The organism is Streptomyces xylophagus, assembly GCF_000716435.1.
Lineage (GTDB): Bacteria > Actinomycetota > Actinomycetes > Streptomycetales > Streptomycetaceae > Streptomyces > Streptomyces xylophagus.
Genome location: NZ_JNWO01000025.1, coordinates 57295 through 105251, shown reverse-complemented (window position 1 = coordinate 105251; position 47957 = coordinate 57295). Strand labels below are relative to the sequence as shown.

47 protein-coding genes, 1 pseudogene and 1 riboswitch (1 of these 49 running past the window's edge) are annotated in these 47957 nt (G+C 70.5%); of the genes and pseudogenes, 35 read left to right on the top strand and 13 right to left on the bottom strand.

Translation table 11 applies throughout. The features are described from left to right. Nucleotides 1-352 precede the first annotated feature (352 nt). The gene (locus OO70_RS40435; RefSeq protein WP_043683413.1) at nucleotides 353-904 is read right to left on the bottom strand and encodes a hypothetical protein; all 552 of its coding nucleotides are present in this window, start codon (nucleotides 902-904) and stop codon (nucleotides 353-355) included. 537 nt (nucleotides 905-1441) lie between these two features. Here OO70_RS40435 and fmt point away from each other — a divergent pair. Further along, complete coding sequence (fmt, locus tag OO70_RS40430; protein ID WP_043683411.1) at nucleotides 1442-2392, top strand: methionyl-tRNA formyltransferase; 951 nt, start codon at nucleotides 1442-1444, stop codon at nucleotides 2390-2392. 75 nt (nucleotides 2393-2467) lie between these two features. Beyond that, on the top strand, nucleotides 2468-3886 hold the full coding sequence (locus OO70_RS40425; RefSeq protein WP_043683409.1) for an RsmB/NOP family class I SAM-dependent RNA methyltransferase: 1419 nt from the start codon (nucleotides 2468-2470) through the stop codon (nucleotides 3884-3886). Nucleotides 3887-3894: 8 nt separating this feature from the next. Here the strand turns inward: OO70_RS40425 and OO70_RS40420 are convergent, their stop codons facing one another. Then, nucleotides 3895-5061: an alpha-hydroxy-acid oxidizing protein gene (locus tag OO70_RS40420; protein WP_043683406.1), complete on the bottom strand. Its 1167-nt coding sequence runs from the start codon at nucleotides 5059-5061 to the stop codon at nucleotides 3895-3897. A 190-nt stretch (nucleotides 5062-5251) separates the two neighbouring features. On the opposite strand from OO70_RS40420, the gene rpe reads away from it, so the two are divergent. After that, nucleotides 5252-5938, top strand: coding sequence for a ribulose-phosphate 3-epimerase (gene rpe / locus OO70_RS40415; protein ID WP_043683404.1), 687 nt, complete (start codon nucleotides 5252-5254; stop codon nucleotides 5936-5938). A 78-nt stretch (nucleotides 5939-6016) separates the two neighbouring features. Continuing rightward, entirely contained in the window at nucleotides 6017-7063 is a 1047-nt protein-coding gene (locus OO70_RS40410) for a sugar-binding transcriptional regulator (RefSeq protein WP_043683402.1), read from the top strand. A 242-nt stretch (nucleotides 7064-7305) separates the two neighbouring features. Here OO70_RS40410 and OO70_RS40405 read toward each other — a convergent pair whose 3' ends face one another. Beyond that, complete coding sequence (locus OO70_RS40405) at nucleotides 7306-7944, bottom strand: TetR family transcriptional regulator (protein WP_234337046.1); 639 nt, start codon at nucleotides 7942-7944, stop codon at nucleotides 7306-7308. Nucleotides 7945-8117: 173 nt separating this feature from the next. Here OO70_RS40405 and OO70_RS40400 point away from each other — a divergent pair, with 173 nt between their 5' ends. Next, the gene (locus tag OO70_RS40400) at nucleotides 8118-8753 is read left to right on the top strand and encodes a nuclear transport factor 2 family protein (RefSeq protein ID WP_043683399.1); all 636 of its coding nucleotides are present in this window, start codon (nucleotides 8118-8120) and stop codon (nucleotides 8751-8753) included. A gap of 108 nt (nucleotides 8754-8861) precedes the next feature. Then, nucleotides 8862-9794, top strand: a complete 933-nt coding sequence (locus tag OO70_RS40395) for an LLM class F420-dependent oxidoreductase (protein WP_043683396.1) — start codon at nucleotides 8862-8864, stop codon at nucleotides 9792-9794. Between the two features lie 28 nt (nucleotides 9795-9822). Here OO70_RS40395 and OO70_RS40390 read toward each other — a convergent pair whose 3' ends face one another. Then, the gene (locus tag OO70_RS40390; protein WP_043683427.1) at nucleotides 9823-10206 is read right to left on the bottom strand and encodes a ribonuclease domain-containing protein; all 384 of its coding nucleotides are present in this window, start codon (nucleotides 10204-10206) and stop codon (nucleotides 9823-9825) included. Between OO70_RS40390 and OO70_RS57140 the strand changes: the two genes are divergently transcribed. From OO70_RS57140 to OO70_RS40380, 3 genes are read left to right on the top strand one after another with little or no spacing between them, the layout of a single operon-like run. Beyond that, on the top strand, nucleotides 10178-10336 hold the full coding sequence (locus OO70_RS57140) for a ribonuclease domain-containing protein (protein WP_106971849.1): 159 nt from the start codon (nucleotides 10178-10180) through the stop codon (nucleotides 10334-10336). The genes OO70_RS40390 and OO70_RS57140 overlap by 29 nt on opposite strands. Then, nucleotides 10333-10650 (top strand): barstar family protein, encoded by a 318-nt coding sequence (locus tag OO70_RS40385; RefSeq protein WP_043683393.1) that lies wholly within the window; start codon nucleotides 10333-10335, stop codon nucleotides 10648-10650. The genes OO70_RS57140 and OO70_RS40385 overlap by 4 nt, the downstream gene beginning before the upstream one ends. Before the next feature lie 35 nt (nucleotides 10651-10685). After that, nucleotides 10686-11297: a hypothetical protein gene (locus tag OO70_RS40380; protein WP_043683425.1), complete on the top strand. Its 612-nt coding sequence runs from the start codon at nucleotides 10686-10688 to the stop codon at nucleotides 11295-11297. Nucleotides 11298-11306: 9 nt separating this feature from the next. Here OO70_RS40380 and OO70_RS40375 read toward each other — a convergent pair whose 3' ends face one another. Continuing rightward, complete coding sequence (locus OO70_RS40375) at nucleotides 11307-12845, bottom strand: hypothetical protein (RefSeq protein WP_043683391.1); 1539 nt, start codon at nucleotides 12843-12845, stop codon at nucleotides 11307-11309. 207 nt (nucleotides 12846-13052) lie between these two features. On the opposite strand from OO70_RS40375, the gene OO70_RS40370 reads away from it, so the two are divergent. From OO70_RS40370 to OO70_RS40350, 5 genes and pseudogenes are all read left to right on the top strand, one after another. Then, on the top strand, nucleotides 13053-14495 hold the full coding sequence (locus OO70_RS40370) for a GuaB1 family IMP dehydrogenase-related protein (protein ID WP_043683421.1): 1443 nt from the start codon (nucleotides 13053-13055) through the stop codon (nucleotides 14493-14495). Nucleotides 14496-14698: 203 nt separating this feature from the next. Continuing rightward, nucleotides 14699-15249: pseudogene (locus tag OO70_RS40365) on the top strand (GNAT family N-acetyltransferase). Nucleotides 15250-15264: 15 nt separating this feature from the next. Then, nucleotides 15265-15660 carry a hypothetical protein gene (locus tag OO70_RS40360; protein WP_043683388.1) on the top strand — a complete coding sequence of 132 codons (396 nt, stop codon included), beginning with the start codon at nucleotides 15265-15267 and terminating at the stop codon, nucleotides 15658-15660. Between the two features lie 235 nt (nucleotides 15661-15895). Beyond that, the gene (locus OO70_RS40355) at nucleotides 15896-17365 is read left to right on the top strand and encodes an amino acid permease (RefSeq protein ID WP_043683386.1); all 1470 of its coding nucleotides are present in this window, start codon (nucleotides 15896-15898) and stop codon (nucleotides 17363-17365) included. A 10-nt stretch (nucleotides 17366-17375) separates the two neighbouring features. After that, a complete protein-coding gene (locus tag OO70_RS40350) occupies nucleotides 17376-17828 on the top strand; it encodes an Lrp/AsnC family transcriptional regulator (RefSeq protein ID WP_043683384.1) in 453 nt (150 codons plus the stop codon). A gap of 10 nt (nucleotides 17829-17838) precedes the next feature. Here OO70_RS40350 and OO70_RS40345 read toward each other — a convergent pair whose 3' ends face one another. Together OO70_RS40345 and OO70_RS40340 are read right to left on the bottom strand one after the other, a co-directional pair. After that, nucleotides 17839-18282 carry a hypothetical protein gene (locus OO70_RS40345; protein WP_043683418.1) on the bottom strand — a complete coding sequence of 148 codons (444 nt, stop codon included), beginning with the start codon at nucleotides 18280-18282 and terminating at the stop codon, nucleotides 17839-17841. Between the two features lie 67 nt (nucleotides 18283-18349). Continuing rightward, the gene (locus OO70_RS40340; protein ID WP_043683380.1) at nucleotides 18350-19090 is read right to left on the bottom strand and encodes a GntR family transcriptional regulator; all 741 of its coding nucleotides are present in this window, start codon (nucleotides 19088-19090) and stop codon (nucleotides 18350-18352) included. 212 nt (nucleotides 19091-19302) lie between these two features. Between OO70_RS40340 and OO70_RS40335 the strand changes: the two genes are divergently transcribed. Genes OO70_RS40335 through OO70_RS40315 form a run of 5 tightly spaced genes read left to right on the top strand, consistent with a single transcriptional unit; the run spans nucleotide 19303 to nucleotide 24760 of the window. Next, complete coding sequence (locus OO70_RS40335; RefSeq protein WP_043683377.1) at nucleotides 19303-20460, top strand: ABC transporter substrate-binding protein; 1158 nt, start codon at nucleotides 19303-19305, stop codon at nucleotides 20458-20460. Further along, nucleotides 20457-21356, top strand: a complete 900-nt coding sequence (locus OO70_RS40330) for an ABC transporter permease (RefSeq protein ID WP_043683375.1) — start codon at nucleotides 20457-20459, stop codon at nucleotides 21354-21356. The genes OO70_RS40335 and OO70_RS40330 overlap by 4 nt, the downstream gene beginning before the upstream one ends. Continuing rightward, nucleotides 21341-22159, top strand: coding sequence for an ABC transporter permease (locus OO70_RS40325; protein WP_043683372.1), 819 nt, complete (start codon nucleotides 21341-21343; stop codon nucleotides 22157-22159). The genes OO70_RS40330 and OO70_RS40325 overlap by 16 nt, the downstream gene beginning before the upstream one ends. 3 nt (nucleotides 22160-22162) lie before the next feature. Beyond that, on the top strand, nucleotides 22163-23242 hold the full coding sequence (locus OO70_RS40320; RefSeq protein WP_043683369.1) for an ABC transporter ATP-binding protein: 1080 nt from the start codon (nucleotides 22163-22165) through the stop codon (nucleotides 23240-23242). Between the two features lie 42 nt (nucleotides 23243-23284). After that, a complete protein-coding gene (locus OO70_RS40315; RefSeq protein WP_043683366.1) occupies nucleotides 23285-24760 on the top strand; it encodes an HAD-IA family hydrolase in 1476 nt (491 codons plus the stop codon). Between the two features lie 85 nt (nucleotides 24761-24845). Here OO70_RS40315 and OO70_RS40310 read toward each other — a convergent pair whose 3' ends face one another. Beyond that, nucleotides 24846-25718: a DUF1963 domain-containing protein gene (locus tag OO70_RS40310; protein WP_051742060.1), complete on the bottom strand. Its 873-nt coding sequence runs from the start codon at nucleotides 25716-25718 to the stop codon at nucleotides 24846-24848. 234 nt (nucleotides 25719-25952) lie between these two features. Here OO70_RS40310 and OO70_RS40305 point away from each other — a divergent pair, with 234 nt between their 5' ends. Next, nucleotides 25953-26741 (top strand): carbon-nitrogen hydrolase family protein, encoded by a 789-nt coding sequence (locus tag OO70_RS40305; protein WP_043683361.1) that lies wholly within the window; start codon nucleotides 25953-25955, stop codon nucleotides 26739-26741. Between the two features lie 52 nt (nucleotides 26742-26793). Beyond that, complete coding sequence (locus tag OO70_RS40300) at nucleotides 26794-28494, top strand: flavin monoamine oxidase family protein (protein ID WP_043683359.1); 1701 nt, start codon at nucleotides 26794-26796, stop codon at nucleotides 28492-28494. A 36-nt stretch (nucleotides 28495-28530) separates the two neighbouring features. Here OO70_RS40300 and OO70_RS40295 read toward each other — a convergent pair whose 3' ends face one another. Next, a complete protein-coding gene (locus OO70_RS40295; RefSeq protein WP_043683357.1) occupies nucleotides 28531-29460 on the bottom strand; it encodes an LLM class F420-dependent oxidoreductase in 930 nt (309 codons plus the stop codon). A gap of 89 nt (nucleotides 29461-29549) precedes the next feature. Continuing rightward, nucleotides 29550-30260, bottom strand: coding sequence for a DUF5995 family protein (locus OO70_RS40290; protein WP_043683354.1), 711 nt, complete (start codon nucleotides 30258-30260; stop codon nucleotides 29550-29552). A 181-nt stretch (nucleotides 30261-30441) separates the two neighbouring features. Between OO70_RS40290 and OO70_RS40285 the strand changes: the two genes are divergently transcribed. From OO70_RS40285 to OO70_RS40275, 3 genes are all read left to right on the top strand, one after another. After that, nucleotides 30442-31566, top strand: coding sequence for a glycoside hydrolase family 6 protein (locus OO70_RS40285; RefSeq protein WP_043683415.1), 1125 nt, complete (start codon nucleotides 30442-30444; stop codon nucleotides 31564-31566). 114 nt (nucleotides 31567-31680) lie between these two features. Then, nucleotides 31681-32946, top strand: coding sequence for an alginate lyase family protein (locus tag OO70_RS40280; protein ID WP_043683351.1), 1266 nt, complete (start codon nucleotides 31681-31683; stop codon nucleotides 32944-32946). Between the two features lie 143 nt (nucleotides 32947-33089). Next, nucleotides 33090-33548 (top strand): acyl-CoA thioesterase, encoded by a 459-nt coding sequence (locus tag OO70_RS40275; protein WP_043683347.1) that lies wholly within the window; start codon nucleotides 33090-33092, stop codon nucleotides 33546-33548. Here OO70_RS40275 and OO70_RS40270 read toward each other — a convergent pair. After that, nucleotides 33508-34719, bottom strand: coding sequence for an MFS transporter (locus tag OO70_RS40270; RefSeq protein ID WP_043683345.1), 1212 nt, complete (start codon nucleotides 34717-34719; stop codon nucleotides 33508-33510). The genes OO70_RS40275 and OO70_RS40270 overlap by 41 nt on opposite strands. Nucleotides 34720-34863: 144 nt before the next feature. Here OO70_RS40270 and OO70_RS40265 point away from each other — a divergent pair, with 144 nt between their 5' ends. From OO70_RS40265 to OO70_RS40220, 10 genes are all read left to right on the top strand, one after another. Beyond that, nucleotides 34864-36078 (top strand): ROK family transcriptional regulator, encoded by a 1215-nt coding sequence (locus OO70_RS40265; RefSeq protein ID WP_043683343.1) that lies wholly within the window; start codon nucleotides 34864-34866, stop codon nucleotides 36076-36078. Nucleotides 36079-36297: 219 nt separating this feature from the next. Then, a riboswitch (FMN riboswitch) is annotated at nucleotides 36298-36431 on the top strand. Nucleotides 36432-36581: 150 nt separating this feature from the next. Beyond that, nucleotides 36582-37184 carry a riboflavin synthase gene (locus OO70_RS40260; protein ID WP_043683340.1) on the top strand — a complete coding sequence of 201 codons (603 nt, stop codon included), beginning with the start codon at nucleotides 36582-36584 and terminating at the stop codon, nucleotides 37182-37184. Continuing rightward, nucleotides 37181-37822, top strand: coding sequence for a nicotinamide mononucleotide transporter family protein (locus OO70_RS40255; protein WP_043683336.1), 642 nt, complete (start codon nucleotides 37181-37183; stop codon nucleotides 37820-37822). Before OO70_RS40260 ends, OO70_RS40255 begins: the two co-directional genes overlap by 4 nt. Then, on the top strand, nucleotides 37819-39108 hold the full coding sequence (locus OO70_RS40250; protein WP_043683333.1) for a bifunctional 3,4-dihydroxy-2-butanone-4-phosphate synthase/GTP cyclohydrolase II: 1290 nt from the start codon (nucleotides 37819-37821) through the stop codon (nucleotides 39106-39108). The genes OO70_RS40255 and OO70_RS40250 overlap by 4 nt, the downstream gene beginning before the upstream one ends. A gap of 52 nt (nucleotides 39109-39160) precedes the next feature. Then, the gene (gene ribH, locus OO70_RS40245; RefSeq protein WP_043683330.1) at nucleotides 39161-39646 is read left to right on the top strand and encodes a 6,7-dimethyl-8-ribityllumazine synthase; all 486 of its coding nucleotides are present in this window, start codon (nucleotides 39161-39163) and stop codon (nucleotides 39644-39646) included. A gap of 34 nt (nucleotides 39647-39680) precedes the next feature. Then, nucleotides 39681-39953: a phosphoribosyl-ATP diphosphatase gene (locus tag OO70_RS40240; protein ID WP_018534786.1), complete on the top strand. Its 273-nt coding sequence runs from the start codon at nucleotides 39681-39683 to the stop codon at nucleotides 39951-39953. Between the two features lie 71 nt (nucleotides 39954-40024). Beyond that, entirely contained in the window at nucleotides 40025-40882 is an 858-nt protein-coding gene (hisG, locus tag OO70_RS40235; RefSeq protein ID WP_043683325.1) for an ATP phosphoribosyltransferase, read from the top strand. Nucleotides 40883-40944: 62 nt separating this feature from the next. Then, complete coding sequence (locus OO70_RS40230) at nucleotides 40945-41388, top strand: PH domain-containing protein (protein WP_043683322.1); 444 nt, start codon at nucleotides 40945-40947, stop codon at nucleotides 41386-41388. A 175-nt stretch (nucleotides 41389-41563) separates the two neighbouring features. After that, complete coding sequence (locus OO70_RS40225) at nucleotides 41564-42898, top strand: hemolysin family protein (protein WP_043683319.1); 1335 nt, start codon at nucleotides 41564-41566, stop codon at nucleotides 42896-42898. Beyond that, a complete protein-coding gene (locus OO70_RS40220; protein WP_043683316.1) occupies nucleotides 42895-43965 on the top strand; it encodes a hemolysin family protein in 1071 nt (356 codons plus the stop codon). The genes OO70_RS40225 and OO70_RS40220 overlap by 4 nt, the downstream gene beginning before the upstream one ends. Nucleotides 43966-44099: 134 nt before the next feature. Here the strand turns inward: OO70_RS40220 and OO70_RS40215 are convergent, their stop codons facing one another. Then, complete coding sequence (locus tag OO70_RS40215; RefSeq protein WP_043683315.1) at nucleotides 44100-45959, bottom strand: AAA family ATPase; 1860 nt, start codon at nucleotides 45957-45959, stop codon at nucleotides 44100-44102. 434 nt (nucleotides 45960-46393) lie between these two features. Then, nucleotides 46394-47014 (bottom strand): uridine kinase family protein, encoded by a 621-nt coding sequence (locus tag OO70_RS40210; protein ID WP_043683312.1) that lies wholly within the window; start codon nucleotides 47012-47014, stop codon nucleotides 46394-46396. Nucleotides 47015-47230: 216 nt separating this feature from the next. Between OO70_RS40210 and OO70_RS40205 the strand changes: the two genes are divergently transcribed. Next, nucleotides 47231-47957, top strand: the 5' portion of a protein-coding gene (locus tag OO70_RS40205; RefSeq protein ID WP_043683309.1) for a peptidase C39 family protein. 635 nt of this gene lie beyond the right edge of the window; only the first 727 of its 1362 coding nucleotides appear in the window; its start codon is at nucleotides 47231-47233; its stop codon lies off the right edge, out of view.

Below are 47957 nucleotides of genomic sequence, written 5' to 3'. Positions count from 1 at the left end.
CCTCGGCGGGTGGGGGGGCCGCCGGTGGGGGAGCGGTGGGAGCGGGCGTTGATTCGGGTGCGGCCGGGGAGTGGGAGTGCGTTGGCTGCCGCGTTGAAGGCTGCGCAGGCTGCTCGGATGGCTCGGGGTGGGGGGGATGTGGTGCGGGTGCGTGTGGATCCGCCGGACATCGGGTGAGGCCTCGGCCTTCGGCCTCGGATTGTCTCCCGCCCGCGCACCGCCCGTTTGCTGTCGGTTGAGAGGCTGGGGTTTGCCGTGGGGGTTCTCGCCGTTGGCGGCCTGCGGTCCGTGGGCCGACATACAGCTGCCTCCCGGTCGTCGTCCGGGAGGCAGACAAGGTTCGTCGGGTGAGTCAGCCGTTGCGGGGGCCCGGGAAAGCCGTGGGCCTGGCCTCGTCGCGGAGGGTGGGGCTGCCTGCTGTGGGCTGGGTCGGCATGGAGCGGGCCGCGGGGACCGTCGGCAGGGTGGGCATCGTGGGGAGGCCCGTGTTCACGGTGACCGGGCGGGAAGTCGCCGCCTCGGTCGTGCGCTCGGCGTCGGCCGCGGCCTGGGTCGCGGCGCGGCGGGCGCCGTAGCGGCGGTGTACGGCCTGCTTGGTGACCCCGAGGGCCGAGCCCACCGCGTCCCACGAGAAACCGAGTGAGCGGTCGAAGTCCACGGCGGCCGTGACCAGGGTCTCGACACTGTCCCGCAGCTCCTGCGCGAGACGGACCGTCGGGGCGGGAGCGCGTCCGTAGACGACGAAGCCCGTGGACGGGCCGGAGCGGCGCGGGCGGTAGACGTTGCCCAGCTGGGCGGTGAGCGTGCGCAGTGCGTCCACCTGCCGGCGGACCCGCTCGATGTCCCGCACCAGCAAGTGCAGGCTGGCCCGAGCCTGGGCGTCGTGGGTTGCGTGGTCGGCCATGAACAAGCCTCTCGAACCGGCGTTGAAAAGGATCGGGCCGCGCGAATGCGGCCCATAGTGGTCAACTCTTTCTTGACCAACGCGTGTGCGCTCCGCTGGTCACGCGAGGGGGGCGTAAGGGCATATGCGTACGCCCCCGGTGAACCGGTGTGCGCTGACGGCGTCGGCGAGTTGACGGATGTGAGCCGCCGGGCGCGAGGGCCTGTCCGGCGGATCATGTCGCAGACGCGGGGCCTGGCACGCCCACCGGCGCTGATCAGGCGCCGATGCTTTCCTGCGGCCTGATCCGCCGGACAGGCCCCAGGCCGTGTCCGCAAAGTCCCTCCCCCAGAGGGGGTACCCCCAGCCCCGCGACGCCCGGCACGCTCCCCCACTGCCAAAAGGGCGTGGGAGGTGCCCCCACTCGCCGCACCGGACGCCGAGGGGCCCGCCCCTTCGGGCGGACGCCGGGACTTCGCGGACACGACCTAGCGCCGGGACGCGCCATAGACTGGTGCGCTGCCCGTCCACCTCCGCCCGAGAGGCCCGAACCCTCCCATGAAGCTCGTCTTCGCCGGTACCCCCGAGGTCGCCGTTCCCGCACTGGACGCCCTGATCGCCTCCGGGCGGCACGAGGTGGCCGCCGTCGTCACGCGGCCCGACGCGCCGGCCGGGCGTGGGCGCCGGCTGGTGGCGAGTCCCGTCGCCGAGCGGGCCGAGGAGGCGGGCATCGAGGTGCTGAAGCCCGTCAAGCCGCGCGACCCGGAGTTCCTGGAGCGGCTGCGGGAGATCGCGCCCGACTGCTGTCCCGTCGTCGCCTACGGCGCCCTCCTGCCGCGCGTCGCCCTCGACATCCCCGCCCACGGCTGGGTCAACCTGCACTTCTCGCTGCTCCCCGCCTGGCGCGGCGCCGCCCCCGTTCAGCACTCCGTCATGTCCGGCGACGAGATCACCGGAGCCTCCACCTTCCTGATCGAGGAAGGACTCGACTCCGGGCCCGTCTACGGCACCGTCACCGAGGAGATCCGTCCCACCGACACCAGCGGCGACCTGCTGACCCGGCTCGCGTTCGCCGGCTCGGGCCTGCTCGCCGCGACCATGGACGGCATCGAGGACGGCACCCTGAAGGCCGTACCGCAGCCGAACGAGGGCATCACCCTCGCCCCGAAGATCAACGTCGAGGACGCGGAGGTGACGTGGGCGGCTCCCGCGTTGCGCGTGGACCGGGTGGTGCGTGGGTGCACGCCCGCGCCCGGCGCCTGGACCCTGTTCCGGGGCGAGCGGCTCAAGCTCATCCAGGCGGTGCCGGTTCCGGAGCGGACCGACCTCGCGCCCGGGGAGCTGTCGGTCGGGAAGAACAACGTGTACGTGGGCACCGGGTCGTACGCCGTCGAGCTGCTGTGGGTGCAGGCGCAGGGCAAGAAGCCGATGCGGGCGGCGGACTGGGCACGCGGGGCGCGGATCGGCGCGGGGGAGACCCTCGGGACCCTCGGGACTCCCGGGGCGTGACGTCCCGCGCGCGGGCCCGCCGGTGCGACGTAGGCTGTGTGCACATATCGGCCAGAAATCCGGAGCACCTTTTTCGTGAGCGAGCAGTCCCCGCGACCCCGTAAGCCCGGCAAGCCCTACCGTCGGCCGCAGAAGGACCCCGTCCGCATCCTCGCCTTCGAGGCGCTGAGGGCCGTGGACGAGCGGGACGCGTACGCCAACCTCGTCCTGCCGCCCCTGCTGCGGAAGGCGCGGGAGAAGGGCGACTTCGACACGCGGGACGCGGCGCTCGCCACCGAGTTGGTCTACGGGACGCTGCGCCGGCAGGGGACGTACGACGCGATCATCGCCTCGTGCGTCGACCGGCCGCTCCGCGAGGTCGATCCGCCGGTGCTGGACGTGCTCAGCCTCGGGGTGCACCAGCTGCTCGGTACGCGGATTCCGAGCCACGCGGCCGTGTCCGCCTCTGTCGAACTCGCGCGGGTCGTCCTCGGCGACGGGCGGGCGAAGTTCGTCAACGCCGTGCTGCGGAAGGTCGCGCGGGACGACCTCGACACCTGGATCGAACGGGTCGCGCCGCCCTACGACGACGACCCCGAGGACAACCTGGCCATCGTGCACTCGCACCCGCGCTGGGTCGTCTCCGCGCTGTGGGACTCGCTCGGCGGCGGACGGGCCGGCATCGAGAACCTGCTGGAGGCCGACAACGAACGGCCCGAGGTCACCCTCGTCGCCCGGCCCGGCCGGTCCACCACCGAGGAACTGCTCCGCGAGGAGGCCGCGTTGCCGGGGCGCTGGTCGCCGTACGCCGTGCGGCTCAGCGAGGGCGGCGAGCCCGGTGCCGTGGCGGCCGTGAAGGAAGGTCGGGCGGGGGTGCAGGACGAGGGCAGTCAGCTGGTCGCGCTCGCCCTCGCCAACGCGCCCCTCGACGGGCCGGACGAGAAGTGGCTCGACGGGTGCGCGGGCCCCGGCGGCAAGGCCGCGCTGCTCGCCGCGGTGGCCGCCGAACGCGGGGCGATGCTCCTCGCCTCCGAGAAGCAGCCGCACCGGGCCGGACTCGTGGCGAAGGCGCTCGCCGGGAACCCCGGGCCGTACCAGGTCATCGCCGCCGACGGGACCCGGCCGCCGTGGCGGCCCGGCAGCTTCGACCGTGTCCTGATGGACGTGCCGTGTACTGGGCTCGGCGCCCTGCGCCGGCGGCCGGAGGCCCGCTGGCGGCGCCGACCGGAGGACCTCGAAAGCTTCGCGCCGCTCCAGCGCGACCTGCTGCGCACCGCCCTCGAATCCGTGCGCGTCGGCGGCGTCGTCGGCTACGCGACCTGCTCACCGCACCTCGCCGAGACCCGGGCCGTCGTCGACGACGTACTCAAGCAGTACCCGCACACCGAACTGATCGACGCCCGCCCGCTGCTGCCGGACGTTCTGGAACTCGGTGCGGGTCCTGACGTACAGCTGTGGCCGCACCTGCACGGGACCGACGCGATGTATCTGGCGCTCATCCGCCGGACCGCCTGACGGGTGGGTCACACGACTCGTTGAAGAGCCTCCCGCGTGAGGTCGGCCAGCGTCGGATAGCCGTCCACCGCCATGATCAGGTCGGTCTCCGCGAGGAGTGAGCGCAGGACGTGGACGATGCCGTCCGTGCCGCCGAGGGCGAGGCCGTAGGCGTACGGGCGGCCGATGCCTACGGCGGTGGCGCCCAGGGCGATGGCCTTGACGATGTCGGCGCCGCTGCGCACGCCGGAGTCGAAGAGGACCGGGAGGCCGTCCGCCGCCTCGACCACGGCCGGGAGCGCGTCGAGGGCGGGGAGGCCGCCGTTGGCCTGGCGGCCGCCGTGGTTGGAGCAGTAGACGCCGTCCACGCCTCCGTCCTTGGCCCGGCGCACGTCCTCGGGGTGGCAGATGCCCTTGACGATCAGGGGGAGGTCTGTGAGGGACCGTAGCCAGGGGAGGTCGTCCCAGGTGAGGGGGTTGCCGAACAGCTGGGTCCAGAGGAGGACCGCGGACTGGGGGTCCTCCTCCGGGGTGCGGGGGAGGCGGGCGCGGAAGACCGGGTCGCTGGTGTAGTTGGCGAGGCAATGACCGCGCAGTTGGGGGAAGTTGGCGGTGGACAGGTCGCGGGGGCGCCAGCCGGTGACCCAGGTGTCCAGGGTGACCACGATGCCCTTGTAGCCGGCCTGTTCGGCGCGGTGGACGAGACTCGCGGCGAGGTCGCGGTCGGTCGGGGTGTAGAGCTGGAAGAGGCCCGGGGTGTCCCCGAACTCGGCGGCGACCTCCTCCAGCGGGTCGACCGTGAGCGTCGAGGCGACCATCGGGACGCCGGTGCGCGCGGCGGCCCGTGCGGTCGCCAGGTCGCCGTGCCCGTCCTGGGCGCAGAGGCCGATGACTCCGACCGGTGCCATGAACACGGGGGACGGCAGTCGCATCCCGAACAGGTCTACGGACAGGTCGCGTTGGGCCGCGCCGACGAACATGCGGGGGACCAGTCCCCAGTGGTCGAAGGCGGTCACGTTGGCCCGCTGGGTGCGTTCGTCACCGGCGCCGCCCGCGACGTACGACCACACGGAGGGCGGCAGCGCCGAGCGCGCCCGGTCCTCCAGTTCCGCGAAGGCCATCGGGTAGGGCGGGACGATGCCGCCGAGCCCGTTCAAGTAGATCTCGTTCTGGTAGGAGCCGAACGGCTGTCCCATGCCATCTCCCTCTCCGCTCAAGGAGGGATTCTCGCAGCGGACGGGGCAGATGATCCCTGTGGGGCGACGTCGGTCTGTCGCGACGGATCGGTACACGGCCGGCTCCTCACGGTGACCCGCACTCCGTGGACGGCCGTATCCACGACGGACCGATGCCGCTAACCCCCGCAGGACATGGCAGGCTTGGGGCATGGCCGTGCAGATCAACCCCAGCATCCTGTCCGCCGACTTCGCCCGTCTCGCGGAGGAGGCGAAGGCGGTAGAAGGAGCCGACTGGCTCCACGTCGACGTCATGGACAACCACTTCGTCCCGAACCTCACGCTCGGTGTGCCGGTCGTAGAGTCACTGGCGCGGGCGACGGACACTCCGCTGGACTGCCATCTGATGATCGAGGACGCCGATCGCTGGGCGCCGCAGTACGTCGAGGCGGGTGCCTCCTCCGTCACCTTCCATGTCGAGGCGGCCGGCGCGCCGGTGCGGCTCGCCCGGGAGATCCGGGCCAAGGGTGCCCGTGCCTCCATGGCGCTGAAGCCCGCGACGCCCATCGAGCCGTACGAGGATCTGCTGCCCGAGTTGGACATGCTGCTGATCATGACCGTGGAGCCGGGCTTCGGCGGCCAGTCGTTCCTCGACATCATGCTGCCGAAGATCCGCCGCACCCGGGAGCTGATCAGGAAGCACGGACTGGAGCTGTGGCTGCAGGTCGACGGCGGAGTTTCGGCCGCGACGATCGAGCGCTGCGCGGAGGCCGGAGCCGATGTGTTCGTCGCCGGTTCGGCCGTCTACGGGGCATCCGACCCGGCCGCGGCGGTACGTGCATTGCGCACGCAGGCCGAAGGGGTCGTGAGCAAGGCATCCTGGGCGTGCGACCACTGAGCGGCAGGTATGTGAACGGCGGCCATCAAGGCTGATCAAGTGCGCCGGATCTGCGAGGATGAACGGCGAATCCAGAGTGTGAACAGCAGTGAGGAGATCGCCGTGTCGGGTATGTCGGCGGGCCGGTCAGCCATGCGGATGGGACCCGCAGAGCTGGTGCAGGCGGCGGCCATGGCCCGCCGCTTCTACCTCGAGGGCAAGTCCAAGATCCAGATCGCGGAGGAGTTCGGCGTCAGCCGCTTCAAGGTGGCCCGGGTCCTGGAGACCGCTCTCGAACGGGATCTCGTACGGATCGAGATCCGAGTACCGGCCGAGCTGGACGCGGAGCGCTCGGACGCGCTGCGTGCCCGGTACGGCCTGAGGCACGCCGTCGTGGTCGAGTCCCCGGCCGAGGTCAGCGAGGAGTCGCCCGACCCCGAGAACCTCGGGGAGGTCGCGGCCGACCTGCTCGGCGAGCTGGTCAACGAGGGCGATGTGCTCGGCCTCGCCTGGGGCCGGTCCACCATCCACATGGCGGCCGCCCTCGACCGGCTGCCGCCCTGCACGGTGGTCCAGCTGACGGGCGTGTACGACGCCGGGACCGCCGAGCGCGGCTCGGTCGAGGCCGTACGGCGCGCCGCGCAGGTGTCGGGCGGCGACGCCCACCCCATCTACGCGCCGATGCTGCTGCCGGACGCGGCCACCGCGGAGGCGCTGCGCCACCAGACGGGTATCGCCCGGGCCTTCGAGTACTTCGACAAGGTCACGGTCGCCTGTGTCTCCATCGGCTCCTGGGAGCCGGGCATCTCGACGGTCTACGACATGCTCAGCGACGAGGAGCGGGCCCACTACTCGTCCCTCGGTGTCGCCGCCGAGACGTCCGCGCACCTCTTCGACGCCGAGGGCCGTCGGGTCGGCCGGGACCTGGGTGAGCGGTGCATCACCGTCAAGGCGGACCAGTTGCGCCGTATCCCCGAGGTCGTCGCGATCGCGGGCGGGCAGCGGAAGGCGGCGGCGATCGACGCGGTGCTGCGGTCCGGGCTCGTCACCAGCCTGGTGACGGACACGGCTGCGGCGGACTATCTGATGACGGCCGGAGCCCCGCCGAAGTCGGCGCTCAGCCGGACGGACCCGGACGGCATCTGACACCGGCGGACCCCGACGGGATCTGACGGTATGCCTCTGACGGGCTCTGACAGAAGGTCGTGAGGGGCGGCCGTGGCAGCATCGGACGCAAGCTGCCGCGGTTCGTCCCCCGAGCTCATCACCGCCCCTGCCGGCACGGCCCGTTGACCCTCCGCCCCGCTCATGCCGGACCGGCGAACCGCGCCGTAGCCGTACGGAAAGCCACGAACCGGAGCCGAGGATCCGCACGCGCTCGGGCCCGTTCAGCCGCCCGTGCCGGTGTCCCCGCGAAATGCCCCGGCCACCACGGGGACGAGCTGCCGCTCGATCTGCTCGGCGGACATGGTGGCCAGTTCGGTGCCGATGGGGGCGAGGGCGAGCCAGTTCAGCAGGCCGGCCGCGCAGCGCGTGCGGAAGATCAGTTCCTCCTCGTCGACTCCGGGGAGGTTCGGCTTCAGCACCCGGAGGGCGTCGCGGCGGCTCTTGTCGAACTTGCCGGTCAGCCGCTCCCAGCCCTGGGGCGGTTCGATGCCGACGCGTGCCACGGTGCGCATCACGGCGAGGTCCTGTCCGCCGGCCGCGAACGCGCGCATCATCGGTCCGGCGAACGCTGCCGCCACTTCGTGGAGTGTCGCGGTGGGGCCGAGGGAGTCGAGTGCCTCCATCTGCGCGTCCAGATACTGTTCCAACGCGTGCTCGATCGCCGCGTCGCACAGTGCCTTCAGTGAGCCGAAGTGGTAGCTCACCGCGGCGACGTTGGCTCCCGCGCGATCCGTGATCTCGCGGAGTGTCACGCCCTCCTGGCCCCGTTGCGCGAGCAGCTCCAGGGCGGCCGTCTGCAGGCCGTCCCGTGTGCGCTGACCGGCTTCTCGGCGCATGTCCGTCTTTTTCGCCTGTATCACGGCGTGTATTCAAGCAGTTGATTTACTTCATTGTCAAGCGGTCGTCGGGTGCGGTCGGCCGCCGGGGCGAACAATTCAAACAGTGGCTTGACAGGTTGGCTTCGCCGTCCATAAAGTCAAGCCATCGCTTGATTTACTAAAAGCGCTCGTGACCGAACCTGGAGAAACCCGACATGAAGCTGCTCAGCCGTAAGTCGATCACCGCCGCTACCGCAGTAGCTGTCCTGGGTGGTCTTTCCATCGCCGCGGTGCCCTCACAGGCCGCGAGCCCCGCCCACGACAAGGCGGCCGCCCCGACCCTGACCGCACGCCAACTGGCGGCGCTGCCGCTCACCGACCGGCACCTCACCAAGCACGAGAAGGCCAACCTCGCGATCGTCCTGCGCGACTACTACGTGGCGGAGGGCAACCACATCGACGTCCCGACCTTCGTCAACAGCTTCGCCAAGGACGGCGTCTTCAACGACATGGTCCCCGGCGTCGCCTACCGGGGTAAGGCGCTCGGCAACGTGCTGCCCTACATGAAGAGCCTCTTCTCCAACGTGCACCGTGACCTCAAGCGCATCACCGTGAACGGCGACACCATCAGCATCGAGCTGTCGATCCAGGGCACGTTCGACGGGCAGCTCCAGGCGCCGACGGGTGGCGTCGTCAAGGGGAAGGGCCAGAAGGTCGACGCGCCGACCGCCGACTTCTGGTACCTGAAGAACGGCAAGGTCGAGAAGTTCGACTGCTTCGTCGGGTACTCGAAGATGTACTCCGACATGGGCGTCAACTTCGACTGGGCCTCGGCCGTCAACAACCACTGAGCCACTCCCCGGCGGGTGATGCCCGGCCCTACCGGCCCCGCATCACCCGCCGCGGCTTGCGGCGAAGTTCACTTGTTTGCGCAACCAACAACAGAGGAGCGCGTCGGCATGACGACCCGGCTCGGAATCGGTCTCCCGCAGAATCGGCAGTACGACCTCGGCAAGGACGTGCCCGACGTGGCGCGCGCCGCCGAGGACATCGGATACGACAGCCTCTGGGTGTACGAACGCGCCCTGTTCCCGGACCCCCCGACCCAGCCGCTGTACGGCGTCCCCGGCCTGCCCTGGCCCGACGCCTACCGGGGCGTGGCCGAGCCACTGGTCACGCTGACCCTCGCGGCGGCGGCCACCGAGCGGGCCGAACTGGGCACCGCCGTGCTGGTCGCCCCGCTGCACCTCCCCTTCCAACTGGCCAAGTCGCTGGCCACGTTGGACGCGGCGAGCGGCGGCCGGGTGGTCGCGGGCCTCGGCAGCGGCTGGTCCCTCGACGAGTACGCGGCCGCCGGAGTGCGCCCGTTCGAGGAACGCGGCAAGGTCATGGACGAGGTGTTCGAGGTGTGCCGGGCGGTGTGGGGCCCGGACCCGGTGGTCTACGAAGGCGGCGGCGTCACGAGGATCGCCTCGGCCGTGGTCGGACCCAAGCCGGCCCGACCCATCCCGATCCTGGTGCCGGCCAACACCCCACGGGCCATGCGCCGGCTCGTCGACCACGCCGACGGCTGGCTGCCGTACGCCGACGGCCCCGACCAAATCGCCCAGAGCTGGCGGCAGTTGCAGGACCTCGCCGCCGAGCGGGGCCGCACCCGGCCGCTGCGGACCGTGGTGCGCGTGAACCCGGACTACACCGCCAAGCGGTACGAGGGACCGGACCGCCGGCCCTTCCAGGGCGACGTCGAGCAGATCGTCACCGACCTGATGGCCTACGCCGGGATCGGCCTCGACGAGTTCCTGGTCGACCTCTCGTGGGCCGCGCGGGACGCGCAGGAACTGAAGGACGTCTCCGCCGAGGTGTACACGGCGGCCCGCGCGGCCGGGTTCTGACCATGTGTGCCCGGCGCGGGCGGTCGGCTCAGCAGCCGAAGTCGATCAGGTCGAACGTGACGTAGTGGTCGGCGGTGTAGTAGTCCTCCTTGTCCTTCTGGCCGGTGACGATCCGTCGTGCTCCTCGCGTGGAGGAGCCCGGCGTCCTGACCGTGTACTCGTGGTAGTAGCCGGACGACTGGCCGGGCAGTACGCCCTCCCGGTTGCGGAAGACCACGCCGTCCTGCGAGTAGGGGAACGGGCCGTTCGACGCGATCAGGTCGAGCGTGTCGTGCGCCTGGGAGGGCAGGTCGCTGTAGCAGATCTTGCCGCCCGAGGTGGCGGAGGTGGCGGAGGTGGTGCAGCCCACCAGGAGAGCGGCGAGGAGGGCGGTCGCGGCACCGATGCGGGTTGCGCGTGGCGGCAATCTCATGGCACCCATGATGACGTCGGCGCACGCCGGTTCGCGCGATCGCGGGGCCCGGCGCATTGTCATCGGGCAGTGTGGCGGGATCTACTACACCGATGATCACTACAAGTCGTTCGGGACGGTACTGAGATGACACAGCTCGCGGTCACGCTGGACCTCGACGGGGTCGCGGACAAGGCCGGCCTGATGGACCGGTGTGTCCGCGCACTCTCCCTGCCCGACTGGTTCGGCCGGAACTGGGACGCCCTCGCCGACAGCCTCGGCGACCACACCGTGTGGCCCGACGGTGCCGCGGAGCAGGGTCTGCTGGTCGTCGTACGGAACTGGCAGTCGTACGCCAAGGCACGGCCGGACGAGTGGGCGACCGCCGTCGACGTCTTCGGTGACGCGGTCGACGGCACGGCGAACCTCGACGTGGTGCTCGCACTCGGAGGAATCGGTCGCTAGCCCGATTGTCCGAGGCGGCTGGCAGAGTGTTCGGTATGGAGCAACAGGAGCAGCGCACGTCCGTCCGTCTCGTGGTCGTGGACCCGGACCTCGACGCGCAGTGCGACCGCGTGGAGGAACACTTGCTGGCGCCCCTGGCCGAAACCGCCGGCGGGGCGGGTGGGCACGCGCTCTTCGCGGACGGGCTCGTGGCCTTCCGGCGGGTCCGGGAGACACTCGCCGAGGCGGTGGCACGGGGACCCAAGGTGTGGACGCCGAACGGCCGTTGGGAACACGAGGGCCTTCGCATCGTCGAACTCCCCACGGGGGACACCGACTTGCTGTACGCCCTGCTGCGCGAGCTGTCCGGGCTCCTCGTCGCGCCGCCGGACCTGCCCGACCCCTCGGGCGTCGTCGCGGCCGTCCGCGGCACCGTCCTGACGCCCGAGAAGACCGCCGTCGGCCTGGTCGGCGCGCTGGCGCGGGTGCTGTCCCTGGTGGACCTCACGCCCGACGCCGATACGGCCACGCTCTTCGCGGCGATCGAGGGGGCCGACGGCGAGGACGTGAGACTCACGTACGGGCAGGACGAGGCGTGGCAGCGGCTCGCCCACCGGCTCACGATGCTGCTGACCGAGTCGGCTCCGTTGCATCGCTTCCTGTACTGATCCCTGGTTCTAGTGGGAACGCCTGCGGCGGTGGACGACGAATGCGGCGGCGCCCAGCAGAGCGGCCCCGGCCGCCCAGGTGGCGATGAACGCCGTGCGGTCCGTGCCGGTGTCGCCGGACGGCGCGGCCGACGTGCTGAAGGCGAAGGTGGTGTGGTCGTTGCCGGAGTGCGGGTCGTGAAGGGTGATGCCGGCCGGGCCGGGGCGCAGGGTCGCCTTCCCCTTGGCGCCGTCGTAGTTCTTGTCCGGCTTCACCGACAACAGGGACTCCACGTTCTTGCCGGCCCCGATACCGAACGGCACGACGCACACGTAGTGCCGGTGTCCCGCCTCGAAAGGTGCCGTCGCGGTGTCGCTGACCCACAGGAAGCAGGGGCCGTACGCGCTGTCCTCCGACTCCGCGTGCTCGTAGTCGGTCGCGACCGTGTGCCGGGGCAGGACCACGTCGACCTCGGCGACGTAGTCGTTGTCGGTCCGGCTGCCGGTCGCGTACACGGCGGCCGGGCCGTGGTTCACGACGGTGAGGTTCAGCGTCCATCCGTCCGCACGGGCGGCGGGCTTCGCCGTGGCCGTGGCCGCCAGATCCGCGGAGCTGTCGGCCGAGACGCCGACCCGGCCCGTGGCGCCGCTCTCGAAGCCGTCTCCCGTTCCGGACGCGGGCACCAGGGTGAGCGCCGACCCAGTGCCCGCTTCGGTGTCGGCGCCGGGGCGCACGTCGGGTTGTGCCCCGGGCTGCAGCAGCTCGGCCGTGTAGTCGAGCACGGCGGTCAGGGCGTGTGCGCCAACCGTTGCTGTCAGTGGGCTGCTCAGCTCGACGGTGGCGCCCGCGGCCACCGGGGCCGGGAAGACACAGGTGACGGAGGTCGGGCTGTCGGGCGCGACTTGGTCGTTGCCGGTGCTGTAGCCGCAGTTGGAGAACTTCCGGTCGAAGACCAGACCGCCCGCCCCCACCCAGGTCACCGCGATGCGCCGGTCGGTGGCCAGGTCGCCGATGTTGCGGAGCCGTAGCGGCACGTCGATCCGGGACCCGATCCTGGCGTGCGTCACGTCGGACACCTTGCCGACGACCAACTCGGGGACGCCGACGACCACCTTCGCCCGCGCTGTGCCGGGGGTCCCGTGGCCGGCGGAGGCGGTGTACTTGATCGTGCCGGTGGCGCCGAGGGCGGCGCCCGGGTCCGCCCGCACGGTGAAGTCCAGGTTCGTCAGCTGCGAGGTGTTCTGGTTGGCACAGGAGAAGACCTGCCCGTGGGCCGTGCACCTCGGGTCGACGACCGCGATGCGCGCGACGCCCGCCAGGTCCCGGGCATCGATCACGAGCGTCCGCTCCGCGGGCGCGGGAAGATTCACCGAGGGGTCGGAGAAATTCCAGACCACGTGGACCGACCGCGCGGTCGGTCCCACGTCGATGTGGCTGTCCGCATCGATCGTCGTGTGGCCCTTCGTGGGAAGGGGAGACGGATCGGCGGCCACGGCGGCCGGGCCGGACGCGAGGGCGAGCACCACGGCAGCGAGCGCCGCCCCGAACACGATGCGAGGGGAAACCATGCACGTTCGATGCCCGAGCTGCCACGAAGGTTGCCCGCGCAGGCATCCGACACGCTCTCTTGGGCATTCCTCCAAGGGGGCCTTCGACCTGCCTGGACGATGATCCGAGGCATGGCATTACGCCCGACATGGGACAATGAAGTACGTGCTCTTCCCCCTGGCTGACCTGTCCGGGGACCACCTCTGATCGACTGGGATGTGCAGCACGTGCGTTTCCTCAACGACATCCAGCCCCCGTACGACCTGACGTACGACGACGTCTTCATGGTGCCGCGCCGCAGCGCGGTCGGATCGCGTCAGGGTGTGGACCTCAGCTCCCCGGACGGCACGGGCACCACCATCCCGCTGGTCGTCGCCAACATGACCGCCATCGCCGGGCGCCGGATGGCCGAGACGCTGGCCCGGCGCGGTGGCCTCGTGGTCATCCCGCAGGACATCCCGATCGAGGTCGTCACCGAGGTCGTGTCCTGGGTGAAGAGCCGCCACCTCGTGCTGGACACCCCGATCCGGCTGGCCCCGCACCAGACCGTCGCCGACGCGCTGGCCCTGCTGCCCAAGCGCGCGCACAACGCCGGTGTCGTCGTGGACGAGGACCAGCGCCCGGTCGGTGTCGTCACCGACGCCGACCTGACCGGTGTGGACCGCTTCACGCAGCTCGCCGAGGTCATGTCCCGGGACCTGCTGCTGCTCGACGCGGACATCGACCCGCGCGAGGCGTTCAACAAGCTGGACGCCGCCAACCGCCGCTACGCGCCCGCCGTCGACCAGGACGGCAAGCTCGCCGGCATCCTCACCCGCAAGGGCGCCCTGCGCGCCACGCTGTACTCGCCGGCCGTCGACGCGGACGGCAGGCTGCGGATCGCGGCTGCCGTCGGCATCAACGGCGACTTCGTGCAGAAGGCCAAGCAGCTGCTGGACGCGGGCGTCGACACCCTCGTCATCGACACGGCGCACGGCCACCAGGAGTCGATGATCAGCGCGATCCGTCAGGTGCGGGCCCTCGACCCGCACGTCCCCATCGTGGCCGGCAACATCGTCGCCGCCGAGGGCGTCAAGGACCTCATCGAGGCGGGCGCCGACATCATCAAGGTCGGCGTCGGCCCCGGCGCGATGTGCACCACCCGCATGATGACCGGCGTCGGCCGGCCGCAGTTCTCCGCCGTCATGGAGTGCGCCGCCGAGGCGAAGAAGTACGGCAAGCACGTGTGGGCCGACGGCGGTGTCCGCCACCCGCGCGATGTCGCCATGGCGCTCGCGGCCGGTGCGTCGAACGTGATGATCGGCTCGTGGTTCGCGGGCACGTACGAGTCTCCGGGCGACCTTCAGCAGGACGCCAACGGCCGCCTCTACAAGGAGTCGTTCGGCATGGCGTCCGCGCGTGCGGTCCGCAACCGTACGTCGGACGAGTCGGCCTACGACCGCGCCCGCAAGGCGCTGTTCGAGGAGGGCATCTCCACCTCCCGCATGTTCCTCGACCCGGCCCGCCCGGGCGTCGAGGACCTGATCGACTCGATCATCGCGGGCGTCCGCTCCTCCTGCACCTACGCCGGCGCCGCCTCCCTGGAGGAGTTCGCCGAGCAGGCCATCGTCGGCATCCAGAGCGCGGCCGGCTACGCGGAGGGCAAGCCGCTGCACGCCAGCTGGAGCTGACGCAACTCCCTTCTCTACGGCCCCTATTGTCCCGGCGCCGGGATGTTCCGGGGGCGTTGGGCGTCCTGCGGTGGTCGCCGTCCTGGGGCAAGCCGTTGCACGTGGGCTGAAGTTGAGCAACTCCCTTTTGTGCGGCCTCTGTTGTCCCGGCGCCCGGGATATTCGGGGGCCGTCGGCGTGCTCCGGCGGCTACCGTCGGGGGTATGGAGATCGCCGTGTGCCGGGCCGCCGACGTGGAGCTGCTCGACGAGTTCATCGGCTCGCCGGGGGTCGTCTCGTCCCATGCCCGGAGGTTCGCGCGGCAGGAGACGGGCGGGGGACCTATCTCGTCGCCTGGCTGGACGGCCGGCCCGTCGGGCACGCGGAGGTGATCTGGGAGGGCTGCGGGGCCCCGGAGGTGCGGGCCGCCCTGCCCGGTTGCCCGGAGCTCAACGGTCTCGGCGTGTGGCCCCCGGAGCTGCGCTCGCGGGGCATCGGCGGCGCGCTGATCCGGCGCGCCGAGGAACTGGCCCGGGAGCACGGCCGTACGGTCCTCGGCCTGGGCGTCGCCGCCGACAACCCGAGGGCCGCCGACCTCTACGCGCGGCTCGGCTACCGGCGCCTGACGGACTACGTGGGCCGCTGGTCGTACGAGGACCGCGACGGGGTGACCCGCGAGTGCGTCGAGCACTGCACCTTCCTCATCAAAGAACTGCCGTCAGGCACCCTGACCGAGGAACCGCCGTCAGGCCCTCTTGACGTCAAGCAGCCTTGACGCAACGCTGAATCCATGACGACACCCCAGAGCATCGAACCCGAGCACACCCTCCTCACCGCGGTCGCCCGCCTCGACCACCTCCGCACCCGCGAGTCCCTCGCCGGCTTCGGCAGCGACGCCGAGGCGCTCGACCGGACCGAGATGCTGGAGCTGCTCGCCCTGAGCGAGGTCGTCGCCCGCAAGGCCGCCTACGGCCGTCAGCTCACCGTCCGCGCGGCCCGTGAGGCCGGTGCCTCCTGGACGCAGATCGGGGCCGCGCTCGGCATGAGCAAGCAGGCCGCGTGGGAGGCGCACACCCGCTGGATCGACGCCCAGGCGGAGGCCTTCGGGCAGCCCGGGCGGATGGGGTTCGACGAGGGCGACGTGGCCGAGGCACGGGCCCTCGCGGGGGAGCCGGACGAGGGCTGAACCGGGCGCCGCGCAAGGGTCGACAGTCCCCGTGCAACGAATGAACACCTGGCTGCGATGAACGCAACGATCTTGCGGAGATGCGCAAGGTTGCCGCATTACGACCGGGATGCCCCGGCTCATAGGGTCGGGCGCTGTACATAGCGCGGCGGGGACTCCGCTCGGTGGGTCCCTGTGCCGCAGGGGTGCCGCCTGTCCCTGTCGCCATGACCGGCAGCGACAAGGAGCCACCCGCGTGCTCGACCAAGGCGCACCCCCGCACCACCGCGGCCAGACCACCGCCCCACCGTCCCCGGGGCTCGGCGCGCGTCTGATGCGCCGCAAGCCCGTGGACCGCCTGGTCGCCGAGGGCGGTCAGGGTGAGGGAGGGTCGCTCCGGCGCTCCCTCGGGCTCTGGCAGCTGACGATGATCAGCATCGGCGCCACTCTCGGCACCGGCATCTTCGTCGTCCTCGGCGAAGCCGTCCCCAAGGCCGGCCCCGCCGTCACCCTCTCCTTCGTGATCGCCGGCCTCACCGCCCTCTTCTCGGCCCTCTCCTACGCGGAACTCGCGGGCACCATCCCGGTCGCCGGTTCCTCGTACTCGTACGCCTACGCCACGATGGGCGAGCTGATCGCCTGGATCTGCGGCTGGTGTCTGGTCCTGGAGTACGGCGTCTCGGTCGCCGCCGTTGCCGTCGGCTGGGGCGAGTACCTCAACGAACTGCTCGACGGGACCATCGGCGTCACCATCCCCAACACCCTCTCGGCCCCGCCGGGCGACGGCGGCATCTTCAACCTCCCCGCGCTGATCGTCGTACTCCTGGCGATGGTGTTCCTGCTCGGCGGCGCCAAGGAGTCCGCGCGCGCCAACACCGTCATGGTGTGTGTGAAGATCGCCGCGCTGGTGCTGTTCTGCGCGATCGGCGTCCAGGGCTTCAGGTCCGGCAACTACGACCACTTCATGCCGCTGGGCATGGCCGGCGTCAGCGCGGCCGGAGCGACGCTCTTCTTCTCGTACATCGGCTTCGACGCCGCCTCCACGGCCGGCGAGGAGGCGAAGAACGCCCAGCGCGACCTGCCCCGCGCGATCATGCTGTCCCTGGTCATCGTGACCGCGCTGTACGTCCTCGTCGCGGCCGTCGCCGTCGGCGCCAAGCCCTGGCAGCGCTTCAACGACTCCGAGGCCGCCCTCGCCCAGATCATGCGCGACGTCACCGGCCAGTCCTTCTGGGGCACCCTCCTCGCCGCCTGCGCGGTGATCGCCATCGCGAGTGTCGTCCTGACCGTGCTCTACGGCCAGACGCGCATCCTCTTCGCGATGTCCCGGGACGGACTCGTGCCCAAGGTGTTCGGGAAGGTGCACCCGAAGACCGGGGCGCCCCGCGCCAACACCGTCATCGTGTCCCTGTTCTGCGGGGTGCTCGCGGCGGCCATCCCGCTGGGCCGGCTGGCGGACGCGACCAGCATCGGCACGTTGTTCGCCTTCGCGCTGGTCAACGTCGCCGTCGTGCTGCTGCGCCGGACCCGCCCCGACATGCCCCGCACCTTCCGCGTACCGCTGTCGCCGGTGCTGCCCGCCGTGGGCTTCGGGCTGTGCGTCTGGATGATGGGCAGCCTCTCGGCCGTCACCTGGGTGGTCTTCGGAGTCTGGATGGCCGTCGGGCTCGTGTTCTACTTCGTATACGGCTATCGCCGGTCCCACCTGGCCAACGCAGAGAAGTGAACCACCCGCAGTGCTGAACCAACTCGACGAACGCATCGTGCACGCCCTCGCCGAGGACGCCCGCCGCTCCTTCGCGGACATCGGGCAGCTGGTCGGCCTGTCCGCGCCCGCCGTGAAGCGGCGCGTGGACCGGCTGCGGGCCACCGGCGCCATCACCGGCTTCACCGTACGGGTGGACCCGTCGGCGCTCGGCTGGGAGACCGAGGGGTTCGTCGAGATCTACTGCCGGCACAACACCTCCCCGGACACCATCCGGCGGGGCCTGGAGCGCTACCAGGAGGTCGTGGCCGCGTCCACCGTCACCGGCGACGCGGACGCGATCGTCCAGGTCTTCGCCGCCGACATGCGCCACTTCGAGCGGGTGCTGGAGCGGATCGCGGGCGAGCCGTTCGTGGAGCGCACGAAGTCGGTGCTGGTGCTCTCGCCGCTGCTCCGGCGTTTCTCGTCGGGCTCGCCGACCTGAGCCGCGGAGGCTACTCGGACCGGCGGCGGACCGCCGACAGCAGCCGGCGTACGGCGATCACGTGCCCGCCGCTGGAGATGACGAGCCGCCGGTAGAGGCCCCCGGCCAGGCCGGGGAAGGCGGCCCGGGTCTCGGCCCGCAGCAGCGAGCGCCCCGGGCCGGTCCGCTCGACGTGGAAGACCAGGGCGTACGACGAGAAGCGGTGGCTGCCCTCCATGACCAGCTCGCGTCCCGGGACCGCCGAGGTCACATGGAAACCGGCGATCGCCGAACCCTCGGCGAGGGGCCGGGGCCCGGAGGTCCCGCGGTCGGCGGCGCGGACCAGGCGTGCGTACAGGGTCGCCCCCGCGGAGGAGTGGCCCATCACCCGGCTCAGGTCGCGCCACACGGCGTCGGGCTCCGCCGCCACGACCGTGGTCTGTTCGCCGACATGCGGCAACGCGGCGATCTCCATCAGGACCTCCATGACGTCGGACCCGTCCCCCTTGACCACGACTGTCGCACGCTGCCGCCGGAGGCGGCTACTCCGCCGTCTTCCGCGCCAGCGCGTTGTTCCCTATCGAGTTGTGCACGCTGAAGCTCACCGCGTCCGAGCGATAGCGGTCGTCCGACCACTCGACCGGCCGTCCCTCGCGGGTGGTTGTGACCCGGCGGACCCGGAGGAGAGGGCTCGTACGGCGGATGCCGAGCAACTCCGCGTCCTGCGCGCCAGCAGCCACCGCGTCGATGACGTGCTCGCCGTAGGCGAAGACCAACCCCGTGTCGTCGTACAGGCGTTGGGTCACGGACGGGCAGTCGGGCTCGATCGCCTCGACGGCCGGTGAGATCCAGTCGGCGTACACGGTCCGCTCCAGCAGGACCGGTTCGCCGTCCAGGCCGCGGACCCGCAGGACGTGCAACACCGGGGTTTTCTCGGGGAGTTGGAGGCGTACGGCGTCCTCGGCCGTGGCCGGGCGGTACTCCTGCTCGACCACGTGCCCGGTCGCCTCGCGCTCCATCGCACGCGCCCACTCGGCGAAGCTGCGCAGCTCCGCGAAGCTCTGGCTGCGGCGGCTGGCCAGCACCATCCGGCGGGCGCCCTGGCGGGAGCCGATCAGTCCCTCGGCGGTGAGGGCCGCGACGGCCTGGCGGACCGTGCCGCGCGAGACGCCGTACTGCGCGGCGAGGTCCGTCTCGGCGGGCAGTCGGCTGCCGACTGTGTACTCCTCGCGGTCGATGGCTTTCCGCAGCTCGTCGGCGATCTCCTCGTGTCGCGCCGTCATGCTTCCCCTCTGAATTGGCAACTGTGCACAGCGTGAGCAGCGTAGTCGAGTTCCCTTGGTGATCCGTGTCAGCCAGGAGTGTGCAGAGAAGAAGGGGTCACGGTTTCGCCAATGTTTACGAACAAGACACCATCGCCGGGCGTACTGAGGCCAACTTGTTCAGACAAGTTCTCCGCTCTGCTCTAACCCTCGTGCGCACCCCTGGAGAGACCGTGACCGTGTCCCCGCCGAGAAACGCCGTCCTGGGTGGTTCCCTCGCCGTCGTCGCCGCGCTTGCCCTCAGCGCCTGCGGCGCCGCTCCCACCAACTCGTCGACCACCGCCGACGGCAAGAACGCCGCCACCGCCACCTCCGCCGCCGACTTCGGCGGGCTCGCCGCCCTGGTGAAGGCCGCCAAGAAGGAGGGCACGCTGCACATCATCGCGGTGCCCCGTGACTGGGCCAACTACGGTGCCCTCATCGACGGCTTCACCAAGAAGTACGGCGTCAAGATCACGGACGAGAACCCGGACGGCTCCAGCCAGGACGAGATCAACGCCGTGACCTCCCGCAAGGGCCAGGACCGTGCGCCCGACGTCCTCGACCTCGGTTCCTCCTTCGCGCTCAGCGCCGCCCAGCAGGGGCTGCTCGCGCCGTACAAGGTCGCCTCCTTCGACCAGATCCCCGAGGGCCAGAAGGACCCGAAGGGGCAGTGGTTCAACGACTACGGCGGCTACATCTCCATCGGCTGCGACGCGAAGCGCGTCAAGACCTGTCCGACCACCTTCGCGGACCTGCTGAAGCCGCAGTACAAGGGCCAGGTCGCCCTCAACGGCAACCCCACGAAGTCGGGTTCGGCCTTCGGCGGCGTGTACGCGGCGGCGCTCGCCAACAAGGGCTCCTTCGACGACATCCAGCCCGGCCTGGACTTCTTCGGCAAGCTGAAGAAGAACGGCAACTACACGCCCGTCGAGTCCACCCCGGCCACCGTCGAGAAGGGTGAGACGCCCATCTCCATCGACTGGGACTACCTGAACGCCGGTTACGCCGACGAGTTCAAGTCCAAGGGCGTCGACTGGAAGGTCTCCATCCCGACCGACGGCCAGTACGCGCAGTACTACTCGCAGGCCATCAACAAGGACGCCCCGCACCCGGCGGCCGCCCGCCTGTGGCAGGAGTACCTGTACAGCGCCGAGGGCCAGAACCTGTGGCTCAAGGGGTACGCGCGTCCGGTGCTGATGACCTCCATGGAGTCGGCCGGCACGCTCGACAAGACCGCCGCCGCCAAGCTCCCGCAGGTCACCGGCACGCCGTCCTTCCCGACCGAGGCCCAGCAGAGCAAGGCCAAGACGGTCATCGCGTCCGGCTGGGCGAAGGCCGTCTCCGGATGACGGCCACGCTCACGCGGGCCGACGTGGTCGCCGCCGCCTCCTCGAAGCGGCGGCGCCGTGTCCCCGGCTGGATCGCCGTGGTCCCGCTGCTCGTGTTCGTCGCGGTCGCCTTCGGGGTGCCCGCCATCGCGATGCTGAACGGCGCCTTCACCGTCAAGAACCAGACGACGGGCGCCACTTCGTACAGCACCGCCAACCTGACCGAATCGCTCAAGGGTGCCTACTTCACCGCGCTGATCGGCAGCGTCAAGCTGTCCGCCATCTCGGCCGCCCTCGGCACCCTGTTCGGCCTGCCGCTCGCGCAGGTCGTCGTCACCTCCCGGTTCCGCGCGCTGCGCGAGGCCGTCCTCACCGCGTCCGGCGTCCTCGCCAACTTCGGCGGTGTCCCGCTGGCCTTCGCGTTCGTCGCCACACTCGGCAACGCCGGTGTGCTGACCACCCACCTGGGACTGAAGGGCAAGGGCTGGGACCTCTACAGCTTCTCGGGCCTGGTCATCGTCTACCTGTACTTCCTCATCCCGCTGATGGTCCTCACCATCACCCCGGCATTGGAGGGCCTGCGCACCCAGTGGCGCGAGGCCGCCCAGAACAACGGCGCCACCGGCGTGCAGTACTGGCGGCACGTGGCCCTGCCGGTCCTCGCGCCGTCCCTGCTCGGCGGATTCGTGCTGCTCTTCGGCAGCGCCTTCGCCGCGTACGCCACCGCCGCGGCCATGGTGGGCAGTTCCATCCCGCTGGTCACCCTGCAGATCGCCGACGCCATCTCCGGCAACGTGCTGGTCGGCCAGGAGAACGTGGCCCTCGCCCTCAGCCTCGACATGGTCCTGGTCGCGGGCCTGGTCATGGCCGTGTACCTGCCCCTGCAACGACGGAGCGCGCGATGGCTGGACGCCTGAACCTCTGGCGGTGGGTCGTCCTCGGCCTCGCCGCCCTGTACTTCCTGGTGCCGCTCGCCGCGTCGGTCGTCTTCACGGTCGACGTGCCGGGCCAGGGCGTCACCTTCGACGCCTACACCCAGATCGTCTCCGCCGACGGCTTCACCTCCAGCCTGGTGCTCTCGCTGGAACTCGCCGCCGCCACCATCGCCGTCGTCCTGCTCCTGATGGTCCCGGCCATGGTCGCGCTACGGCTCGGCGCGCCCCGCCTGCGCCCGGTGGTCGAGGTGATCTGCTCGCTGCCGCTGGTGGTGCCGCCGATCGCGTTCGTCGCCGGTATCGCCACGGTCCTCAAGTGGGGCCCGGACTACCTGTCCCGCACCCCGCTCTTCGAGACCTTCGTCGCCATCCAGAACCCGAGCTTCCCGTTCATCCTCGTCCTGGCCTACGTCGTGATGGCGCTGCCGTTCGTGTACCGGGCGCTGGACTCGGGGCTGCGGGCCATCGACGTGAAGACCCTCGTCGAGGCCGCCCGCAGCTGCGGCGCGGGCTGGCCGCAGGCCCTCGTGCGGGCCGTACTGCCCAATCTGCGCGGGGCGTTGCTCAACGCGTCCTTCCTCACGCTGGCGCTGGTGCTCGGCGAGTTCACCGTGGCCCAGCTGCTCGGCTTCCAGCCCTTCGCCGTGTGGATCTACAGCGTCGGCGGGTCCAACGCCCAGCTCTCCGTCGCCGTCTCCGTGCTCAGCCTGGTCGTCACCTGGGCACTCCTCCTCACGCTCGCCGGTGTCGGCGGACGTGACAAAACCGCTTCGTCCCGGGGATGAACCATGACCGCCACCACGCTTGAGAAGACCACGACGGACAACGCCGCCACCGTCGAATTCCGGGGCCTGCGCCGTGAGTTCGGCCCGACGGTCGCCCTCGACGGACTCGACCTGACCGTCCAGCCCGGCGAGTTCCTGGCCCTGCTCGGCCCCTCCGGCTGCGGCAAGACCACCGCCCTGCGCATGCTCGCCGGTTTCGAACACCCCACCTCCGGTGAGGTGTTGGTGGACGGCAAGGACGTCACCGGCGTCCCCGCCCATCGTCGCGACGCCGGGATGGTCTTCCAGTCGTACAGCCTCTTCCCGCATCTCAACGCACTCGACAACGTCGCCTTCGGACTGCGCATGCGCAAGGTGGGCACGGCCGAACGGCGGTCGCGTGCGGCCGAGTTGCTCGACCTCGTCGGGCTCGGCGACAAGGGCGAGCGCTTCCCGCACCAGCTCTCCGGCGGCCAGCAGCAGCGCGTCGCCCTGGCCCGCGCGCTCGCCCTGCGTCCGCGCGTCCTGCTCCTGGACGAGCCGCTGTCGGCGCTCGACGCCAAGGTGCGGCTGTCCCTGCGCGAGGAGATCCGCCGCCTCCAGCAGGAACTCGGCATCACCACCCTCTTCGTGACGCACGATCAGGAAGAGGCCCTGTCCATCGCCGACCGGGTCGCCGTCATGCGCGCCGGAAAGCTCGAACAGTGCGCCGCCCCGGCCGAGTTGTACGGTCGGCCCGCGACCGCGTTCGTCGCCGAGTTCGTCGGCACGATGAGCCGGCTTCCGGGGCACCTCACGGACGGCACCGTGGAGGTGCTCGGCCAGCGGTTGCCGGTCGACGGCGAGGCACCGGCAGGACCCGAAGTCGACGTGCTCGTCCGGCCGGAGGCGATCCACGTGAACGCCGACGACGCCGGAGACGCACGTGTCGTCGGCACCGCCTTCCTCGGCGCGGTCGTCCGTGTCAGCGTTCTGCTCGCCGACGGCACCGAGGTCAAGGCCGACCTCCCCACGCACGAGGCCACCACCCTGGGCGCCGGAGTCGCCGTACGTGTGTCGCTGCCGGAGCGGCCGGTACTCGTGGCAGAACGCATCAACTCGTAGGGCCCCAAGGCCCGTAGTGAACCCGCACCGAAAGAGAGAAACGTGACCCCCCACACCCAACTCCCGCTCCAGGCCGTCCTGTTCGACATGGACGGCACGCTCGTCGACACCGAGCGGCTGTGGTGGGAGGCGGTGGAGCAGGTCGCGGGCAGAACCCTGACGGACGCGGACCAGTCGGAGGTGCTCGGCCGACCGGTCGAGCACACCGCCGACTGGCTCGCCACGACCACGGACGCGTCGGCGGCGGACCTCGCGGCCGAGCTGCACCGGGAGTTCGCCGCCCGCGTCCGCACCGGCATCGTGCCCCGCCCCGGCGCGCTCGACCTCCTCGACGCCCTCGCCCGCGACGGCGTCCCCACGGCGCTCGTCACCGCGTCCCCCCGCGCGGTCGCCGACACCGTCCTCGACGCCCTCGGCGCGAGCCGTTTCGCGGTCTCCGTCACCGCCGACGACACCGGGCCCACCAAGCCCGCGCCCGATCCCTACCTCGCCGCCTGCCGCGCTCTCGGCGTCGACCCGGCGGCCTGCGTGGCCGTCGAGGACACCCAGACCGGCGTCAGCTCCGCCGAGGCGGCCGGCTGCGCGGTCCTCGCCGTACCGTCGCTGGCCCCGATCGACGCGGCCCCGGGCCGGACGGTCCGGGCGAGCCTCGTCGGGGTGACCCCGGCTACCCTGCGCGCGATGGTGACGCACGAATCGCCGTACGAGCTACGCGTGTTGACCTGGAACCTCTGGCTCGGCGGCAGCAAGGTCGACGACCACCGCACCAAGCAGCTCAAGGCGATCGCGGAGACCGGCGCGGACGTGGTCGGCCTCCAGGAGACCGGCGGCACCGCCGCCGAGGAACTGGCCGAGGCGCTCGGCTGGTACCACCACCGCGCGGGCGAGAACCTCGGCGTCATCAGCCGCCACCCGATCACCGCCTGCTTCGGCGACCCGGACGTCGGCTTCTACGGAGCGGCCGGGGTGCGCATCGCCGTAGGGGAGGGGCGTGAGGTCGATCTGTGGACCTGCCACCTCGACTACACGCCCTACGGCCCGTACGAGTCCGCCTTCGACGGGCTCCCGGCCACCGACCTGATTGCCCACGAGGACGTACGGCTCGCCCAGATGCGGGATGCCCTCGGCCGGATCGCGGAGGTGGCCGATGACGCCGTCCCCGTCGTGCTGGTCGGTGACTTCAACAGCCCCTCGCATCTGGACTGGCCGGATGTCGAATGGCCGGTGACGAAGGCGGCGGCGGAGGCGGGGTTGCGGGACTCCTACCGGGAGGTCCACCCGGATCCGGCTGCGGAACCTGGGCACACCTGGTCGCCGATCCACCCCGTGCACGAGGACGGCAGTGGGCGCGCCGAGCCGCAGGACCGTATCGACTACGTCCTGCACCGGGGGCTGACGGTGCTCGACTCTCGGACCTTCGTGGTCGGCACGCCTAGCCCCTGGCCGGACGTGTCCAGCAACTGCTGGCCGTCGGACCACGCGGCTGTCCTCACGGTGTTTGCGGTGCCCCGGCGTTAGCGCTCCGCTGGAAGGTTCGTGCGTCGGCCGCGGGTCCGTTGTGGCTGGGCGCGCAGTTCCCCGCGCCCCTTTGAGGTGTTGCCCTTCAGGGGTTCCAGAAGAAGGACACGTGTGCGCGGTCGAAGCGGTGCTCGGCCAGGTCCTGGCGCGGGATCACCCAGTGCAGGGTGGAGCCCTCCCGGCCGTCGAGCCCGATGTCCCACTGGGCGAGCAGCACCCACTCCGCGGCGGCGGGCAGCTCGGCGGTGTCGGCGGACCCGGGGGACTGCTCGGCCCGGACCCGTCGCGACTGCTCCGCGTCCGCCGCGGCGTCCGTGACGGGGTCCGTCTCCGTGCACTCGTGGGAGGCGTACCCGCCGATGTGCAGCGGTCCGTCGACGACGATGTCGCCGTACGTCTCCTCCCACGCCTCGGCCAGCTCCCAGGCATGGGGATGGCCGGGGAGCGTGACGGTCTCCTCGCCGGTCTCCGGGGACGGGGCCAGGAAGTGGGACGGCAGACAGACATCGGGCGCCAGCCGCAGCTCCTCCTGCGGGAACTGCTCGTGGATCGCGCGCGTCGCGTCGTCGTAGACGCTCTCGTACTTCGGCCTCCGCTCCTCGACGGGTGTCCCCTCGGGGAGGTACACGACGTCTCCGGCGCTACCGCCGTAGTACGTCATCTCGGGGAAGCCGAAGAGCAGCAGCCGACCGTCGGCCGGCAGCGCGAGGCCCGTCGTCTCCTCGGGCAGGGCCGCGCAGTCGAGGGTCGCGAGTAACGGGGACCAGGGGTCGGGGGCGTCGGCGGGCAGCAGCAGCGGCCCGCCGAACCTGCCGACGACCGGCCCGTCCCCGCCGGTGACGAGGGTCCCGGACGGACGCGCGGTGGCGATCCACCGCTCGACGTCCTGGAGCGGTATCCCGCGGCCCAGTGCTTCCGTACGGAACGGCGCGAGCCGGTTGATCAGTTCAGGATTCATGCGCGGAAACATACGCCCGGGGCCTGACAACCGGTCCACCACACGGGAAACGGCCGACCGCGACCAGGCACGCAACGAATCGCCGCCCCACCGCACCCGCACGCAACAAAACGCTCACCGGCGCGCAACGGCTCCTTCTTGTCCGGCCCAGCCCCCCGGCCGTACCGTCTAGAGGGCCCCTCGATAGGTGGCTCTCCCCGCTTTTCCGCCTTTTCGTACCGGTGAGGAACACACATGCGCACCGCCCTGCTCCAGAGCTCCGGCCGCCCCGGCTCCCTCGTCGAGAACCTCAAGGTCCTCGACGAGGCCGCGGGCCGGGCCGCGGCCGGCGGCGCCGGGCTGCTCGCGGCCCCCGAGATGTTCCTCACCGGGTACGCGATCGGCGACGACATCGGCCGCCTCGCCGAACCCGCCGACGGCGACTCCGCCGACACGGTCGCCGAGATCGCCGGCCGCCACGGACTCGCGATCGCCTACGGCTACCCGGAGCGCGACGGAGACGCCGTGTACAACTCCGCCCAGCTGATCTCCGCAGACGGCACCCGCCTCGCCAACTACCGCAAGACCCACCTCTTCGGCGACTTCGAGCGCGCCCACTTCACACCCGGCGAACAGCCGGTCGTCCAGGCCGAGTTGGACGGCCTGACCGTCGGCCTGATGATCTGCTACGACGTCGAGTTCCCGGAGCCCGTCCGCGCGCACGCCCTCGCCGGCACCGACCTGCTCCTCGTCCCGACGGCGAACATGCACCCGTTCCAGTTCGTCGCCGAGTCCCTGGTCCCGGTGCGCGCCTGGGAGAACCAGATGTACGTGGCGTACATCAACCGCATCGGCCAGGAAGGGGAGTTCGACTTCTTCGGCCTCTCCACGCTCGCCGGACCCGACGGAGTCGCCCGCACCCGCGCCGGCCGCGGCGAGGAACTCCTCCTCACGGACGTCGACCCCGAGCTGCTGGCCGACTCCCGCGCGGCGAACCCGTATCTGACGGACCGGCGCCCCGGCCTCTACGGGTCCCTGGCCTGAATCCCCAGCCTTCTCTTCCCTTTAGAGCTTTGTCGCAAGGAGTCCGTACCCCATGACGTCCACGGTGCCCAACGCCGTCCAGCACGCCGACGCGCAGCAGCCGCCGATCACCATGTTCGGGCCGGACTTCCCTTACGCGTACGACGACTTCCTCGCCCACCCGGCGGGCCTCGGCCAGATACCCGCGACCGAGCACGGCACCGAAGTCGCGGTGATCGGCGGCGGGTTGTCCGGCATCGTGGCCGCCTACGAGCTGATGAAGATGGGCCTCAAGCCCGTCGTCTACGAGGCCGACCGGATCGGCGGCCGACTGCGCACCGTCGGCTTCGAGGGCACCGGCACCGAGGAACTGACCGCCGAGATGGGCGCGATGCGCTTCCCGCCCTCCTCCACCGCCCTCCAGCACTACATCGACCTGGTCGGACTCGAGACCCGACCGTTCCCCAACCCCCTTGCCGAGGCGACCCCTTCGACCGTCGTCGACCTCAAGGGCGAGTCGCACTACGCGACCACCGTCGACGACCTCCCGCAGGTCTACCTCGACGTGATGCACGCCTGGAACGCCTGCCTCGAAGAGGGCGCCGACTTCTCCGACATGAACCGCGCCATGCGCGAACGCGACGTCCCGCGCATCCGCGAGATCTGGTCGAAGCTCGTCGAGAAACTCGACAACCAGACCTTCTACGGCTTCCTCTGCGACTCGGAGTCCTTCAAGTCCTTCCGGCACCGCGAGATCTTCGGCCAGGTCGGCTTCGGCACGGGCGGCTGGGACACCGACTTCCCCAACTCGATCCTCGAAATCCTGCGCGTCGTATACACCGAGGCCGACGACCACCACCGCGGCATCGTCGGCGGCTCCCAGCAACTCCCGCTCCGCCTCTGGGACCGCGAGCCGGAGAAGATCGTCCACTGGCCCTACGGCACCTCGCTGGCGTCCCTGCACGTGAACGGCGAACCCCGTCCCGCCGTGACCCGGCTGCACCGCACGGCCGGCAACCGGATCACCGTGACGGACGCCAACGGTGACATCCGCACCTACCGGGCGGCGATCTTCACCGCCCAGTCCTGGATGCTGCTCTCCAAGATCGCCTGCGACGACTCGCTCTTCCCGATCGACCACTGGACGGCGATCGAGCGCACCCATTACATGGAGTCCTCGAAGCTGTTCGTCCCCGTGGACCGGCCGTTCTGGCTCGACAAGGACGAGGAGACCGGCCGGGACGTCATGTCGATGACCCTCACCGACCGTATGACGCGCGGGACTTACCTCCTCGACGACGGTCCGGACAAGCCGGCCGTCATCTGCCTCTCGTACACATGGTGCGACGACAGCCTCAAGTGGCTGCCGCTGTCCGCCAACGAGCGGATGGAGGTCATGCTGAAGTCGCTCGGCGAGATCTACCCGAAGGTCGACATCAGGAAGCACGTCATCGGCAACCCGGTGACCGTGTCCTGGGAGAACGAGCCCTACTTCATGGGCGCGTTCAAGGCCAACCTGCCCGGCCACTACCGCTACCAGCGCCGCCTGTTCACCCACTTCATGCAGGACCGGCTGCCCGCGGACAAGCGGGGCGTCTTCCTCGCCGGCGACGACATCTCCTGGACGGCAGGCTGGGCCGAGGGCGCCGTCCAGACCGCGCTGAACGCGGTCTGGGGCGTCATGCACCAGCTCGGCGGCACGACCGACCCGACGAACCCCGGGCCGGGTGACGTCTACGACGACATCGCGCCGGTCGAACTCCCGGAGGACTGACGGGAGTTCAGCAGGTCGGGGTAAATCGGCCGGACTTCAGATCCCGGCCGCCCGCGCCTTCTCGTACACATCGGCGGCGACGTCCTTGAGTTCCTGGGCGTCCCGCGGGGTGGTCTGGAGGTCGATCAGGATCTCCTCCAGGCCGACCGTCGCGTGGGCCACGAGGTCCTCGACGATCTGGTCGGCGCTGCCCTGGAAGGGCTGGCGGTCGGGTCCGTCATAGGACTTGGCCGTGTGCACGCAGTTGACCCGCACGACCTTCTGGATCGGTTCCGTGCGGCCCCGTTCGGCCGCCAGGTCCTGCAACTCCCGCCACTCGACGGCCAGTTGCTCGGCGCCCATGCCCACGGGAATCCAGCCGTCGGCGCTGTCCACCAGCCGCTGCCGGGCCTTCTTGTTGCCCGCGGCCAGCAGGATCGGGATCGGCCGGGCGGGCTTGGGACCGACCACCGCGGAGGCGATCTTCGTCAGTTCTCCGTCGTACTTCACCGGGTCCGGGCCCCACACCGCCCGGCACACCTCGATCACTTCGTCGAGCACCCTGCCGCGCTCCTCGAATGGCCGGATGCCTGCGGCCGCGTACTCGTCGAGCGACCAGCCGGTGCCCAGGCCCGCGATCACCCGGCCACCGCTCGCCGCGTCCAACGAGGCCAGGGACTTGGCCAGTTGGAAGGGGATGCGCAGCGGTGCCACCAGCACACTGGTGCCCAGCCGCGCCCGCTCGGTGGCCGCGGCGGCGAGGGTGAGCGTGACCAGGGGCTCGGCCACGTCCCGGTACACGTCCGGCCAGGCGAGGCCCTCGATGTTGTACAGGCCCTGGGTGGCGGGCTCCGGGAAGAGGGCCCGCTCGAAGACCCACAGGCTTTCGTAGCCGATCTCCTCGGCGGTGCGTGCCACGTCGGGAACGTCCGTGCCGATGGAATACTGCCGCATCTGGGGGAGGCCGAGGCCTAACCGAGCCGTCATTCCGGTGCTCCTTCGCAGTCGGGTGCGTGCCGTCAACGTAGGGCGATCACAAGGGGATTCCGAGGGGGCGGCGATCGGATCGGGCCACCTCAGTCGGGCAGCGGGGTGAGCATCATGCGGCCCGCGAGCCCCACCGCCGCGTCCAGCCGTTCGGTGAACTCCTCGGCGACATCGGGCAGTCCGCGCAGCGCCCACAGGGCCCGCGACGCCGTCCAGGTCGCCTCCCGGGCGCGCTCCAGGCTCCACGAGCCGAGCAGATGGGTCAGCGGGTCGGCGATCTGGAACAGGTCGGGCCCCGGCATCAGATCCTCGCGGATGCGCTCCTCCAGCGACACGAGGAGATCGCCCACGCGGTCGAACTCGTCCTCCAGCTCGGCGGGTTCGCAGTCGAGCGTACGACAGGCGTCCACGACGGCGAGCGCGAGATCGTGGCCGATATGGGCGTTGATGCCGGACAGGGCGAACTGCACTGGTCGTACGCCCGGATGCCGGCGCAGCTGGAACAGCGGGCGCCAACAGGCGGGCGGGCGCCGTCCGTTCGTCACCGTGTCCACGGCGGCGAGGTACCGCTCCGCGAACCGCACGTCGAGCGTGATCGCGGCCCGCGCGTCGGCGAACCGCCCGGCGTCGATGCGCCGGTCGACCGCCTCCGTGACGGCGAGGTAGACGCGGTTGAACACCGCGACCCCGTCCCGCGCGGGCAGGCACTCGTCGAGGGCGCGCAGACGGGAGACGACGGAGTCCACGGGAGTGTCTACTGGTGCGTCTACAGATGTGGTGAAGTGCTCCAATTGCGGCATGGGGGCAGGGTCCCAGTCCTAGGCTGGCCGAGGTGCCGGCGGGACCGATGCTTCCCCAGAACGGGGGAGCGCGTCCGTCGCAGGGGAGCACGGGAGGGGGAACCGCGCGGTGGCAGGCCTACGCGCCCAACGGCTGGCCGTACGCAAGGCCGAGCGCAGGCGGGCCGCACGGCGCGGCGTGCTGGTCGCGGTGGCCTCGGTCGTGGTCGCGGTCGGCACCGTGACCGGGACGATCAACGCGCTGGGCGACGGCCGCGGTTCGGAGGCGGCGAGGCCCGACGCGACCGGAGCGACGCTTCTGGTACCGCTGCCTGACGCACCGTCAACCTCCGCGTCCACGAAGGCCAGTGCCTCCGCTTCCGCGAAGCCGAAGAAGAGCACGGCGCCCTCGCCGACGAAGACGACGAAGGCGGGGAAGAAGACACAGGAGGCCGCCGCCGTGTCCCCGCGCCTCTACCGTCACCCCGAGTCCCAGGTCCTCGACTGGGTCCGCGCCCACCCCGACGACCCCCGCACCGAGGTCATAGAGACACGGATCGCCGACCAGCCTGCGGCGGTGTGGTTCGCCGACTTCACGCCGTCGACGATCACCTCCCGGGTCCGCGCGGTCACTTCGGGCGCCGCGGCGCAGGGCCGGGTGCCGGTCGTCGTGCCGTACGCGATCCCGGACCGGGACTGCGGCGGGGCCTCCGAGGGCGGGGCGTCCGACTTCGACGCGTACGACGGGTGGATCGACAACTTCGCGGCGGGGCTGGGTTCCGGCGAGGTCGTCGTCATCCTCGAGCCCGACTCCATAGCCCAGGCCGACTGCCTCTCCGACGCCCAACGTGCCGACCGCTTCGCGGCGTTGGCCCGCGCCGGCCGCGTCCTGAAGGCCGCCGACCCCAAGGCCCGCGTGTACTACGACGCGGGCCACTCCGACTGGAACCCGGCCGCGCAACAGGCGGCCCTGCTCAAACAGGCGGGCGCGGCCTCGGCCGACTCCTCCGACGGGATCTTCAGCAACGTCTCCAATTTCCACACCACTTCGGCCGAGATCGCCTACGACCGTCAGGTCCTCGACGCCCTCGGCGGCCCCGCGAGCCTCGGCGCCGTCATCGACACCAGCCGCAACGGCAACGGCGCCCCGGCCGACGGCCAGTGGTGCGACCCGGCCGGCCGGAAGATCGGCCGCGCGCCGACCCTGAACACCGGCGAGGCCCGGATCGACGGCTACCTGTGGGTCAAGCTGCCGGGGGAGTCGGACGGCTGCAAGGGCACGGCCGGCACGTTCACGGCGTCGTACGCCTACGACTTGGCGCGCTGACCGCCATCTCTGTACATGAATCCGGTCCGGACCATTGTCACGGCTGCCGCACGGTCTTACGCTCGCACGGTTCCATTCATGAACGTTGTTCATATACATGTTTGGAGTTGGTGCATGAGTGCCAGACCCCGCCTCGGCGTCCTCCTCGCTGCCGTGGCCATCCTGACAGCCGTGTTCGTCCCCTCGGCCGCCGCGCACTCGGCGCCGACCGCCCCCGACACCGCCGTCCTCGACGGCACCCGCCTCCAGCAGACCAAGCTCCGCCTGGACCACGGCGACCCCCAACTCCGCCGCTCGCTCAAGCAGTTGACGACCCGCGCCGACAACTGGCTGCACCAGGGACCCTGGACGGTCGTGGACAAACCAAAGCCCGCCCCCGGCGGCGATGTTCACGACTACCTGAGCCAGGCCCCCTACTGGTGGCCCACGACCACCCCGACCGCCTCCAACCCCTGGGGCTGCCCTTACGTCCAGCGCGACGGACAGCGCAACCCTGAAGTCGACGCGGGTACCGACCGCCAGGACGTGGAGAAGGTCTTCGACTCGACGTACGACCTCTCGCTCGCCTGGTACTACACCGGTGACAAGCGCTACGCCGAGAAGGCCGACCAGGTTCTGCGCACCTGGTTCCTCGACCCGGCCACGAAGATGAACCCCAACCTGAACCACGCCCAGTTCATCCCGTGCAAGTACGACGGCCGCGCCATCGGCGTCATCGACTTCTCCCAGTCGTACACCAGCGTCGTCGACGCCGTCGCGATCCTCGGCACCGGCGCCCCCGGCTGGACGAAGAACGACCGCACGGCGATGGCCCGTTGGAACTCCGACTTCCTGGGCTGGCTGCAGAACAGCGCCTTCGGCAAGGAGGAGGGCGCCGCCGCCAACAACCACGGCACCTTCTACGACATGCAACTCGCCGCCCTCGCCTACGCGACCGGCGACAAGGCGCTGGCCAAACGGACCGTGCTCGACGCGCGCGCCAAACGCATAGGCCCGCAGATCGCGGGCGACGGCAGCCAGCCGCAGGAGCTCGCGCGGACCCGGAGTTGGCACTACTCGACCTTCGACCTGGTCGCGTACACGCGGCTCGCGGCGATCGGCCGGCATGTCGGCGTGAACCTGTGGACCTATCAAGGCCCGGACGGGCAGGGCCTGTTGAAGGCGGTGGACTATCTGCTGCCCGCCGCGACCGGGGCCGCCGCGTGGGCGCATCCGGAGCTGGAGTTCTACCGGTACGCGGCGAGCGACGTCGTCCACGCGGCGGCCGACGCGGGCGACGCGCGGGCGCAGGCCGCCGTACCGAAGCTGGAGGCGCCACCCGGCGGTGACCTGTGGGCGCTGCGGCCGGCGGCGGAACAGCTGGACTCGATCGCCGGCTGACCGGCTCCCACGGGCCCGCCCGATCAGGGCCTCCGGGGCCTGCCCTGCCAGGGCCTTCCCGACAGGGGTTCCTGAGCGGTTGCTTAGAATGGGGCGTCCCCACAGTCTCCACCGCCCCACCAGCACCGCTCGGGAGCCCCGCAGTGACCGTCGAAAGCCCGCCCGCCACCGCCCTGTCCCACGGCCGGCTCCTCCCCGTCACCGTCCACTTCGACGACCTCGACGCGCTCGGCATGCTGCACAACGCCCGCTACCCGCTCCTCGTCGAGCGGGCGTGGACCGAGCTGTGGCAGGAGCACGGGGTCCGCTTCGACGGTGACTGGGCGAGCGCCGGGGACGCCTGCAACGTGGTGAAGGAACTGCTGATCAGCTACGAGGCACCGGTCACCAGGCCCGGGGCGTACGCCGTCCACCTCTGGCTCGACCGGCTGGGCAACACCGGCCTGACCTACGGCTTCCGGCTCTGCTCGGTGGACGGTGAGGTGACGTATGCGACCGGCACCCGGGTGTTGGTCCGGCTGGACGCGGAGACTCTGCGCCCCGCGCCCTGGAGCGAGGGGTTCAGGGCCGTGGGCCGGACACTGCTGCGCTCGGCGGGCTGACCTTCGGGCGGTCCCGGTCCCCGGCGCGCAGTACGCCCGCGAAGACCACGAGCCCACCGGCCAGCGCGGTGACCAGGCAGAACGACACGACCAGGCTGGTCGCCTGCGCCACCCCGCCGATCAGGCTCGGCGCGACCAGCCCCGAGGTGTAGGTGATCGTCGCCACGCCCGCGATGGCCTGGCTCGGGTTGGGCCCGTTGTGGCCGGCGGCGGCGAAGCACAGCGGGACGACCACGGCGATGCCCAGGCCGAGCAGCCCGAAGCCGCTGATCACCAGGGCCGGGCTGTCCGCGAGGACGATCAGCAGCCCGCCGAGCACGGCCAGGACACCGCCCGCGCGGACCGTACGGACCGAGCCGAAGCGGTTCACCACCGCGTCGCCGACCAGCCGGGCCACCGCCATCGTCAGCATCAAACCGGTCGTCGCGGCTGCCGCGAGACCGGCCGACGTGTCCAACTGGGTCCGCAGGAACACCGCCGACCAGTCCAGGCTCGCCCCCTCCGCGAACACCGCGCAGAAGCCCACCGCGCCGATGAGCAGCGCCGACCTGGGCGGCAGCGTGAACCGGGGTGGCGCTTCCTCCTCCTCGCCCGGCTGGATGTCGAGCACCCAACGGCAGGCGGTCACGCCGAGCAGGGTGAGGGTCAGGGCCGCGATGAGATGGTGCACGCGCGCGTCCGAGCCGAGGTGAGCGGCCAGCGTGCCGCCCGCCGAACCGATCAGGGCGCCCGCGCTCCACATGCCGTGCAGCCCGGACATGATCGACTTGCCGAGCAGGCGCTCGATCTCGACACCGAGCGCGTTCATGGCGACGTCTGCCATGCCCGCGCTCGCGCCGTAGGTGAACATCGCCAGGCACAGGGTGACCAGGTTCGGCGCGAGGGACGGCAGCACCAGGGACATCGTCCACAGGGAGATCAGCCCGCGCAGGGCCGTGCGGCTGCCGAAACGGTGGGTGATCCAGCCGGCCAGCGGCATCGAGCAGGAGGCGCCGAACGCCCCGAAGGCGAGGGCGAAACCGAGCCAGCCCGCCCCGACGTGCGCGTGGTCCTGGATCCACGGCACCCGGGTCGCGAACGAGCCGGTGACCGCGCCGTGCACGGCGAAGACGGCTGCCACGGCGTACCGGGACCGCTTCACCTCGTGTCGGTCGTAGACCACGTCACTCATGTGTCCGGCCCCTCCTGCTGTTCGGATCCCGCTGTTCGTATCCCCGTCCCCACTCGCGCCGCGTAAACTATCAGGAACCCTGCCTGATAGATAGAGATTTACCGGCCGCCCGCCGTACCCCCTCGATCTGGGAGGATTCCCGGCATGCCCGCATCACCGAGCACCGCCCGGGCCATCAACGACCGGCTCGCCCTGCGGCTGCTGCTGCGCGAAGGCCCGCTGACGGCAGGGCAGTTGAAGCAGTTCACCGGACTGTCCCGGCCCACCGTCGCCGACCTCGTCGAACGCCTCACGGCCTCCGGGCTGATCGAGATGGTCGGCGAGTCCGGGGCCCAACGACGCGGCCCGAACGCCCGGTTGTACGCCATCGTCGCCGACCGCGCTTACCTGGCCGCGCTGGATGTCCGCCTGGAGGGCGTCTCCGTACTCGTCTCGGATCTGGTCGGCCGAGTGCTCGCGGAGGCGTCCGTCCCGATCGACGGAGACTCCGGCACGGGACCGGCGGTCGAACAGGCCGTGGCCCTGGTGGAAAGGGCGGCGAAGGAGGCGGGCGCGGAGCGCCTGCACACGGTGGGCATCGGCGCCCCGGGTCTCATCGACCCGGCCACCGGCGAACTCCGCGACACCACGGGCCTGCCCGCGTGGCACCGGCGCCTGGTCGCCGCCCTCCAAGAGCGACTCCCCGACGCCCGTGTCGTAGTGGAGAACGAAACCAACCTCGCGGCCCTGGCGGAACAACGCGATGGCGCGGCCCATGACCGGGACACCTTCGTCCTCCTCTGGCTCGGCATGGGCATCGGTGCCGCGATCGTGCTGGACGGGGCGTTGCGCAGGGGAGCGTCCGGGGGTGCGGGAGAGATGGGCTTTCTTCCGGTGCCGGGGACGAGGGGGTTGCCTTCGGCGACGGACTGTGAGGGGGGTTTCCACTCGCTGGCGGGAGCGGGGGCCGTGGTCGAACTGGCCCGGGAATGCGGGGTGTTGGACGGCGAAGGTGGGGGAGAGGCGGCCGAGCTGGTGCAGTGGGCGGTCGCGGCGGTGGCTGGTGCCGGTGTCGACACCGGGCGGCCGGACCCCGCGCGAGGCACCGCTCCCGCCGTCCGCTTCCTGGACACCCTCGCCGACCGCCTCGCCCTCGGCGTCGCGTCCGTCGTCGCCCTGCTGGACCCCGGGTGCGTGGTCCTCGGCGGTGAGGTCGGCCAGGCCGGCGGCGACGAACTCGCCGTACGGGTCGCCGAACGGATTGGCCGTATGTCACCCCTGCCGGCAGAGGTGCGTCCCAGCATCCTCGGCGGCGCCGCCGTCCTGCGCGGCGCGCTGCTCACGGCGCAGGACGGTGCGCAGGACGAGCTGTTCGGTTGAGAGGCCCGGCGGTGGGCAAGGGCCGTCGTCACCACCGCCGGACCGGTTCATGGAGGTCCCGCCCGGAACTCCCGTACGGAGATCCAAAAAGGACTAGACCATATGATCCAGCAGGTGGGGGCCGATTGAGAAGTCCAGCGGCACAGTCTGTGAGCCACCCCACACAACTCACCTGGATGGACCCTTGCCAGGCGTGGCACACTGGCCATGTACCAGAAGCAGCGCACTCCGGGGTCGGTGAAAGTCCGAACCGGCGGTTATAGTCCGCGACCCGTCCGTGTTGTTCAGCGGCCGGTTGACCAGGTGGAATTCCTGGACCGACGGTTAAAGTCCGGATGGGAGGCAGTGCGCGGCGGGCGGGCATTCGTGCGCGCCGCCGTATTGGCTCGTCCTGCGTGGACGGGTTCTGTCCGGCGTCGTCCTCGGTGCTTCCGTTCGCTTCATTCTGTCGTCTTCGACAGACCCCGGAGTCCGTGCCCCGATGTGGCAGGAGGACCCGGGAAGTGTTCACCGGAATCGTCGAAGAGCTGGGTGAGGTCACCGCCGTCGAGAATCTCGACGACGCCTCCCGCTTTCGTCTGCGCGGCCCCGTCGTGACCGAGGGTGCGAAGCACGGCGACTCCATCGCCGTGAACGGCGTCTGTCTCACCGTCGTCGAGCACGAGGGTGACGAGTTCACCGCCGACGTCATGGCCGAGACCCTGAACCGCTCCAGCCTCGGCGTCCTCGCCGTCGGCTCCCGCGTCAACCTCGAACGCCCCATGGCCCTCGGCGCCCGCCTCGGCGGACACATCGTGCAGGGTCATGTCGACGGCACCGGCGCGGTGTTGGAGCGCAAGCCGTCCGAGAACTGGGAGCTCGTCAAGATCTCGCTCCCCGCCGACCTCACGCGCTACGTCGTCGAGAAGGGCTCCATCACCGTCGACGGCATCAGCCTCACCGTCGTCGACGCGGGCCCCGACTTCTTCACCGTCAGCCTCATCCCGACCACCCTCGACCTGACCACGCTCGGCCTCAAGCAGCCCGGCGACCCGGTCAACCTCGAGGTCGACGTCATCGCCAAGTACGTCGAGCGGCTGATGGGTTCACGCGAGGTGACCCCGTGAACTGGCTCAACTCCGAGGCGTTCGTCCTGTTCGGCCAGCACATCAAGTGGTCGGACATGATTGGCAACATCGTCGGCCTGATCGCCCTGGCCTTCGGCTGGCGGCGGTCGATCTGGAGCTGGCCCACGCAGTTCGTCTCCGGGGTCATCCTGTTCGCGGCCTTCGCCACGGCCCACCTCTCCGGCAGCGCCGGCAAGCAGATCGTCGTCATGGTCGTCGCCGTGTACGGCTGGTGGCAGTGGAACCGCGGCAAGGGCGGCGCCGACGGCCACATCACCCCCCGCTTCGCCACCTGGCGCGAGCGCGCGATCCTGGTCGGCTCCGCCGCCGTAGGAACGGTCGCGGTCGCCGCCCTCTTCAAGGCGTACCCGTCGCTCTCCTGGGACCCGTGGCCCGACGCCTACATCTTCGTCGGCACCATCGTCGCGATGTACGCCCAGGCCCGCGGCATGGTCGAGTTCTGGTTCGCCTGGCTCCTCGTCGACCTCGTCGGCGTCCCCCTCAACTTCGCCAACGGCTTCGCCTTCTCCGGCTTCGTCTACGTCATCTACGGCGCACTCGTCCTGTGGGGCATGCGCGACTGGTGGCTGCGCTCCCGCAAGGCCCCGCAGCCCGCCCTGGAAGGAGCGCCGGCATGACAGCGGCACCGATCCTGTACAGCACCGACGGTTTCGAGGACTTCTCCCTCGACCCGGTCGAGCAGGCCATCGCCGACATCGCGGCCGGCCGCCCGGTCGTGGTCGTCGACGACGAGGACCGCGAGAACGAGGGCGACCTCGTCATCGCCGCCGAGAAGGCCACCCCCGAGATCATCGCCTTCATGATGAGCGAGTGCCGCGGCCTGATCTGCGCCCCCATGGAGGGCGACGAGCTGGACCGGCTCCGGCTCCCGCAGATGGTCGAGGACAACACCGAGTCGATGAAAACCGCGTTCACAGTCTCCGTGGACGCATCCGCCGTTCACGGTGTGACCACCGGTATCTCGGCCTCCGACCGTGCGACCACGCTTCAGCTCCTCGCGAGCGGCACCGCGGAGGCGGACGACCTGGTCCGCCCCGGTCACGTCTTCCCGCTGCGCGCCCGCTCCGGCGGCGTGCTGGTCCGCAACGGCCACACCGAGGCCGCCGTCGACCTCGCCCGCCTCGCGGGCCTGCGCCCGGCCGGCGCGATCGTCGAGATCGCGGGCGAGGACGGCCGGATGCTCCGCCTCCCCGAACTGATCCCGTTCGCCCGCAAGCACGGCCTGACGATCATCTCCATCGAGGATCTGATCGCTTACCGGCAGACCGCCGAACCCACCGTCCGCCGCGAGGCCGAGGTCCAACTCCCCACCCGCCACGGCCAGTTCACGGCGTACGGCTACCGCTCCACCGTCGACGGCGTCGAGCACGTCGCCCTCGTCCACGGCGAGATCGGCGACGGCGAGGACGTCCTGGTCCGCGTCCACTCCGAATGCCTCACCGGTGACGTCTTCCATTCCCTGCGCTGCGACTGCGGCCCCCAGCTGGAGGCCTCCCTGGAGCGCATCCAGGAGGAGGGCAGGGGAGTGGTGGTCTACCTGCGCGGCCACGAGGGGCGAGGCATCGGCCTGCTCTCCAAGCTCCGGGCGTACGAACTCCAGGAGCGCGGCCGGGACACCCTCGACGCCAACCTCGAACTCGGCCTGCCCGCCGACGCCCGGGACTACGGCGCCGGCGCACAGATCCTGGAGGATCTCGGCGTCCACAGCCTGCGCCTGATGACGAACAACCCCGACAAGACCGACGCGCTCGTCCGCCACGGCCTCAAGGTCACCGGCCGGGAGCCGATGCCGATACAGGCGGGCGAGCACAACCTCCGCTACCTGCGCACCAAGCGGGACCGGATGGGCCACGACCTGCCCTGGCTGGACACGGCCCCCGTGTCCACCTGCGGCAACCAGTAGTCGCGCAACAAGCACTTCCACGCGGAATCGCACTTCTAGGAGACAAGAGAACGTGAGCGGCAAGGGCGCACCCGAACTGTCCGTACGCAACGTCGGAGACCTGCGGGTCGCCGTCATCGCGGCACAGTGGCACGAAAAGGTGATGGACGGTCTGGTGAACGGCGCCCTGCGCGCCCTGCACGACCTGGGGATCGACGAGCCGACCCTGCTCCGGGTCCCCGGCAGCTGGGAACTCCCGGTCGTGGCAAAGGTGTTGGCGGGCCGGGGCTACGACGCGATCGTCGCCCTCGGCGTCGTCATCCGCGGCGGCACCCCCCACTTCGAGTACGTGTGCCAGGGCGTGGTCCAGGGCCTCACCCAGGTCTCGGTCGAGACCGGCGTCCCCGTCGGCATGGGCGTCCTGACCTGCGACACCGAGGAGCAGGCCCTGGATCGGGCCGGCCTGGAAGGCTCGAACGAGGACAAGGGACACGAGGCGGTGACGGCGGCGGTGGCTACGGCGGCCACCCTCCGCTCAGTATCTGAACCGTGGCGTTAAGCCCACGATTGTTTGCAATAGGGTGGGCAGCACCATGTCCAATAAGACGTTCGAGGAGCTCTTCACCGAGCTCCAGCAGAAGGCCGCCACCGGCGACCCCGCCACTTCCCGCACCGCAGAGCTGGTCGGCAAGGGCGTCCATGCCATCGGCAAGAAGGTCGTCGAAGAGGCCGCCGAGGTCTGGATGGCCGCCGAGTACGAGGGCAAGGAGGCGGCCGCCGAGGAGATCTCGCAGCTGCTCTACCACGTCCAGGTGATGATGGTCGCCCGCGGAATCTCGCTGGACGACGTCTACGCCCACCTGTAAAAACCCTTTAGAACCGTTTCCGACAGTTCGCCCCTTTCCTCACCACTTTTCACGCGAAGGAAGCCGACCTCATGCTGCGCATCGCCGTCCCCAACAAGGGTTCCCTGTCAGGACCTGCGGCGGACATGCTGCATGAGGCCGGCTACCAGCAGCGCCGGGAGTCCAAGGAACTGCGGATCGTCGACCCGGTCAACGAGGTCGAGTTCTTCTACCTCCGCCCCCGCGACATCGCGATCTACGTCTCCTCCGGCCGCCTCGACATCGGCATCACCGGCCGCGACCTGCTGATCGACTCCGGTGCGAGCGCCGAGCCGATCCTCCCGCTCGGCTTCGCCCGCTCCACGTTCCGCTTCGCCTCCAAGCCGGGCGCCGCGAGCACCCTCGCGGACCTCAAGGGCAAGACGGTCGCCACCTCGTACGAGGGCATCGTCGGCAAGTACCTCGCGGACAACGGCGTCGACGCCTCCGTCGTCCACCTCGACGGCGCCGTCGAGACCGCCATCGAACTCGGTGTCGCCGAGGTCATCGCGGACGTCGTCGAGACCGGAACGTCCTTGCGCAACGCGGGACTTGAGGTCTTCGGCGACCCGATCATGAAGTCCGAGGCCGTCGTCATCCGCCGCACCGGCGCCGAGGCCGACGACACCGCCGAGCCCAAGGTCCAGCAGTTCCTGCGCCGCCTCCAGGGCGTCCTGGTCGCCCGGACGTACGTGATGATGGACTACGACTGCCGGGTCGAGCAGCTCGAGAAGGCCGTCGCGCTCACCCCTGGCCTGGAGTCCCCGACCGTCTCCCCGCTGCACAACGAAGGCTGGGTCGCCGTACGCGCGATGGTCCCCGCCAAGGAAGCGCAGCGGATCATGGACGACCTGTACGACATCGGCGCCCGGGCCATCCTGACGACGGCCATCCACGCCTGCCGTCTCTGAGAAACACGCCGAGAAACACATTGCGGAACACGTCGAGGAACAGGCCGAGGATCACGCCGACCATGTCCGAACTCCCCGCCCTGCCGGTCACGTTCCGGCCGGGCCGCACCCGTGCCGTGCTGCTCACCGCGGGCGTCGCGATCTTCGTCGTCATCACGACCGTCGCGATGCTCCTGGAGCAGCTCACCCCGGGGGAGAAGCTCAGCTTCGTCTTCACCGGTGCCGTCCTCTTCGGCGTACTGGCCCTGCTCGCGCGGGTGAAGGTCGTCGCCGACGAGTCCGGTGTCACCGTCGTGAACATCGTCAGCAGTCGCCGTCTGGAGTGGGCGGAGATCCTCCAGGTGAATCTCCGCCCCGGCGACCCCTGGGTGTTCCTCAACCTCAGCGACGGCACCAGCCTGCCCGTGCTCGGTATCCAGCCCGGTATCGCCAAGGAGCGGGCCATCGCGGATGCGCGCACTCTGCGGGCGCTCACCGAGGACCGGTCGACAAGGGATCTGCCGTAGATGGCCATGTCTTGATTAATCTGTTGTCGGTGGCGTTTTTCCTCACGCCTCCGCCACCGGTGTTCCCCCCTGTCTTCTGAGGCCCCCTGCTACCCGAGGAGTGACTCCCTCCAGCGATGGACGGATCGTCCTGTAGTACCTGCGCCGCCCCCTCCCGACATATCGAGGCGGCGGCATGACCATCCCCTTGTTGCTCCTCGGAGCGGCGATCCTGCTGATTCTGGCCAACGGCTTCTTCGTCGCCGCAGAGTTCGGGCTCGTCACCGTGGAGCGCCCCGAGGCCGAGAAGGCCGCCGCCGAGGGCGACCGACGGGCCGCCACGGTCGTCGAGTCGCTCAAGGAGCTGTCCTTCCAGCTCTCCGGCACCCAGCTCGGCATCACCATCACCTCCCTGGTCGTCGGCATGCTCGCCGAACCGGCCCTGGCGGAACTCCTGCACGGCCCGTTCAGTGCGATCGGCATCCCCGAGGGCGCTGTCTCCGGTGTCGCCGTGGTCGTCGGCATGCTGCTGGCCTCCGCCGTACAGATGGTGATCGGCGAACTCGTGCCCAAGAACTGGGCGGTGTCGCGGCCCCTGCAGGTCGCGCGCTTCGTCGCCGCACCGCAGCACGCCTTCGCCCGCCTGTTCCGCCCGGTGATCTCCGCGCTGAACACCGTCGCCAACCGGCTCGTCCGCGCCCTGGGCGTCGAGCCCACAGCGGAGCTGGCCTCCGCCCGCACCCCCGGTGAACTCGTCTCCCTGGCCCGGCACTCGGCGCAGGCCGGCACGCTGGAGCAGGACACCGCCGATCTCTTCGTACGGACGCTGTCACTGGGCGAATTGACCGCGCAGCACGTCATGACCCCGCGTGTGAAGGTCAGCGCGCTGCAGTCGTCGGCGACCGCCGAAGACGTGGTCAACCTGACCCGCGCCACCGGTCTGTCCCGCTTCCCCGTCTACCGCGAGAAGATCGACGAGATCGTCGGCATGGTCCACCTCAAGGACGCCCTGGCAGTGCCCTCGCACGCCCGCCTCCGCACCTCCGTCACCAGCATCGCCAAGTCCCCGGTACTGGTCCCCGAGACCCTGCCGGTCCAGCCGCTCCTCGCCAGGCTGCGCAGCGAACAGCCCATCGCCGTCGTCGTCGACGAGTACGGCGGTACGGCGGGAGTGGTCACCCTGGAGGACATCGTCGAGGAACTCGTCGGCGAGGTCCGCGACGAACACGACGGCCAGGACGTCCCCGAACTCGCCGCGGCGCCACCGGAGGACGGCAAGCCGGCCTGGGACGCCGACGGCAGCTGCCGCGTCGACATCCTCCAACGCATAGGCCTCGACGTCCCCGAGGGCCCGTACGAGACCGTCGCCGGACTGGTGGCCGACCTCCTCGGCCGTATCCCGGCCCCCGGCGACAAGGCCGAACTCCCCGGCTGGAGGCTGTCAGTCCGCCAGGTGGGCCACTACCGAGCCGAACGCGTCCGCCTGGTCCGCACGACTCCCGCCGTGAACGTCATGGAGGCGGCCCGATGACCGTCCTCCAACTCCTCTTCGCCGTCCTGCTGGTGCTCGCCAACGGCTTCTTCGTCGGCGCCGAGTTCGCCCTAGTCTCCGTCCGCCGCAGCCAGATCGAACCCCTCAACACCGCCCGCGCCCGACAGGTCCTCTACGGCCTGGAGCGGCTGCCGCAGATGATGGCGGCGGCCCAATTCGGCATCACCGTCTGCTCGTTGACGCTGGGCGCGGTGGCCGAGCCGACAGTCGCACATGTCCTGGAGCCGGTCTTCGAGTGGATGCATCTGCCCGAGGGCATGATCCACCCCCTCGGCTACATCCTCGCGCTCGCCGCGGTCGTCTTCTTCCACCTCGTCATCGGCGAGATGGTCCCGAAGAACCTCGCGATGGCCGCGCCGGAGAAGGCCGCGATGTGGCTCAGCCCCGGCCTGGTCGCCTTCGCCCGGATCTGCAAGCCGATCACCATCGCCCTCGGCGCCGTCGCCCAGGGCATCCTGCGGCTCTTCCACGTCGAGCCCAAGGACGAGGTCGAGGCCGTCTTCACCAGCGAACAGCTCAACCGCCTGGTGGAGGACTCCGGCCAGGCCGGCCTCCTCGACCCCGAGGAACAGGAACGCCTCGAGGACGCCCTGGAGTTGGGCTCCCGCCCGGTCACGGACGTCCTGCTGCGCCGCGAGAACCTGGTCACGGTCAGCCCCTCGGTCACCCCGGGCGAGATCGTCGCCCTCACCGCCCGCACCGGCTACTCCCGCTTCCCCATCGCCGCGGAGACCGGCGCCTTCATGGGCTACCTGCACGTCAAGGACGTACTCGACCTGGAGGAGTCCGAGCGAGCGGTCCCCCAACAGATCTGGCGCCCCATGACGACCCTACGATCCGAACTCCCCCTGGACGACGCCCTGACGGTCATGCGCCGCGCCGCAACGCATTTGGCCCAGGTGGCCGACGCGTCAGGCAAGGTGCTCGGCTTGGTGGCTCTGGAGGACGTACTGGAGCTGCTGGTGGGCGAGGTAACGGACCCGGCCCACCGTGAGGTCCCGGCCCAGCCGAGAACGGCAGAACTGAAGGAAACGGTCCCGAGCTGACAACTTGAAGCAGACGGCGCTTGGCTGACGCAGGTTCCCCTGCGCCTCTTTTAGGGGCGCGGGGAACTGCGCGACAAGCCCCCACCGGGCCGCAGCCGCGCAACAACAGATCCCCCCAACCCAGTGCGTACCGCTCAGCCGCCGGCAGGCCCCCGCCCCGACAACACCTCTCCATACGCCTGCATCAGATCCGGCAACCGCAACGTCGACAGATCATCCCGCGACAACATCCCGGGATACACCGACAACCGCAGATCCCGATACGCACAGCTCTTCTCGTACAAGGTCCGCAAGAACCGCCCGTTCCCGAGCTCGTCGATCCACCCCTGGTCGACCACATGCCCGGCGATGGACCGCAGCTCGTCCAACGCCTCCTCGTCCCACACGTCCCCGTTCTCCGCCGCCAACACCTCACCGATGGAAGTGAGTTCGAGCGGCCGGTACGAAGGAAAGTCGACGCGAGTCGTGAAGCGGGACGACAGCCCGGGGTTCGCGGCGAGCAACCGGTCCATCCCCTCCGGATAGCCGGCGAGGATCACCACAAGGTGATCGCGATTGTCCTCGGCCCGCTTCAACAGCACCTGCAAGGCTTCGTCGCCGTACGCGTCGCCCTTCCCGTAACCGGAGTTGGAGAGCGAATAGGCCTCATCGACGAAGAGCACCCCACCAATCGCGGAGTCGATCAACTCGTTGGCTTTCACGGCCGTTTGGCCGAGGTACTCACCGACCAGGTCGGCCCGCTGCGCCTCGACGAGATGGTCCCCGCCGAGCAGCCCGAGGGCGTAGAAGACCCGCCCCAGGATGCGGGCCACGGTGGTCTTGCCGGTACCCGAGGGCCCGGAGAAGACGAAGTGCCGTTTCGGCGGCTGTACCGGCAGCCCCTGCCCGGCCCGCAGCCGCGCCATGTTCAACTGGGCGGAAAGTGCCTTCACTTGGCGCTTGACCGGCTCCAACCCCACCATGCGCTCAAGCTCATTGAGCGCCTCCTCCAGTAAGACCGGGTCGGTGGGACCGGTGGGCAGCGGCGGTACCGGCACCGAGGTCTTCTCGCGCACCGAGTCGGCCGCGGAGGGCAGCGGACCGGTCGGCGGAAGACCGGGCTCCGACAGCTTCAGATCGCGCCCCTCCGCCCCGAACAGCGGATCGAGCCCGTCGGGCCCCTCCAGCGCGTCCTGCCCGCCGGAGAGCCTGATCGCCGCGAGGTCGCTCACGTCCTCGGACCCGTCGTACCCGTCGGAGTCCGTGATCGCGGCGAGCCGCGCCGAGGTGTCCATGAACGCGGGGTCGACGCGGTGCACCGCCCGGTACAGGGGGAGTGCGGCGGCACTGCGGCCGGTGCCCTCATGGGCCCGTGCCAGCCAGTACCGCAACTCCTTGCGCTGCGGCTGTTCGCTGCGACAGCGCATCAGCGCGGAGGACAGGAGCGGCTCGGCCTGGCCGTACATCTCCAGCCGCACCCGGGCCATCCCGCCGAACAACCCGGCCTCGATGCCCAGCAGTTGGTCGTTGATCAGCGGGTCCGTGTGCCGGACCAGCTGTTCCCAGTCCTTGACCAGATAGGCCCGGCAGGCGTGCAGGAAGCGGACCTGGTGGTCGGTGTCGACGGGCGGCAGTCCGGCCAACGCCCGGTCCAGCTCCGGCACATGGCGGCCGTCCAGCCAGTGAGAGGCGTGCGCGAGTAGCAGATCACGCGGACTCTCCAGCACCGGCTGTACCCACCAGCCCAGCCAGTACCAGGAGTTGAGTGTGCGGCGGTGCCTGGTGCGCTGTTCCCCGAAACGTTCCCGGTGCCGGTACATGCGCAGCAGCGCGGTCGTCGTGTCGACGCGCAACGCGTGCAGTCCGAGCCAGCCGTCGGCCATCCCGGGATCCATGCGCACCGCGGTGCGGAACTCCTCCTCCGCCTGCGGATAAGCGCCCATCGTGTAGGCGTCCACGCCTCGCAGCCACGCGAGGTCGGCCGGGGCCTCGGGGCCCTGCGTGCCGAAGTCCATCACGTCCCCCCACAAACCGTGCCCCCGTTGATTCACCGCCGGGCCGGCGCCCGTCGGCAGTCTGGGTCGAACCGCTGTGCCGCGGACGGGAGTTGCCGTGGTGCGCGAAGCAGCCGTCCGTTGGTCGCACCCTGGGCATCGTACCTGCGGGGCGGGCGCCCACCGAAGGGTGCCGCACAGGCCGTTTGACGAGGTGGGAGCAGATGGGGCGCACTCAGGACGGTGACCCAGGGTGAGCAAATCACGGCTCGTGACGGCCGGAAAAGGGGGGTGGGAGCAGAACGAAGCCCCCGATCACGGGGGAACAACCGGGGGCTTCGCGACTCTGGGCGGCTCCGAACGGCCGCACATTCAGAACGTAAGACCTGTACGGCCCCTGGGTCAAGCCGAGTTGAGGCACTCAGGGAACTTCACGCGTGAGGGTCTTCACAAGTTCAGCACACTGCGGGCGGTCCGTCACCGTGGGTCACGGCGTGGTCCGGTCCAACCGTCCCGCAGGGCCCCGGAAGCACCTCGTACCCCTTTCTCAACTCCCGTACCAGGACGTCCGCGTGGGGCCGCGAAGGGTCTTTGGCGAAGTGTTCGCGTTCCGCCTCGACCCACCCGTCCCAGAAGTCCCGCTGCTCCGTCCCGTCCCGCAACCGTCCCCGTGTCCAGGCCTCCTCCTGGGGCATCTCCATCCACAGCAGCCGCGCGAGAAACGGGCGCACCGCCCGGCGTCCGACGCCGACGCCCTCGACGAGGACCACGGGCGCGGGCTGCAGCGCGCGGGGCGTTCCGAAGTGTCGGGAGTGCCAGTCGTAGGGCGCGTAGTGCGCGGTCTCGCCGCGGCCGAGCGGTGTGATCACCTGGCTCAGGAGTCGCTCGGTCCAGCCGAACAGTTCGTCGTGGGTGGCGAGATCGTCCAGGTGCAGCACGGGGGCTCCGCCCAGCGCAGTCGCCAATCGCCCGGCGAACGTGGACTTCCCGGACCCCGCGTGCCCGTCGACGCCGACGAGCCGGACCGGGCCGCAGGACGGGGGCAGGTCGCTCAGGCAGTGGGCCAGGTCGTGCATGGCTGTTCCCGGGAGGTCGTGGGGTGATGCCGCAGGTTGCCGGGACATTCTAGTGATCGGCGGGCCTCGCCCCAGGTCATGCCAGTGGTCGATACCAATATTGGTGGGCGTGGCATGTCCCGAAGTGCTGGCAGGGGCATGCCGCCTGCGTACATAGTTGGCGCACAGCCGTCCATTGGATCTGTCCCGCATCGGACACCTGGGGGTCCTCCGCCCATGAGCAGAGCCGAACAGCCGTCCCGCAGAACCGTCCTGGCCGCCGCGGTCGCCGCCGCCGTGGTGAGCGGCGCGGGCCCGGCGGTCGCCGATACCGCCGCCCATGCCACCGACTCCGGCCGGGTCCCGACCCGTCTGGTCGACAACCATGCCTGGACCACCTACGCCGACTGGCGCAGCGGTGCCGCCCGCGGCACCCGGGCCGTCGCGGGCCCCCGCCCGGGCCTCGCCATCGGCGCCGCCCTCGGCAGCGTCGACTACGCGGACCCGCACACGGGCAAGACCGCCACCTGGGAGTACGCGACCTGGACGTCCCCCGTCCACAAGCTCTCCGTCCCCGCGACGGAGACCATCGCCTCCTGGAACGCGCACACCCCCGCCGGCACCTGGCTCCAGATCGAACTGCACGGCACGTACTCCGACGGCACGGAAACCCCCTGGTACGTGATGGGCCGCTGGGCGGCCGGCGACCAGGACATCAAGCGGACCTCCGTCGACGACCAGACGGACGGCAAGTCCACCATCTGGACGGACACCTTCGCGATCGACGACGCGACGACGGGCCTGCGCCTGGTGTCGTACCGGCTGCGCCTGACCCTCTACCGCAAGCCCGGCACCAAGCTCACCCCCACCGTGTGGCGGCTCGGCGCGATGGGCTCCGACATCCCCGACCGCTTCACCGTCCCCGCCTCCACGCCCGGGCTCGCCCAGGAGCTGATCGTCCCGC

Excerpts from the sequence above, each read along its gene's own strand:
- OO70_RS40225 (WP_043683319.1), top strand. The coding sequence starts at position 41,564 with ATGACCATCCCCTTGTTGCTCCTCGGAGCGGCGATCCTGCTGATTCTG.
- OO70_RS40375 (WP_043683391.1), bottom strand. The coding sequence starts at position 12,845 with ATGGTTTCCCCTCGCATCGTGTTCGGGGCGGCGCTCGCTGCCGTGGTG.
- fmt (WP_043683411.1), top strand. The coding sequence starts at position 1,442 with ATGAAGCTCGTCTTCGCCGGTACCCCCGAGGTCGCCGTTCCCGCACTG.
- OO70_RS40320 (WP_043683369.1), top strand. The coding sequence starts at position 22,163 with ATGACCGCCACCACGCTTGAGAAGACCACGACGGACAACGCCGCCACC.
- OO70_RS40300 (WP_043683359.1), top strand. The coding sequence starts at position 26,794 with ATGACGTCCACGGTGCCCAACGCCGTCCAGCACGCCGACGCGCAGCAG.
- OO70_RS40270 (WP_043683345.1), bottom strand. The coding sequence starts at position 34,719 with ATGAGTGACGTGGTCTACGACCGACACGAGGTGAAGCGGTCCCGGTAC.
- OO70_RS40240 (WP_018534786.1), top strand. The coding sequence starts at position 39,681 with ATGTCCAATAAGACGTTCGAGGAGCTCTTCACCGAGCTCCAGCAGAAG.
- OO70_RS40280 (WP_043683351.1), top strand. The coding sequence starts at position 31,681 with ATGAGTGCCAGACCCCGCCTCGGCGTCCTCCTCGCTGCCGTGGCCATC.
- OO70_RS40295 (WP_043683357.1), bottom strand. The coding sequence starts at position 29,460 with ATGACGGCTCGGTTAGGCCTCGGCCTCCCCCAGATGCGGCAGTATTCC.
- OO70_RS40385 (WP_043683393.1), top strand. The coding sequence starts at position 10,333 with ATGACACAGCTCGCGGTCACGCTGGACCTCGACGGGGTCGCGGACAAG.
- OO70_RS40310 (WP_051742060.1), bottom strand. The coding sequence starts at position 25,718 with ATGAATCCTGAACTGATCAACCGGCTCGCGCCGTTCCGTACGGAAGCA.
- OO70_RS40360 (WP_043683388.1), top strand. The coding sequence starts at position 15,265 with ATGACGACACCCCAGAGCATCGAACCCGAGCACACCCTCCTCACCGCG.
- OO70_RS40390 (WP_043683427.1), bottom strand. The coding sequence starts at position 10,206 with ATGAGATTGCCGCCACGCGCAACCCGCATCGGTGCCGCGACCGCCCTC.
- OO70_RS40400 (WP_043683399.1), top strand. The coding sequence starts at position 8,118 with ATGAAGCTGCTCAGCCGTAAGTCGATCACCGCCGCTACCGCAGTAGCT.
- OO70_RS40435 (WP_043683413.1), bottom strand. The coding sequence starts at position 904 with ATGGCCGACCACGCAACCCACGACGCCCAGGCTCGGGCCAGCCTGCAC.
- OO70_RS40230 (WP_043683322.1), top strand. The coding sequence starts at position 40,945 with ATGTCCGAACTCCCCGCCCTGCCGGTCACGTTCCGGCCGGGCCGCACC.
- OO70_RS40330 (WP_043683375.1), top strand. The coding sequence starts at position 20,457 with ATGACGGCCACGCTCACGCGGGCCGACGTGGTCGCCGCCGCCTCCTCG.
- OO70_RS40340 (WP_043683380.1), bottom strand. The coding sequence starts at position 19,090 with ATGACGGCGCGACACGAGGAGATCGCCGACGAGCTGCGGAAAGCCATC.
- OO70_RS40345 (WP_043683418.1), bottom strand. The coding sequence starts at position 18,282 with ATGGAGATCGCCGCGTTGCCGCATGTCGGCGAACAGACCACGGTCGTG.
- OO70_RS40380 (WP_043683425.1), top strand. The coding sequence starts at position 10,686 with ATGGAGCAACAGGAGCAGCGCACGTCCGTCCGTCTCGTGGTCGTGGAC.
- OO70_RS40290 (WP_043683354.1), bottom strand. The coding sequence starts at position 30,260 with ATGCCGCAATTGGAGCACTTCACCACATCTGTAGACGCACCAGTAGAC.
- OO70_RS40215 (WP_043683315.1), bottom strand. The coding sequence starts at position 45,959 with ATGGACTTCGGCACGCAGGGCCCCGAGGCCCCGGCCGACCTCGCGTGG.
- hisG (WP_043683325.1), top strand. The coding sequence starts at position 40,025 with ATGCTGCGCATCGCCGTCCCCAACAAGGGTTCCCTGTCAGGACCTGCG.
- OO70_RS40325 (WP_043683372.1), top strand. The coding sequence starts at position 21,341 with ATGGCTGGACGCCTGAACCTCTGGCGGTGGGTCGTCCTCGGCCTCGCC.
- OO70_RS40305 (WP_043683361.1), top strand. The coding sequence starts at position 25,953 with ATGCGCACCGCCCTGCTCCAGAGCTCCGGCCGCCCCGGCTCCCTCGTC.
- OO70_RS40220 (WP_043683316.1), top strand. The coding sequence starts at position 42,895 with ATGACCGTCCTCCAACTCCTCTTCGCCGTCCTGCTGGTGCTCGCCAAC.
- OO70_RS40265 (WP_043683343.1), top strand. The coding sequence starts at position 34,864 with ATGCCCGCATCACCGAGCACCGCCCGGGCCATCAACGACCGGCTCGCC.
- OO70_RS40420 (WP_043683406.1), bottom strand. The coding sequence starts at position 5,061 with ATGGGACAGCCGTTCGGCTCCTACCAGAACGAGATCTACTTGAACGGG.
- OO70_RS40250 (WP_043683333.1), top strand. The coding sequence starts at position 37,819 with ATGACAGCGGCACCGATCCTGTACAGCACCGACGGTTTCGAGGACTTC.
- OO70_RS40395 (WP_043683396.1), top strand. The coding sequence starts at position 8,862 with ATGACGACCCGGCTCGGAATCGGTCTCCCGCAGAATCGGCAGTACGAC.
- rpe (WP_043683404.1), top strand. The coding sequence starts at position 5,252 with ATGGCCGTGCAGATCAACCCCAGCATCCTGTCCGCCGACTTCGCCCGT.
- OO70_RS40210 (WP_043683312.1), bottom strand. The coding sequence starts at position 47,014 with ATGCACGACCTGGCCCACTGCCTGAGCGACCTGCCCCCGTCCTGCGGC.
- OO70_RS57140 (WP_106971849.1), top strand. The coding sequence starts at position 10,178 with ATGCGGGTTGCGCGTGGCGGCAATCTCATGGCACCCATGATGACGTCG.